This is a genomic window from Pseudomonas sp. TH43 (genome assembly GCF_016650635.1).
GTDB lineage: Bacteria > Pseudomonadota > Gammaproteobacteria > Pseudomonadales > Pseudomonadaceae > Aquipseudomonas.
This window is the reverse complement of the sequence record NZ_JAEKFI010000004.1, coordinates 1283387-1339913: the sequence shown is the minus strand read 5'-3', so window position 1 is coordinate 1339913 and position 56527 is coordinate 1283387. Positions and strand designations below refer to the sequence as shown.

The 56527-nt window shown below is 59.9% G+C and carries 53 protein-coding genes and 1 other RNA gene (1 of these 54 only partly in view); 39 read left to right on the top strand and 15 right to left on the bottom strand.

Annotation, left to right across the window (positions count from 1 at the left end; genetic code table 11):
* The 6 genes from trxA to JFT81_RS22475 all read left to right on the top strand — a co-directional run.
* Positions 1–183, top strand: partial view of a thioredoxin TrxA gene (gene trxA, locus JFT81_RS22500; RefSeq protein ID WP_003206727.1) — the 3' portion only. Its footprint begins 147 nt before the window's first position; the window shows 183 of its 330 coding nt (coding positions 148–330); its start codon lies beyond the left edge, outside the window; it ends in the stop codon at positions 181–183.
* 249 nt (positions 184–432) lie between these two features.
* Positions 433–1692 (top strand): transcription termination factor Rho, encoded by a 1260-nt coding sequence (gene rho / locus JFT81_RS22495; protein ID WP_003229334.1) that lies wholly within the window; start codon positions 433–435, stop codon positions 1690–1692.
* A gap of 199 nt (positions 1693–1891) precedes the next feature.
* The gene (locus JFT81_RS22490; protein WP_201229154.1) at positions 1892–3889 is read left to right on the top strand and encodes an acyltransferase family protein; all 1998 of its coding nucleotides are present in this window, start codon (positions 1892–1894) and stop codon (positions 3887–3889) included.
* Between the two features lie 69 nt (positions 3890–3958).
* Positions 3959–5425: a 4-hydroxy-3-polyprenylbenzoate decarboxylase gene (ubiD, locus tag JFT81_RS22485; protein ID WP_008081413.1), complete on the top strand. Its 1467-nt coding sequence runs from the start codon at positions 3959–3961 to the stop codon at positions 5423–5425.
* Complete coding sequence (locus tag JFT81_RS22480) at positions 5425–6393, top strand: CDP-6-deoxy-delta-3,4-glucoseen reductase (protein WP_201229152.1); 969 nt, start codon at positions 5425–5427, stop codon at positions 6391–6393. Before ubiD ends, JFT81_RS22480 begins: the two co-directional genes overlap by 1 nt.
* Before the next feature lie 222 nt (positions 6394–6615).
* A complete protein-coding gene (locus JFT81_RS22475; protein ID WP_201229150.1) occupies positions 6616–7284 on the top strand; it encodes a gamma-glutamylcyclotransferase in 669 nt (222 codons plus the stop codon).
* On the opposite strand, the gene glpT is transcribed toward JFT81_RS22475, so the two are convergent.
* Positions 7260–8609 carry a glycerol-3-phosphate transporter gene (glpT, locus tag JFT81_RS22470; RefSeq protein ID WP_201229148.1) on the bottom strand — a complete coding sequence of 450 codons (1350 nt, stop codon included), beginning with the start codon at positions 8607–8609 and terminating at the stop codon, positions 7260–7262. The genes JFT81_RS22475 and glpT overlap by 25 nt on opposite strands.
* Positions 8610–8833: 224 nt before the next feature.
* Between glpT and JFT81_RS22465 the strand changes: the two genes are divergently transcribed.
* A complete protein-coding gene (locus tag JFT81_RS22465; RefSeq protein WP_201198769.1) occupies positions 8834–9463 on the top strand; it encodes a flagellar basal body-associated protein FliL in 630 nt (209 codons plus the stop codon).
* Positions 9464–9469: 6 nt separating this feature from the next.
* Here the strand turns inward: JFT81_RS22465 and JFT81_RS22460 are convergent, their stop codons facing one another.
* Positions 9470–10447: an NADPH:quinone oxidoreductase family protein gene (locus tag JFT81_RS22460; RefSeq protein ID WP_201229146.1), complete on the bottom strand. Its 978-nt coding sequence runs from the start codon at positions 10445–10447 to the stop codon at positions 9470–9472.
* 150 nt (positions 10448–10597) lie between these two features.
* Here JFT81_RS22460 and JFT81_RS22455 point away from each other — a divergent pair, with 150 nt between their 5' ends.
* A complete protein-coding gene (locus tag JFT81_RS22455) occupies positions 10598–11005 on the top strand; it encodes a flagellar basal body-associated protein FliL (RefSeq protein ID WP_201147854.1) in 408 nt (135 codons plus the stop codon).
* A gap of 141 nt (positions 11006–11146) precedes the next feature.
* On the opposite strand, the gene JFT81_RS22450 is transcribed toward JFT81_RS22455, so the two are convergent.
* Positions 11147–11599, bottom strand: coding sequence for an EVE domain-containing protein (locus JFT81_RS22450; RefSeq protein WP_201229144.1), 453 nt, complete (start codon positions 11597–11599; stop codon positions 11147–11149).
* 196 nt (positions 11600–11795) lie between these two features.
* Here JFT81_RS22450 and JFT81_RS22445 point away from each other — a divergent pair, with 196 nt between their 5' ends.
* On the top strand, positions 11796–11951 hold the full coding sequence (locus JFT81_RS22445) for a hypothetical protein (protein WP_008081430.1): 156 nt from the start codon (positions 11796–11798) through the stop codon (positions 11949–11951).
* A gap of 34 nt (positions 11952–11985) precedes the next feature.
* Here JFT81_RS22445 and JFT81_RS22440 read toward each other — a convergent pair whose 3' ends face one another.
* From JFT81_RS22440 to JFT81_RS22425, 4 genes are all read right to left on the bottom strand, one after another.
* Positions 11986–12591 (bottom strand): 5-formyltetrahydrofolate cyclo-ligase, encoded by a 606-nt coding sequence (locus JFT81_RS22440; RefSeq protein ID WP_201229141.1) that lies wholly within the window; start codon positions 12589–12591, stop codon positions 11986–11988.
* 78 nt (positions 12592–12669) lie between these two features.
* Positions 12670–12848, bottom strand: a non-coding RNA gene (ssrS, locus tag JFT81_RS22435) — 6S RNA.
* A 30-nt stretch (positions 12849–12878) separates the two neighbouring features.
* Positions 12879–13196, bottom strand: a complete 318-nt coding sequence (locus JFT81_RS22430; protein WP_034151990.1) for a cell division protein ZapA — start codon at positions 13194–13196, stop codon at positions 12879–12881.
* Positions 13193–13402 (bottom strand): TIGR02449 family protein, encoded by a 210-nt coding sequence (locus JFT81_RS22425; RefSeq protein ID WP_016985919.1) that lies wholly within the window; start codon positions 13400–13402, stop codon positions 13193–13195. Before JFT81_RS22425 ends, JFT81_RS22430 begins: the two co-directional genes overlap by 4 nt.
* Positions 13403–13520: 118 nt before the next feature.
* Here JFT81_RS22425 and JFT81_RS22420 point away from each other — a divergent pair, with 118 nt between their 5' ends.
* From JFT81_RS22420 to gcvH, 9 genes are all read left to right on the top strand, one after another.
* Positions 13521–14081 (top strand): YecA family protein, encoded by a 561-nt coding sequence (locus JFT81_RS22420; protein ID WP_201229139.1) that lies wholly within the window; start codon positions 13521–13523, stop codon positions 14079–14081.
* Positions 14082–14108: 27 nt separating this feature from the next.
* The gene (pepP, locus tag JFT81_RS22415) at positions 14109–15443 is read left to right on the top strand and encodes a Xaa-Pro aminopeptidase (RefSeq protein ID WP_201229137.1); all 1335 of its coding nucleotides are present in this window, start codon (positions 14109–14111) and stop codon (positions 15441–15443) included.
* Positions 15440–16627: a 2-octaprenyl-6-methoxyphenyl hydroxylase gene (gene ubiH / locus JFT81_RS22410; protein WP_201229135.1), complete on the top strand. Its 1188-nt coding sequence runs from the start codon at positions 15440–15442 to the stop codon at positions 16625–16627. Before pepP ends, ubiH begins: the two co-directional genes overlap by 4 nt.
* Entirely contained in the window at positions 16620–17105 is a 486-nt protein-coding gene (locus tag JFT81_RS22405; RefSeq protein WP_201229133.1) for a DUF4442 domain-containing protein, read from the top strand. The genes ubiH and JFT81_RS22405 overlap by 8 nt, the downstream gene beginning before the upstream one ends.
* A gap of 9 nt (positions 17106–17114) precedes the next feature.
* Positions 17115–18332 carry a 2-octaprenyl-3-methyl-6-methoxy-1,4-benzoquinol hydroxylase gene (locus tag JFT81_RS22400; RefSeq protein ID WP_201230627.1) on the top strand — a complete coding sequence of 406 codons (1218 nt, stop codon included), beginning with the start codon at positions 17115–17117 and terminating at the stop codon, positions 18330–18332.
* 222 nt (positions 18333–18554) lie between these two features.
* The gene (locus tag JFT81_RS22395) at positions 18555–19559 is read left to right on the top strand and encodes an extracellular solute-binding protein (protein ID WP_201146566.1); all 1005 of its coding nucleotides are present in this window, start codon (positions 18555–18557) and stop codon (positions 19557–19559) included.
* Between the two features lie 263 nt (positions 19560–19822).
* On the top strand, positions 19823–21439 hold the full coding sequence (locus tag JFT81_RS22390; RefSeq protein WP_201229131.1) for an iron ABC transporter permease: 1617 nt from the start codon (positions 19823–19825) through the stop codon (positions 21437–21439).
* A gap of 156 nt (positions 21440–21595) precedes the next feature.
* Positions 21596–22678 carry a glycine cleavage system aminomethyltransferase GcvT gene (gcvT, locus tag JFT81_RS22385; RefSeq protein WP_201146568.1) on the top strand — a complete coding sequence of 361 codons (1083 nt, stop codon included), beginning with the start codon at positions 21596–21598 and terminating at the stop codon, positions 22676–22678.
* Between the two features lie 49 nt (positions 22679–22727).
* Positions 22728–23111, top strand: coding sequence for a glycine cleavage system protein GcvH (gene gcvH / locus JFT81_RS22380; protein ID WP_201229129.1), 384 nt, complete (start codon positions 22728–22730; stop codon positions 23109–23111).
* Between the two features lie 85 nt (positions 23112–23196).
* Here gcvH and JFT81_RS22375 read toward each other — a convergent pair whose 3' ends face one another.
* On the bottom strand, positions 23197–24342 hold the full coding sequence (locus JFT81_RS22375) for a DegT/DnrJ/EryC1/StrS aminotransferase family protein (RefSeq protein WP_201229127.1): 1146 nt from the start codon (positions 24340–24342) through the stop codon (positions 23197–23199).
* Between the two features lie 156 nt (positions 24343–24498).
* On the opposite strand from JFT81_RS22375, the gene gcvP reads away from it, so the two are divergent.
* Positions 24499–27372 (top strand): aminomethyl-transferring glycine dehydrogenase, encoded by a 2874-nt coding sequence (gcvP, locus tag JFT81_RS22370; protein WP_201229125.1) that lies wholly within the window; start codon positions 24499–24501, stop codon positions 27370–27372.
* Positions 27373–27560: 188 nt separating this feature from the next.
* Here the strand turns inward: gcvP and JFT81_RS22365 are convergent, their stop codons facing one another.
* From JFT81_RS22365 to JFT81_RS22355, 3 genes are all read right to left on the bottom strand, one after another.
* Positions 27561–27881, bottom strand: coding sequence for a DUF2388 domain-containing protein (locus JFT81_RS22365; RefSeq protein ID WP_169843014.1), 321 nt, complete (start codon positions 27879–27881; stop codon positions 27561–27563).
* A gap of 66 nt (positions 27882–27947) precedes the next feature.
* Positions 27948–29732: a GspE/PulE family protein gene (locus JFT81_RS22360; protein ID WP_201229123.1), complete on the bottom strand. Its 1785-nt coding sequence runs from the start codon at positions 29730–29732 to the stop codon at positions 27948–27950.
* A gap of 92 nt (positions 29733–29824) precedes the next feature.
* The gene (locus tag JFT81_RS22355; protein ID WP_201229117.1) at positions 29825–30163 is read right to left on the bottom strand and encodes a hypothetical protein; all 339 of its coding nucleotides are present in this window, start codon (positions 30161–30163) and stop codon (positions 29825–29827) included.
* 126 nt (positions 30164–30289) lie between these two features.
* Between JFT81_RS22355 and JFT81_RS22350 the strand changes: the two genes are divergently transcribed.
* Positions 30290–30754 (top strand): Lrp/AsnC family transcriptional regulator, encoded by a 465-nt coding sequence (locus JFT81_RS22350; protein ID WP_027610503.1) that lies wholly within the window; start codon positions 30290–30292, stop codon positions 30752–30754.
* Positions 30755–30876: 122 nt separating this feature from the next.
* Here the strand turns inward: JFT81_RS22350 and JFT81_RS22345 are convergent, their stop codons facing one another.
* The gene (locus JFT81_RS22345; RefSeq protein ID WP_201229115.1) at positions 30877–32247 is read right to left on the bottom strand and encodes a CYTH domain-containing protein; all 1371 of its coding nucleotides are present in this window, start codon (positions 32245–32247) and stop codon (positions 30877–30879) included.
* Positions 32248–32403: 156 nt separating this feature from the next.
* Here JFT81_RS22345 and argE point away from each other — a divergent pair, with 156 nt between their 5' ends.
* Together argE and argA are read left to right on the top strand one after the other, a co-directional pair.
* Positions 32404–33558, top strand: coding sequence for an acetylornithine deacetylase (gene argE / locus JFT81_RS22340; RefSeq protein WP_201229113.1), 1155 nt, complete (start codon positions 32404–32406; stop codon positions 33556–33558).
* Between the two features lie 266 nt (positions 33559–33824).
* Complete coding sequence (argA, locus tag JFT81_RS22335) at positions 33825–35126, top strand: amino-acid N-acetyltransferase (protein ID WP_008085349.1); 1302 nt, start codon at positions 33825–33827, stop codon at positions 35124–35126.
* Between the two features lie 82 nt (positions 35127–35208).
* Here the strand turns inward: argA and tauA are convergent, their stop codons facing one another.
* The gene (tauA, locus tag JFT81_RS22330; protein ID WP_201230618.1) at positions 35209–36195 is read right to left on the bottom strand and encodes a taurine ABC transporter substrate-binding protein; all 987 of its coding nucleotides are present in this window, start codon (positions 36193–36195) and stop codon (positions 35209–35211) included.
* 366 nt (positions 36196–36561) lie between these two features.
* On the opposite strand from tauA, the gene JFT81_RS22325 reads away from it, so the two are divergent.
* From JFT81_RS22325 to coaA, 9 genes are all read left to right on the top strand, one after another.
* Positions 36562–37920: an OprD family porin gene (locus JFT81_RS22325; protein ID WP_201229111.1), complete on the top strand. Its 1359-nt coding sequence runs from the start codon at positions 36562–36564 to the stop codon at positions 37918–37920.
* 308 nt (positions 37921–38228) lie between these two features.
* On the top strand, positions 38229–38867 hold the full coding sequence (locus tag JFT81_RS22320; RefSeq protein ID WP_095186915.1) for a peroxiredoxin: 639 nt from the start codon (positions 38229–38231) through the stop codon (positions 38865–38867).
* A 309-nt stretch (positions 38868–39176) separates the two neighbouring features.
* Complete coding sequence (ssuE, locus tag JFT81_RS22315) at positions 39177–39770, top strand: NADPH-dependent FMN reductase (protein WP_201229109.1); 594 nt, start codon at positions 39177–39179, stop codon at positions 39768–39770.
* Positions 39771–39859: 89 nt separating this feature from the next.
* Positions 39860–40840 carry a sulfonate ABC transporter substrate-binding protein gene (locus JFT81_RS22310; RefSeq protein WP_201229107.1) on the top strand — a complete coding sequence of 327 codons (981 nt, stop codon included), beginning with the start codon at positions 39860–39862 and terminating at the stop codon, positions 40838–40840.
* Between the two features lie 25 nt (positions 40841–40865).
* Complete coding sequence (gene ssuD, locus JFT81_RS22305) at positions 40866–42014, top strand: FMNH2-dependent alkanesulfonate monooxygenase (protein ID WP_141125856.1); 1149 nt, start codon at positions 40866–40868, stop codon at positions 42012–42014.
* Between the two features lie 8 nt (positions 42015–42022).
* Complete coding sequence (ssuC, locus tag JFT81_RS22300) at positions 42023–42805, top strand: aliphatic sulfonate ABC transporter permease SsuC (protein ID WP_003229260.1); 783 nt, start codon at positions 42023–42025, stop codon at positions 42803–42805.
* Positions 42802–43608 (top strand): aliphatic sulfonates ABC transporter ATP-binding protein, encoded by an 807-nt coding sequence (gene ssuB / locus JFT81_RS22295; RefSeq protein ID WP_201229105.1) that lies wholly within the window; start codon positions 42802–42804, stop codon positions 43606–43608. The genes ssuC and ssuB overlap by 4 nt, the downstream gene beginning before the upstream one ends.
* 106 nt (positions 43609–43714) lie before the next feature.
* The gene (locus tag JFT81_RS22290; protein WP_003229256.1) at positions 43715–43930 is read left to right on the top strand and encodes a TOBE domain-containing protein; all 216 of its coding nucleotides are present in this window, start codon (positions 43715–43717) and stop codon (positions 43928–43930) included.
* Between the two features lie 153 nt (positions 43931–44083).
* Positions 44084–45037, top strand: coding sequence for a type I pantothenate kinase (coaA, locus tag JFT81_RS22285; protein ID WP_201229104.1), 954 nt, complete (start codon positions 44084–44086; stop codon positions 45035–45037).
* A 4-nt stretch (positions 45038–45041) separates the two neighbouring features.
* Here coaA and JFT81_RS22280 read toward each other — a convergent pair whose 3' ends face one another.
* Positions 45042–45680: a TetR/AcrR family transcriptional regulator gene (locus tag JFT81_RS22280; RefSeq protein ID WP_201229102.1), complete on the bottom strand. Its 639-nt coding sequence runs from the start codon at positions 45678–45680 to the stop codon at positions 45042–45044.
* 300 nt (positions 45681–45980) lie between these two features.
* The gene (locus JFT81_RS22275) at positions 45981–47357 is read right to left on the bottom strand and encodes a glutamine synthetase family protein (RefSeq protein WP_007913842.1); all 1377 of its coding nucleotides are present in this window, start codon (positions 47355–47357) and stop codon (positions 45981–45983) included.
* A 278-nt stretch (positions 47358–47635) separates the two neighbouring features.
* On the opposite strand from JFT81_RS22275, the gene JFT81_RS22270 reads away from it, so the two are divergent.
* The 8 genes from JFT81_RS22270 to JFT81_RS22235 all read left to right on the top strand — a co-directional run bounded on the left by JFT81_RS22270 (position 47636) and on the right by JFT81_RS22235 (position 56454).
* The gene (locus JFT81_RS22270) at positions 47636–48001 is read left to right on the top strand and encodes a glutamine amidotransferase (protein ID WP_201229100.1); all 366 of its coding nucleotides are present in this window, start codon (positions 47636–47638) and stop codon (positions 47999–48001) included.
* Positions 48002–48096: 95 nt separating this feature from the next.
* Positions 48097–49455 carry a glutamine synthetase family protein gene (locus JFT81_RS22265; RefSeq protein ID WP_008085328.1) on the top strand — a complete coding sequence of 453 codons (1359 nt, stop codon included), beginning with the start codon at positions 48097–48099 and terminating at the stop codon, positions 49453–49455.
* Between the two features lie 55 nt (positions 49456–49510).
* Positions 49511–50875: an aspartate aminotransferase family protein gene (locus tag JFT81_RS22260; protein WP_201229099.1), complete on the top strand. Its 1365-nt coding sequence runs from the start codon at positions 49511–49513 to the stop codon at positions 50873–50875.
* A 171-nt stretch (positions 50876–51046) separates the two neighbouring features.
* Positions 51047–52156, top strand: a complete 1110-nt coding sequence (locus tag JFT81_RS22255; RefSeq protein ID WP_201229097.1) for a polyamine ABC transporter substrate-binding protein — start codon at positions 51047–51049, stop codon at positions 52154–52156.
* Positions 52157–52343: 187 nt separating this feature from the next.
* Positions 52344–53441 (top strand): polyamine ABC transporter substrate-binding protein, encoded by a 1098-nt coding sequence (locus JFT81_RS22250; RefSeq protein ID WP_201229095.1) that lies wholly within the window; start codon positions 52344–52346, stop codon positions 53439–53441.
* Between the two features lie 66 nt (positions 53442–53507).
* On the top strand, positions 53508–54650 hold the full coding sequence (gene potA / locus JFT81_RS22245) for a polyamine ABC transporter ATP-binding protein (protein WP_007913856.1): 1143 nt from the start codon (positions 53508–53510) through the stop codon (positions 54648–54650).
* Positions 54651–54685: 35 nt separating this feature from the next.
* Positions 54686–55567, top strand: coding sequence for an ABC transporter permease subunit (locus JFT81_RS22240; RefSeq protein WP_347340490.1), 882 nt, complete (start codon positions 54686–54688; stop codon positions 55565–55567).
* The gene (locus JFT81_RS22235; protein ID WP_093429780.1) at positions 55564–56454 is read left to right on the top strand and encodes an ABC transporter permease subunit; all 891 of its coding nucleotides are present in this window, start codon (positions 55564–55566) and stop codon (positions 56452–56454) included. Before JFT81_RS22240 ends, JFT81_RS22235 begins: the two co-directional genes overlap by 4 nt.
* Positions 56455–56527: the final 73 nt, after the last annotated feature.

Below are 56527 nucleotides of genomic sequence, written 5' to 3'. Positions count from 1 at the left end.
ACTTACAAAGGCAAGCTGACCGTTGCCAAACTGAACATCGACGAAAATCAGGAAACCCCGGCCAAGCACGGCGTGCGTGGTATCCCGACGCTGATGCTGTTCAAGAACGGCAACGTTGAAGCGACCAAGGTCGGCGCTCTGTCGAAGTCGCAACTGGCCGCTTTCCTCGACGCCAACATCTAAGCGTCGCTGTAAAGAGCCGGAAAAAAAGCCCCGCAAATAGCGGGGCTTTTTGCGTATTCAGGGCTAGACGCTCCGAAACTCAGGTGGTACATTCGGCCCCGCACTGGTTTCTCCAATGCCCCCTGCTAGCCGTCGCCGACGCACTCCTTTTCGAATAAGTACGCGATCCTGTCGCCTTCTCTGCGGCGCGGCCTCATTAAGCCAAAAGCTTAATTTCCCCCCCTCCATAAATGATTACGTCATTCCTATATGAATCTGACTGAACTCAAGCAAAAGCCGATTACCGAACTGCTCGAATTGGCCGAACAGATGGGCATAGAAAATATGGCCCGTTCGCGCAAGCAGGACGTGATTTTCTCCCTGCTGAAAAAGCACGCGAAAAGCGGCGAGGAAATCTCCGGTGATGGCGTGCTGGAGATTCTCCAGGACGGCTTCGGCTTCCTGCGCTCCGCTGACGCTTCCTATCTGGCCGGCCCGGACGATATTTACGTCTCGCCAAGCCAGATCCGCCGTTTCAACTTGCGCACCGGTGACACCATCGTTGGCAAGATCCGCCCTCCGAAGGAAGGCGAGCGGTATTTCGCCCTGCTCAAGGTCGACACGATCAACTTCGATCGTCCCGAGAACGCGAAAAACAAGATTCTCTTCGAGAACCTGACCCCGCTGTTCCCGACCGTGCGCATGAAGATGGAAGCCGGTAACGGTTCCACCGAAGACTTGACCGGTCGCGTGATCGACCTGTGCGCCCCGATCGGCAAAGGCCAGCGTGGTCTGATCGTGGCACCGCCGAAAGCCGGTAAAACGATCATGCTGCAAAACATCGCAGCGAACATCGCCCGTAACAACCCTGAAGTTCACCTGATCGTGCTGCTGATCGACGAGCGTCCGGAAGAAGTAACCGAAATGCAGCGCACCGTGCGCGGCGAAGTGGTTGCCTCGACTTTCGACGAGCCGCCGACCCGTCACGTACAGGTTGCCGAAATGGTGATCGAGAAGGCCAAGCGCCTGGTCGAACACAAGAAAGACGTGGTGATCCTGCTCGACTCCATCACCCGTCTGGCCCGTGCCTACAACACCGTGATCCCGAGCTCCGGCAAGGTATTGACCGGTGGTGTCGATGCTCACGCCCTGGAGAAGCCAAAGCGTTTCTTCGGTGCTGCGCGTAACATCGAAGAAGGCGGCTCGCTGACCATTATCGCCACCGCGCTGGTTGAAACCGGCTCGAAAATGGACGAAGTGATCTACGAAGAGTTCAAGGGTACCGGCAACATGGAGCTGCCTCTGGATCGCAAGATCGCCGAGAAGCGCGTGTTCCCTGCGATCAACATCAACCGCTCCGGCACCCGCCGTGAAGAGTTGCTGACCGCTGACGACGAACTGCAGCGCATGTGGATTCTGCGCAAGCTGCTGCACCCGATGGACGAAGTGGCTGCCATCGAGTTCCTGGTCGACAAGCTGAAAACGACCAAGACCAACGACGAGTTCTTCCTGTCGATGAAACGCAAGTAACATCGCGGCTTGAGCCGATAAAAATGGCGTCCCTCGCGGGGCGCCATTTTTTTGCCCGTTTTTTGTCCCGGCGATGGGAGGTTCTCGATCTGGTAAGGTCTGTGAGTGGGCAAAACAAGAAGCGGCATCGGTGACCTTCTCGGCCTGAGAGGTGCCTGCTGTACAAAAAACAACCATCTGATTTGGCATTAAAGATTTTATGAGCACACTCGCTTATCGAAGGGACATCGACGGCTTGCGGGCAGTCGCGGTCATCGCCGTGGTGCTGTTCCATTTTGGCGTTCCGGGGTTTACCGGCGGTTTCGTCGGCGTTGACGTGTTCTTCGTGATCTCCGGCTACCTCATCACTTCGATCATCTGGAACCAGCGTCAGGCCGGGCGTTTCAGCTTCGTCGAATTCTGGGCGCGGCGTGCGCGGCGGATTCTGCCGGCGCTGTTTGCAATGATCATCGCGGTGCTGGCAGTGGGCTGGTTCCTGCTGGCGCCCAAGGATTACGAAGAACTGGGGCGCTCGGTGCGCTATCAGGTGCTGTTCGTCTCGAACATTCTATTCATGCGCCAGGACGGCTATTTTGACGTCGCCTCTGACCTCAAACCGTTACTGCACACGTGGTCGCTGGCGGTTGAAGAGCAGTTCTACATCCTCTTTCCGCTGCTCTTGGCGGTGCTGTCGAGTCGCCTCAAGCACTGGCGGCTGGCGCTCTTCGCAATTTTGCTGGTGTCCTTCGGCTTGAGCGTGTGGGCAGTCAGTCACCACCCGGAAAAAGCCTTCTTCCTGCTGCCGATGCGCGCATGGGAACTACTCGCCGGTGCGATGCTGGCCGTGGCGCCGAAGCATGCCTGGCGCTTGAAGCCGATGGCCGCGCAACTGTTGAGCCTGCTCGGCATGGGCCTGATCCTGCTGGCGGTGTTCGGCTACAACAAATCCACGCCATTCCCCGGTGCGGCGGCGCTGCTGCCGGTGCTCGGTGTGGTGCTGCTGATTTTCGCCAATGGCCATCGCGAAACCTTCGTTGGTCAATTGTTGAGCAGTAAGGTGATGGTCGGTTTCGGCTTGATCTCCTATTCCTGGTATCTGTGGCATTGGCCGGTGTTCGTATTTTCCAGCTACGCCAGCGTCGAAGAGATCAGTGCGCTCGACAGCGTAGGATTGATTCTGCTGACACTGGTGCTGGGTTATCTGTCGTGGAAGTTCGTTGAAACGCCGTTTCGCGAGCGCCGCCTGCTCGCTGGGCGGCGGCCGATTCTGATTGCTGGCGCCTTGGGTGTGCTGGTGCTGGGGCTGGCCGGACAAACCTTGCGCTGGACCGATGGTTTGCCGTGGCGCCTGTCCGATCAGGCGCTGCAATACGCCAAGGGTCACGATTGGCGGCCGGAGCTGATGGCGTGTCTGGCGGACGACAAGACACCTGATGACAAACTGTTCTGTCATTACGGCGTGGCCGACCTGCCTGCGCAAGCGATGGTGTGGGGCGATAGTCATGCCACGGCGCTGATTCCAGTGTTCGATGACGGTGCAAAAGCCCACGATGTCAGCGTGATCCTCGCCAGTTCTCCCGGCTGTATTCCGGTGGAAGGCCTGGAACATGGCCCGGTGTGTGCGCATTTCAATCGCCGGGTCGAGCAGGCCCTGAAAGAGAAAAGCGTGAGCGATGTGGTGCTGGTCGCACGCTGGAGCCTGTACCTCTACGGCGATGCCAAGGGCGACTTGGGCCACGTGCTGAGAACCCCCGACGGTCGTTACGATCGCGCCGCTGCCGAGCAACGTCTGGCCACTGGCCTGCGCGCGCGCGTTGCGCAATTGCGGGCCAGCGGACATCGGGTCTGGTTGGTCAAAGAAGCGCCGTTGCAGGCTTTCAGCCCGCCGTATCGTTTGACGCGACTGGCGATGCTGGATCGCTCGGTCGAGGGCGTTGGTCAGCAAGCCTCTATACACCATGAACGTCAGGTGTTCATCAGCCAGTTGTTCGCTGAGCTGGCCAAAGACCCGGCAGTGCGTGTGGTCGATCCGGCACCACGGCTGTGCGATGAGCGCGGTCTGTGTCACGCCGAACTGGACGGCTACTCGTTGTACACCGATGACAATCACCTGTCGGAAGTCGGTGCACGCTTCGTGGCGCCGATCCTTGAGCCACTGTTTCTCGGCCTGCAGGCCCGGGAAAACCTTGGTAAAGCCCAGACGAATGCAGCCAAGTAAGCAGCGACAGGCTGCCACAGGGCTGCATAGCAGGTAGGATGTACGCCTATTTTGAGGGTGCCATCGTCAATGAAATTCAAGGATCTTCGGGATTTCGTGCAGCAGCTTGAGCAGCGCGGAGAGTTGAAACGCATCCAGATTCCCGTCTCGCCGGTGCTGGAGATGACTGAGGTGTGCGACCGCACGCTGCGGGCCAAGGGCCCGGCGTTGCTGTTCGAGAAGCCGACAGGCTACGACATCCCGGTGCTCGGCAACCTGTTCGGCACCCCCGAGCGGGTGGCCATGGGCATGGGCGCCGAGTCGGTCAGCGAGCTGCGCGAGATCGGCAAGCTGCTGGCCTTTCTCAAGGAGCCGGAGCCGCCGAAGGGCTTGAAGGACGCGTGGTCGAAGCTGCCGATCTTCCGCAAGATCATCTCGATGGCGCCGAAAGTCGTCAAAGACGCGGTGTGCCAGGAAGTGGTCATCGAAGGCGACGACGTCGACCTGGCGATGCTGCCGGTGCAGACCTGCTGGCCCGGCGACGTTGGCCCGCTGATCACCTGGGGCCTGACCGTCACCAAAGGCCCGAACAAGGAGCGCCAGAACCTTGGCATCTACCGTCAGCAAGTGATCGGCCGTAACAAGGTGATCATGCGCTGGCTGAGCCACCGTGGCGGCGCGCTCGACTTCCGCGAATGGTGCGAGAAGCATCCGGGCCAGCCGTTCCCGGTGTCCGTGGCTCTGGGTGCCGATCCGGCGACCATTCTTGGCGCCGTGACGCCGGTGCCGGACAGCCTCTCCGAATACGCTTTTGCCGGTCTGCTGCGCGGTAACCGAACGGAACTGGTCAAGTGCCGTGGCAACGACCTGCAAGTGCCGGCCACCGCCGAGATCATCCTTGAAGGCGTGATCCATCCGGGCGAAATGGCCGACGAAGGCCCGTACGGCGACCACACCGGTTACTACAACGAAGTCGACAGCTTCCCGGTGTTCACCGTCGAGCGCATCACCCACCGGATCAAGCCGATCTACCACAGCACCTACACCGGCCGTCCGCCGGATGAGCCGGCGATTCTCGGCGTGGCGCTGAACGAAGTGTTCGTGCCGATCCTGCAGAAGCAGTTCCCGGAGATCACCGATTTCTACCTGCCGCCGGAAGGTTGCTCTTACCGCATGGCCATCGTGACCATGAAGAAATCGTATCCGGGGCACGCCAAGCGCGTGATGCTCGGTGTCTGGTCGTTTTTGCGACAGTTCATGTACACCAAATTCGTTATCGTCACCGACGACGATATCAACGCCCGGGACTGGAATGATGTGATCTGGGCGATCACCACGCGCATGGACCCCAAGCGCGACACGGTGATGATCGATAACACGCCGATCGACTATCTCGATTTCGCCTCGCCGATTTCTGGCCTGGGTTCGAAGATGGGCCTCGATGCCACCCACAAGTGGCCGGGCGAAACCACTCGCGAGTGGGGCCGTGTGATTGTCAAGGACGACGCCGTTACCCAACGGATCGATGCCATCTGGAATCAATTAGGAATAGATTGATGCGTGTAACCCTTCAGCCCTCCGGAGCAGTGCTTGAGATACGGCCCGGTGAGCGGATTCTCGACGGTGCGCGGCGGTTGGGCTATGAATGCCCGCAAAGCTGCCGCAATGGTAATTGTCACGTGTGCGCGGCGCTGCTGGTGGAAGGCCGGGTCGAGCAGGACGGCAAGGTGCACGACCACGGCGAGTTCTACACTTGCATAGCCGAGCCGCTGGAAGACTGCATCCTGCTGTGGGATGGCGTGCTCGCGCTGGGAGAACTGCCGGTGCGCAGCCTGTCGTGTCAGGTCATCGAATGCCGCGACGTCGGCGGCGATACCTGGCGTGTGCGTTTGCGCGCACCCGCCGGCAAGCCGCCGCGTTATCACGCCGGGCAATATTTGATGATCGAGCGCGAGAACGGCGAGAAATCGGCGTTCTCCATGGCCTCGGCTCCGCATGGCGGGCGCGATCTGGAAATCCATGTGCTGGCGCGCGAAGCCAGTGCACTGAGCCTGCTCGAACAGCTGCAACGCAACCCGATGGTGCGCGTTCAGTTGCCGTTCGGTGACACGCATCTGGCGGAATTGCCCGACGGGCCGCTGGTGCTGGTCGCTGCTGGTACCGGCATGGGCCAGATTCACGCACTGATCGAACATTGCCGCGCCAACGGCTTCAAACACCCGGTGCATCTGTACTGGGGCGTGCGTCGTCCGGAAGATTTCTATGAGATCGAACATTGGGACGAATGGCTGAAGCTGCCCAATCTGTTCCTGCACAAAGTCGTCAGCGATCAGTGCGGCTGGGAAGGGCGCTGCGGCATGCTGCACGAGGCGGTCTGCGAAGACTTCCCGGATCTGAAACCGCTGCACGTCTACGCCAGCGGTTCGCCGGCCATGGTCTACGGCACACTCGACGCTTTGGTCGAGGCCGGGATGGACGCTCACCAGATGCGTGCCGACGTGTTTGCGTACGCGCCTCGCTCTTGAGCCTCGCTCTTGAGCTGCGCTGCTGATTCGTTATAACTCTCTATATAGCCGATCGGTATTTATCTAATTGGATAAATACCGCTAGGTTATATATCAATCAGGCAATCGATTAATAACTGTGCCATGGCACTTAAATTGCCTTAAAACATATGTGCCTTATTGTTACAGCGGTGCGTTCTATTAAGTAATTCTTCACCCGCGGGGAGCTGAACGCTATTCGCCATGAGTGCCATTGAAAACGCTTTTCTGAACCTGGCTTACCCTCCGCGGCTCGATCTTGGGCCGCAGCTGACGCACGAACAACTTCTCGCTTCCATGCAATCGACCATGGCGCGCCACAAGGGCGGGCCGGTGTGGCTGTTCGCCTACGGTTCGCTGATCTGGCGGCCGGAATGCACGGCGGTGGAAAGGGTGCGCGGCCGCGTGCATGGTTACCATCGCGGCTTGTACCTGTGGTCGCACGAGCATCGCGGTACGCCGGAAATGCCCGGTCTGGTGTTTGGTCTGGATCGTGGCGGTTCGTGCAGCGGCTTCGCGTATCGCTTGCCGGAAGACAATCTCGACGCGGCGCTGTACGCATTGTGGAAGCGCGAAATGCCAGTGCCATCCTATCGGCCACACTGGCTCAACTGCCGGCTCGAAGATGGCAGTCAGGTGCAGGCGTTGGGGTTTGTATTGGAGCGACACCTGCCCAGCTATGCCGGCAACTTGCCGGATCACGTGCTGAGTCAGGTGTTTGAAAGCGCTTGCGGGCGTTACGGTACCACTCGCGATTATGTCGAGCAGACCGCACACGCCCTGCGCAGCCACGCCATGCCAGACCGAAATCTGGAGGCGCGGCTCAAGCGCTGTCAATCACAGTCCGATCACGCGACTGCTTCACGGCTCTGACTGGCGACTTGCTTGTGCCACAGGGTCGGGGCCAGGAAGGCCATCGACAGCAGGCAAGCGCCCACCAGCAGCACGAACCCGCCGTCCCAGCCGAAGTGGTCAACGGTGTAGCCCATCGCCGCACTCGCCGCGACCGAACCGCCCAGATAACCAAACAGACCGGTGAAACCGGCCGCCGTGCCAGCGGCTTTTTTCGGTGCCAGTTCCAGCGCCTGCAGACCGATCAGCATCACCGGGCCGTAGATCAGGAAGCCGATCGAGAACAGCGCGATCATGTCGACGGTCGGGTTGCCAGCCGGGTTCAGCCAGTAAACCAGCGTCGCCACAGTCACCAGCGCCATGAACACCATGCCGGTCAGGCCGCGGTTGCCACGGAAGATCTTGTCCGACATCCAGCCGCACAGCAGCGTGCCCGGAATACCCGCCCACTCGTAAAAGAAGTAAGCCCAGGAAGTTTTATCGACGGTGAAACCCTTGGCTTCTTTCAGATAGGTCGGTGCCCAGTCCAGCACGCCATAGCGCAGCAGGTAGACGAAGACGTTGGCCATGGCGATGTACCAGAGCATTTTGTTGCGCAGCACGTATTTGACGAAAATTTCTTTCGCGCTGAATTCGTCTTCGTGGCTGGCGTCGTAGCCTTCCGGGTAATCGTTCTTGTACTTCTCGATTGGCGGCAGGCCCACCGATTGCGGGGTGTCGCGCATGGTGATGAAGGCAAACACCGCCACGCCCAGCGCTACCGCTGCCGGTACGTAGAAAGCCGCGTGCCAGTCGTTGAACAGGCCCATGCCGAGCAGGAACAGCGGGCCGATCAGGCCGCCACCGACGTTATGCGCCACGTTCCATACCGAGACCACGCCGCCACGTTCTTTCTGCGACCACCAGTGCACCATCGTCCGGCCACTTGGCGGCCAGCCCATGCCCTGAGCCCAGCCGTTGATGAACAGCAGTATGAACATCATGGTCACGCTGGACGTTGCCCACGGTGCGAAACCGAAAACGAACATCACCCCGGCCGACACCAACAGGCCGAAAGGCAGGAAGAAGCGCGGGTTTGAACGGTCGGACACCAGGCCCATGAGGAACTTTGACAAGCCATAGGCGATGGCAATCGCCGACATCGCCAGACCCAGATCACCGCGGCTGTAGCCTTCGTCGATCAAGTACGGCATGGCCAGCGAGAAGTTTTTGCGCAGCAGGTAATAACCCGCGTAACCAAAGAAAATACCGGCGAAGATCTGCCAGCGCAGGCGTCGGTAAGTGCTGTCTATTTTTTCTTCAGGCAATGGAGCCTGATGTGCGGCAGGTCGAAAGAAAGCAAACATTCAAGAGCTCCAAATTTCTTGTTTTGACTGCGGATGCGAATGTTACAGTTTCGTTACCGAAAATAGCACCGGTTCGCATCGCCAAAACAGCGGAAAATGTTGGAAGTCGCATGTTCTTTTACGAACCTGTCGCTCAGCTGTAAGAACAGGGCGTTTTTGTCGCCGTCACAGGGTTGTGTCATAGACTCGCCAGCAGTCACCCACTGATCGCGCAGAGAACAATGATGGCCCCGATGATTCGCAGGTTATGGCCCAGATTGCTGATGGTGGTCGCCGTCATCGCCTCTGTTCTCGCGCTGAGTTTCGCTCAGGGCGCTGCGGCGCCGGGGTTGCGCAATGCCACGGTGCTGATCGTCCGTCATGCGGAAAAACCCGCATTAGGCCCGCAACTCAATGCTCGGGGTGAAGCGCGCGCGGCCGCTTACGCTGACTACTTCACTTCATTGCAGCTGGAGGGTGAGGCCCTGACACCGCAACGCCTGATCGCCACCGCCGACAGCGCGCAAAGCATCCGCCCGCGCCAGACCTTGATCCCCTTGGCGCAACGCCTGCAACTGCCGATCGAACAACCCTTCGCCAACAACGACGTCGACAAACTGGTCAGCCTGCTGCGCAAGGACAATCAGGCGAAAACCGTGCTGATCGCCTGGCACCACGGCCACATCAATAAACTCATCGGCGCGTTCGGCGGCAATGGCCCGGCATTGATCGGCCAGCCGAAATGGCCGGTGGATGTATATGACTGGCTGATCGTTTTGCGTTTCGACGACAAGGGGCAACTGGTTGAGTCGCGAAGCGAGAAGGTGCAGGAGCAGCTGATGCCGGGCGACATGGCAGCGTCGCCCGGTCGTTGAAGCGCCTCAGCGCACCTGCACCACCACCTTGCCCACCGCCTTGCGCTGGCCGAGGTCATTGATCGCCTGCGCCGCATTGCTCAGCGGATAGACCTGCGACACCAGCGGTTTCAACTTGCCCTCGGCAAACCAGCCGAACAATTGCTGGAAGTTCGCCGCGTTGTCCTGTGGCTGGCGCTGGGCGAAGGAGCCCCAGAACACGCCAAGTACCGCCGCCCCTTTGAGCAGGGCGAGGTTGACCGGCAGCTCAGGGATGCGCCCGCTGGCGAAGCCGACCACGAGCAAGCGGCCGTTCCAGGCGATGGCGCGGATGGCCTGGTCGAACAGATCGCCACCGACCGGATCGTAAATCACATCAGCGCCCTGGCCGTCGGTGAGGCGTTTGATTTCGTCCTTGAGGCTGGTTTCGCTGTAGTTGATCAACTCGTCGGCGCCGGCAGCCTTGGCTACGGCGAGTTTCTCGGCACTGCTGGCGGCCGCAATGACGCGGGCGCCCATCGCCTTGCCGATCTCCACGGCAGCCAAACCGACACCGCCGGACGCACCGAGCACCAGCAGGGTTTCGCCCGGTTGCAGTTGGGCGCGTTGCTTGAGGGCGTGCATCGAGGTGCCGTAAGTCATGCTGAAGGCGGCAGCGATATTGAAGTCCATTGATGGCGGAATCGGCAGGACGTTATAGCCCGGCACGGCGACCTGTTCAGCGAAACTGCCCCAGCCGGTCAGGGCCATGACCCGATCGCCGACCTTGAGATGACTGACCTTTTCGCCGACTTCGCGAACCACCCCCGCGGCCTCACCGCCCGGGGAGAACGGGAAGGGCGGTTTGAACTGGTACTTGCCCTCGATGATCAGCGTGTCCGGGAAGTTGACCCCGGCGGCGTGCACGTCCAGCAGGATTTCGTTCTTTTTCGCGACAGGGCTGGCGACGTCTTCCAGCACCAGCGATTCGGCAGGGCCGAAGGCTTTGCACAGCACGGCTTTCATCAGGGCTATTCCTTTGGGAGTGATGGCCGATAAGTGTAGGTGTGTCAGTCAACGGGTCAACGAGCATGCCCGACCCTGATAGTCAGCCATAAGCTTGTGCTTGCGCGGCGGGTCGTTATGCTAGGCCGCAAACCGGATAAGGAGCGAATTGTGAAAGCGTGGATCATGTTGTTGCTGGCCCTGTCTCTGCCTGTGGCAGCGCTGGCCGAAGAGGCCAAAGAAGGCGAAGCGCCGAAGGTCAGCTATATCACCTTGAGCCCGCCGTTTGTGGGCAACTACGGGCTGGACGGCACGCCGAAGCTCAAGGTCTACAAGGCTGACGTGGCTTTGCGCGTGACCGGCGACGAGGCGAGCAAGCTGGTCAAGGCCAACGAACCGCTGATTCGTAATCAACTGGTGGCGTTGTTTACCCAGCAGTCGACCGAGGCGATGAGCAGCATCGAGGGTAAAGAGAAGCTGCGTCAGGAAGCGCTGAAGCAGACTCAGCAAGTGATGAATGACGAGACCGGCAAGCCGGTGGTTGAGGATCTGTTGTTCAACAACCTGATCATTCAGTAAGGCTTCTGCTGTCCGGGCGGGCCCCTTCGCGAGCAGGCTCGCTCCCACATGTTTCTCTGGTGTTCACAAAATCTGTGGTCACTGAAAATCCCTGTGGGAGCGAGCCTGCTCGCGAAGGCATTGTGTCAGGCGAAGGATTATTCAGGGTTTCAGGGCGATAACCGCAGCCCACTGCTCCGCTGTCACCGGCATCACCGACAACCGTGATCCCTTCTGCACCAACGGCATCTCGGCCAATGCCGTCTGCTGTTTCAGATAATCCAGCTTCAACACTCGCGCAAACGTCTCGACGTGTTCAACGTCAATCGCACTCCACGCATTCTTCTCTGGTGTCGCCTTCGGGTCGTAATAATGACTTTCCGGCTCCAGTGCGGTGGGATCCGGGTACGCCGCTTCGATTATTTTGCCAATCCCGGCAATCCCGGGCTCCGGGCAGCTGGAATGGTAGAAAAAGAATTCATCGCCCACCGCCATCGCCCGCAGGAAATTGCGCGCCTGATAGTTGCGAACCCCGTCCCAGCGCGCTTTGCCGAGCTTTTCCAGACCTTTGATCGAGAGTTCATCGGGTTCGGATTTCATTAGCCAATAGGCCATGGTTTTTGCTCCTGAGACGGTCATTGGGCAGGTTGTCGGGCAATTTTATGACAAACCGACGGTCGGTTGACGTCAGCGTTTGCGCAGCGGTTCACGTTGCCGCAAAATGCCGGCCTTTAAAGCTTGACGCTGCTGCACGGCCTACGAACGGAAACCGCTGCTGTCATCGTGTTGATGTGCCTTTGGGGGGCAATCGATGAAACGCAAACCGGATTTACTATGGACTTTGGTAATTTTGTTTGGCCTGGGCGTCGTGACCACCGGTTACGCGCAGAGTCTGTGGACAACCAAAGCTGACGCTCCAATCGAAGTCGCGCAACAGGTTCAACAGTCGACCGCGTTCAAGCGCTGAAACTGCACACCCGACGCCGCTGATCTGCGGCGTCCTATCCCGCGAAATACCACGCCTTGTCGCTGACCGTGCCTTGTAACGGTACATCCCAACTTGCCTGCGCCAAGCGTTCGACCTTCTGACATTCATGGGCCAGCCCCAGCAACGTCGGCTTGCGCCAGCTTTTGCGCCGGGCCAGATACGCCAGGCTGCGATCATAAAAACCGCCGCCCATCCCCAGTCGCCCGCCGACATCGTCAAACCCAACCAAAGGCAACAACACCAGATCCAGCGCCCAGACCTTGCGTTGCTGCGCCAGATTGGCCCGCGGCTCGAGAATGCCGAAGCGATTGGGTTTGAGTTGTTCGCCGGGACGAATCCGCTGAAAGACCATTTTGGTTCTTGGCCAGGCGCTGAGCACCGGCAGGTACGTCGCCTTGCCCCGACGCTGCGCTTCACGCAGCAGCAGGCGCGGATCGATTTCACCGTCGGTGGGCAGGTACAGGGAAATATGTTTCGCCCGGCGAAAGTGCGGGTCTTGCGCCAGTTGCCGGTACAGGCCTTTGGCCGCTTGGCGTTGTTCGCTCTTGGTCAGCGAACGGCGCGTCTTGCGCAGCAGGCGGCGAAGTTGCGGGCGGGGCAGCAGCGCGGGTTCGGTCATGGTTCGGCTTCGGCAGGTGGGACGAAAACGTACGCATAAAAAATCCGATGTCGGATTAACCGACATCGGATTCGAATCAGGCTCCCCGGATGAACCGCTGTCAACTTAGCCCTTGAACCCGAAAGTTCAAGGTGGAAGATGCAGTAGACTTTAAGGCTTTCCGTCTAGCGGACATGCACACCAGCCCAACGTGCAACTTCCAGGGTAGTGCGAATCGGCTCAGGGACATCGTCAACTGGCAAGCACCCCAGGGAGTGCCGCGAGTATACCGCAAGCGGCCAGTCGAATCAGCCCTTGGTGGTGTTCTGATCGTCGGCGAGTACCAGATCGACACGATCGAGCAAGTCGCGCACCTGTTCACGGGTCGAGCCGCTGGCCTGAATGTCCGGGCGCTCTTCTTTGTGCAAGAGGTCGTGAGTGATGTTCAGCGCGGCCATCACGGCAATGCGATCGGCGCCGATGACTTTGCCGCTGCTGCGGATCTCGCGCATCTTGCCATCCAGGTAGCGTGCGGCACTGACCAGATTGCTGCGTTCTTCCTGCGGGCAAATGATCGAATATTCTTTGTCGAGGATTTGCACGGTAACGCTATTGCTTGAACTCATGAGTCTTGCTCCAGGGCCTTGAGGCGCGAAATCATCGATTCGACCTTACGCCGGGCGATTTCGTTTTTTTCAATGAGGTGCGCGCGTTCCTCGCGCCAGGTCTTTTCCTGAGCTAGTAAGAGTGCATTTTGACTCTTTAGTTGCTCGACTCGGCCAATCAGCAGTTCGAGTCTGGCCATCAGCGCTTGCAGGTCGTTGTCTTCCATTGTGTTCACTGTCTGATGGGTTAGCTGGCGGACAGCCTTTAATAGTCTTGGCGAGTCTGTCGATGTAGGATACAAGGCCTTCATTCTAGACATAGCGCCGTCTGGCGCCTAGCTGCCCATGACCATTGCGAATTCCCCGTACCAAGCCTTTGCCACCCTGCTGACCTCCAGCGGCCACAACGTCTCGCCTGCCGAACTGCATGGCGTGCTGCTCGGACGCAGTTGCGCCGGTGCCGGCTTCGATAACGAAGGCTGGCTGATCGACGCCGCCGAACTGCTCGAAGGCGACATTCAGGACAACGTCCGCAACGCCCTGATCGGCCTGCAAGAGATGGTCAAAGGCGAGCTGACCGGCGACGACGTCACCGTTGTTCTGCTGCTGCCGACCGATGACGCGCCGCTGGCTGACCGCGCCGCTGCACTGGGCGAGTGGTGCCAGGGCTTCCTCAGCGGTTTCGGCCTGAACTGCCGCGACAGCAGCATGCTCAGCACCGAAGCCACCGAAGTGCTGCAGGATCTGGCCGCCATTTCCCAGGTGCAAGACGCCCTGGAAGAATCCGAAGACGGCGAGTCCGACTACATGGAAGTCATGGAATACCTGCGCGTCGCGCCGCTACTGCTGTTCTCGGAAACCAAGAAAGCCGACGTGCCGCCAGCCGCCAAGCCGTCGCTGCATTAATCGCGTGCCAGGGAAAGCCATCTGCCCATGACCCATATCCCCAAAGCGGAATACAGCCGTCGCCGCAAGGCCCTGATGGCGCAGATGGAACCCAACAGCATCGCGATCCTGCCCGCCGCCGCAGTTGCCATCCGCAACCGCGACGTCGAGCACGTCTACCGTCAGGACAGCGACTTCCAGTACCTCAGTGGTTTCCCCGAGCCGCAAGCCGTCATCGTCCTGATGCCCGGTCGCGAGCATGGCGAATACCTGCTGTTCTGCCGTGAACGCAATGCCGAACGCGAATTGTGGGACGGTCTGCGCGCAGGGCAGGAAGGCGCGATCCGCGACTTCGGCGCCGATGACGCTTTTCCGATCACCGACATCGACGACATCCTCCCGGGCCTCATCGAAGGCCGTGACCGGGTGTATTCGGCGATGGGCAGCAACCCCGAATTCGACCGCCATCTGATGGACTGGATCAATGTGATCCGCTCTAAAGCGCACCTTGGCGCCCAGCCACCGAACGAATTCGTTGCGCTGGATCATCTGCTGCACGACATGCGCCTGTATAAATCGGCGGCAGAAGTGAAGGTGATGCGCGAAGCCGCCCGGATCTCGGCGCAAGCCCATATTCGTGCGATGCAGGCCAGTCGGGCGGGGCTTCACGAATACAGCCTCGAAGCCGAGCTGGATTACGAGTTTCGCAAGGGCGGAGCGAAAATGCCGGCCTATGGCTCGATTGTCGCCGCCGGGCGCAACAGCTGCATCCTGCATTACCAGCAGAATGACGCGTTGCTCAAGGACGGCGATCTGGTGCTGATCGACGCCGGTTGCGAGATCGATTGCTACGCCAGCGACATCACCCGCACCTGGCCGGTCAACGGCAAGTTCTCCGCTGAACAGAAAGCGATCTACGAATTGGTCTTGGCCTCGCAGGAAGCCGCATTCGCTGAAATCGCTCCGAACAAGCACTGGAATCAGGCGCACGAAGCCACGGTGCGAGTGATTACCACAGGGTTGGTGAAACTCGGGCTGCTGCAAGGCGAGGTCGACGAGTTGATCGCCAGCGAAGCCTATAAGGCGTTTTACATGCACCGCGCCGGTCACTGGCTGGGCATGGATGTACACGACGTCGGCGAGTACAAGGTCGGCGGCGAATGGCGCGTTCTAGAGGTCGGCATGGCGCTGACCGTGGAGCCGGGCATCTACATTGCACCGGACAATCAGACCGTCGCGAAGAAATGGCGCGGCATTGGCGTGCGCATCGAGGACGACGTAGTGGTGACCAAAACCGGTTGTGAAATCCTCACCAACGGCGTACCGAAAACCGTCGCCGACATCGAAGCGCTGATGGCGCAAGCAAGGACACACGCGGCATGAGTCGAGTCAATCTGGCAATCATCGGTGGCGGTCTGGTCGGCGCCAGTCTGGCGTTGGCCTTGCAGGCCGGGGCCAAGGCGCGTGGCTGGAAGATCGTCCTGATCGAGCCATTCGCCCCCGGCGACAGTTGGCAGCCGAGCTACGACGCACGTTCGTCGGCGCTGTCCTTTGGTTCGCGACAGATTTATCAACGGCTGGGCGTGTGGCAGGAAATCTCCCGTCGCGCCGAGCCGATCAAACAGATCCACGTCTCCGACCGTGGCCGCTTCTCCACCGCGCGTTTGTCGGCGATGGAAGAGGGTGTGCCGGCGCTCGGTTATGTAGTGGAAAACGCCTGGCTCGGCCAGTGCCTGTGGCAGCACATCGATAAAGACGTGATCAGTTGGCGCTGCCCGGCGGAAGTCACGCGCATGGAGCCGCTGCCTGACGGCTATCGCCTGACCCTTAACGATGAAACCACGCTTGAATGCGACCTGGCAGTGCTCGCCGATGGCGGTCGCTCGGGTTTGCGCGAGCAATTGGGCATCAACGTGCGCAAGCGTCCGTACAACCAGAGCGCGCTGATCGCCAACATCACGCCGAGCGAAGCGCACAACGGCATGGCGTTCGAGCGTTTCACCGATGAAGGGCCGATGGCGCTGCTGCCGCTGCCGGAAAACCGCTGCGCCCTAGTCTGGACCCGTTTGGGCATGGACGCGCAGCGTTTGGCCGATCTGAACGAACGTGATTTCCTCAGCGAATTGCAGGGCGTGTTCGGTTATCGCCTTGGCACGCTGAAACAGGTCGGCGCACGGCATTTGTATCCGCTGACGCTGGTCGAAGCCGAAGAGCAGGTGCGCTCGCACCTGGCCGTGCTCGGCAACGCGGCGCACAGCCTGCACCCGATTGCCGGCCAGGGTTTCAACCTGTCCCTGCGCGATGCCGATGCCCTCGCGGCCGTGTTGCTTGCCAGCGACAAACCGCTGGGCGATTTCGCCACGTTGCAGGCTTATCGTGAACGTCAGCGTCTCGATCAGGACCTCACCGTCGGCTTCTCCGATCAGGTCACGCGGCTGTTTGGCAGCACGCAGCCGCTGGTTTCGCTGGGTCGTAACATCGGCCTGCTCGGCCTCGATCTGTTGCCGCCGGCCAAGCGCTGGTTTGCGCGTCAGGCGATGGGTTTGGGAACGCGTCCGGATGCTTAAGTGGTTGACCCGAAAATTCGGCAAGGCGCGACTGATGCGCTGGGTCATGACGTGCTACCCGCCATACCTCGGCGCTGGTGTGCGGGTCAGACACATCAGCGATGACTTCCGCGACATTCAGGTGTCGATGGGCCTCGGCTGGTACAACCGCAACTACGTCGGCACACAGTTCGGCGGCAGCCTGTATTCGATGGTCGATCCGTTCTTCATGCTGATGCTCATGGAAAACCTCGGCTCGCGGTACATCGTCTGGGACAAGGCGGCCGACATCGATTTCATTGCGCCGGGCAAAGGTCAGGTGTTCGCCCGGTTCACCATCGACGACACCTTGCTCGACGAGGTCCGCCGGCAGACTGCCAGTGGCGAGAAATACCTGCCGCAGTTGCAGGTCGATATTCATGACGGCGCCGGCAACCTTGTCGCGCGGGTCGGTAAAACCCTTTACGTGCGGCTCAAGCCGCAAGCGAGACAGGCTTAAAGCATGGAAATGCGCGCAGATCTGCTGATTGTCGGAGCCGGAATGGTCGGCAGCGCCCTGGCGTTGGCGTTGCAGGACAGCGGGCTGGAAGTCCTGCTGCTCGACGGCAGCCCGCTGAGCGTCAAACCGTTCGATGCTCAAGCGCCATTTGAGCCGCGTGTCAGTGCGCTGTCGGCGGCCAGCCAACGAATTCTCGAACGCCTCGGCGTGTGGGATGGCATCGCTCAGCGGCGCAGCAGTCCGTACACCGACATGCACGTCTGGGACGGTAGCGGCACCGGGCAGATTCACTTCTCGGCGAGCAGTGTGCACGCCGAGGTACTCGGCCATATCGTCGAGAACCGCGTGGTGCAGGACGCCTTGCTCGATCGCTTGCACGACTGCGATCTGGGTATGCTGGCCAATGCGCGGCTGGAACAGATGCGCCGCTCCGGCGACGACTGGCTGCTGACCCTGGCCGATGGCCGGCAATTGCGCGCGCCATTGGTGATTGCCGCTGACGGCGCCAATTCGGCAGTACGTCGCCTGACCGGCGTAGCCACCCGCGAATGGGATTATCTGCACCACGCCATTGTCACCAGCGTGCGCAGCAGCAAACCGCACCAGATGACCGCGTGGCAGCGCTTCACCGACCATGGCCCGCTGGCGTTTCTGCCGCTGGAGGGTGACGGTCAGCAGGATTGGTGCTCGATTGTCTGGTCGACCACGCCGAGCGAGGCCGAGCGTTTGATGGCGCTGGATGAAGCGGATTTCTGCGCTGAACTGGAGCGCGCCTTTGAGGGGCGTCTCGGTGACGTGATCAGCGCTGATCCGCGACTGTGCGTGCCGCTGCGTCAACGCCATGCCAAGCGTTATGTGGCTGAAGGGTTGGCCCTGATTGGCGACGCGGCGCACACCATTCACCCGTTGGCGGGGCAGGGGGTGAACCTGGGTTTCCTCGATGCAGCGGTGCTGGCCGAAGTGCTATTGCAAGCGGCGGAACGTGGTGAGCGTTTGGCGGATGTGAAAGTGCTGAGTCGTTACGAACGCCGGCGCATGCCGCACAATCTGACGCTGATGGCGGCGATGGAAGGATTTGAGCGGTTGTTCCAGGCTGATCCGTTGCCGGTAAGGTGGTTGCGTAATGCCGGGTTGAAGATGGTTGAACAGATGCCAGAGGCCAAGGCCTTGTTCGTGCGCGAAGCCCTCGGGTTGACGGGTGATCTTCCGGCCTTGGCCAAGGCCTGATCTTTGTGTTGCTGCTGACGGCTTCATCGCGAGCAGGCTCACTCCTACATTTGGAATGCATTCCCCCTGTAGGAGTGAGCCTGCTCGCGATGGCGCCAGTTCAGCCACAACACATTTCAGGCTGTGCAACATCTGGTAACTCCTTCAAAAAGAGTTCGATTGAGGTGGTAAATGTGAGTCTTTATCATTTGGCCCACATTTTCCGACCGAGAGACCACTCCCATGTTGGCACCCAAGCGTCTTCTGACTGCACTGGCCTTGACCCTGATCGGCAGCACCACGGCCCAGGCCGCTGATGAGGTGGTGGTTTACTCGTCGCGCATCGATGAACTGATCAAACCGGTGTTCGATGCCTACACCGCCAAGACCGGGGTGAAGATCAAGTTCATCACCGACAAGGAAGCGCCGCTGATGCAGCGCATCAAGGCCGAAGGTGAAAACGCCACCGCCGACCTGCTGCTGACCGTCGATGCCGGCAACCTCTGGCAGGCCGAACAGATGGGCATCCTCCAGCCGTTCACCTCAAAGACCATCGACACCAACATTCCCGCCCAATACCGCTCGTCGACCCATGCCTGGACCGGCCTGAGCCTGCGCGCGCGAACCATCGCCTATTCCACTGATCGGGTAAAACCGGGTGAGTTGACCACCTACGAAGCGTTGGCCGACAAGAATTGGGAAGGGCGCCTATGCCTGCGTACGGCGAAGAAGGTCTACAACCAGTCGCTGACGGCGACCATGATCGAAGTCCACGGTGCCGAGAAAACCGAGAAAATCCTCAAGGGCTGGGTCAACAACCTGTCGACCGATGTGTTCTCCGATGATGTCGCGGTGCTCGAAGCGATCAACGCTGGTCAGTGCGACGTCGGCATCGTCAACACCTACTACTACGGTCGTCTGCACAAGCAGAAGCCTGATCTGCCGGTGAAACTGTTCTGGCCGAATCAGGCTGATCGCGGCGTGCACGTCAACCTGTCGGGTATCGGCCTGACCAAACATGCGCCACACCCGGAAGCGGCCAAGGCTTTGGTTGAGTGGATGACCACGGCTGAGGCGCAGAAGATCTTTGCTGACGTGAACCAGGAATTCCCGGCCAATCCGGCCGTGGCGCCTTCGGAAGAAGTGGCGGCGTGGGGCAAGTTCGTGGCGGATACCTTGCCGGTGGAAGTGGCGGGCAAGCGTCAGGCCGAGGCAATCCGCATGATGGATCGCGCGGGTTGGAACTGAGTCCTTCCTGAAACCATTGTTTGCCATGATACCGCTGCCCTCACCCCAGCCCTCTCCCGGAACGTCGGACCGCCCCGAGGGAGAGGGAGCCGATTTGGGTTGCTTTCGAGACCTGAGTTTGGCTCGATTTATCAGGTCGGTGTAACTCGAAAGATCATCACGGTCAGTCCCCTCTCCCTCCGGGAGAGGGTTAGGGTGAGGGCAGCAATCCTGACCTGAAACAAAAAAATCAAGAACACCTACATCCCTCCAGAGTTCTAAAAGTGGCCCACCCCGCCCAACGCCGCTGGTACCCCATCGTCTTCGCCATCGCCGCGCTGGTGCTGTTGCCCCTGAGTGTTCTGCTGCTCTCATGGCAGACCATCGATCAGCAGATCTGGTCGCACCTATGGGAAACCCAGATGCCACGCCTGCTGGGCAACACCCTGACGCTGGTGCTCGGCGTCGGTGTCGGCGTGACGCTGCTGGGCGTGAGCCTCGCCTGGCTCACCAGCCTCTGTGAATTCCCCGGTCGGCGCTGGCTCGACTGGGCGCTGATGCTGCCGTTCGCCATCCCGGCTTATGTGCTGGCCTTCGTTTTCGTCGGCCTTCTGGATTTCGCCGGCCCCGTGCAAACCCTGTTGCGCGAATGGTTTGGCACAGGTCTGCGTCTGCCGCGTGTGCGCTCCACCGGCGGGGTGATTCTCGTGCTGGTGCTGGTCTTCTATCCCTACGTTTACCTGCTGGCGCGTACTGCGTTTCTTGCTCAGGGCAAAGGTCTGATGGAGGCCGCGCGGGTGCTTGGGCAATCGCCGTGGCAAGCGTTCTGGCGCGTGGCATTGCCGATGGCGCGTCCGGCCATCGGTGCCGGTGTGGCGTTGGCGCTGATGGAAACCCTCGCCGATTTTGGTGCGGTGTCGGTGTTCAACTTCGACACCTTCACCACAGCGATCTACAAAACCTGGTACGGCTTCTTCAGCCTGCCCAGTGCGGCGCAACTGGCCAGCCTGTTACTGCTGGTGGTGATGCTGGTGCTCTACGGCGAACGTCGCGCCCGCGGCGCAAACCGTGCAAGCAACGAGCGGCCACGGGTCAAAGCCCTGTACCACTTGCGCGGGCTCAAGGCGTTCGCGGCGATGAGCTGGTGCGGCCTGGTCTTCGCCTGCGCGTTCGTCATTCCGATGCTGCAATTGATCGTCTGGTTCTGGCAGCGTGGGCGCTTCGACCTGGACGAGCGTTACGCCGGGCTGATCCTGCATACCCTCTATCTAGGTGGCATGGCCGCATTGATTACCGTCAGCGTCGCTTTGTTGCTGGCCTTCGCTCGCCGGTTGGCGCCAACGCAGGCGATCAACTCCGGGGTCGGTCTGGCCAATCTTGGTTATGCGTTGCCGGGGTCGGTGCTGGCGGTGTCGATCATGCTGGCTTTCAGTTATCTGGATCGCGAGCTGGTCATTCCGCTCTCGGGCTGGCTCGGTGGCGCGGGCAAACCGTTGCTGCTCGGCAGTCTGGCGGCGTTGCTGATGGCCTATCTGGTGCGCTTCATTGCCGTGGCGTACGGCCCGCTGGAAAGCAGCCTGGCGCGTATACGGCCGTCTTTGCCCGAAGCGGCACGTAGCCTGGGTGTCAGTGGGCCGCGACTGTTTTTCAAAGTGTATCTGCCGCTGTTGCTGCCCGGCACCTTGAGCGCGGCGTTGCTGGTGTTCGTCGATGTGCTCAAGGAAATGCCCGCGACCCTGCTGATGCGCCCGTTTGGCTGGGACACGCTGGCGGTGCGGATCTTTGAAATGACCAGCGAAGGGGAATGGGCGCGCGCGTCGTTGCCGGCACTGACCCTGGTTTTGGTGGGTCTGTTGCCGGTCATTGGCCTGATCCGCCGCTCGGCGCACCGAAACACTTAGTCGTCAGTCCTGAATCATGCGGCTACAATGCGCGGCATTCGGTGCGGATCGTCTGACAGACCCGTTCGCTGGAATCGGCTGAGAGCCTTGTATTTCAAGGCTTTCACTCCGTACAGCGGCTGTTCGCACCTTCGCCACGCCCGGAAGGAGAAACCCATGGGACAGCGTACGCCTCTGTATGACCTGCATCTCGCCCTCGGCGCGAAGATGGTCGATTTTGGCGGTTGGGACATGCCACTGCATTACGGCTCGCAGGTCGAGGAGCACCACGAAGTGCGCCGCGATTGCGGGGTGTTCGATGTATCCCACATGACCGTGATCGATGTTGATGGCCCACAGGCCAAAGCCTGGCTCCAGCATTTGCTGGCCAATGACGTCGAGCGCCTGCACCGCCCCGGCCGAGCGTTGTACAGCACCATGCTCAACGAGCGCGGCGGCATCGTCGACGACATGATCGTCTACCGCCTCGACGACGGCTATCGTCTGGTGGTCAACGCCTCTACCCGCGATCAGGATCTGGCCTGGATGAACGCGCAGCTCGGCGATTTCGACGTGCAATTGCACGAGCGCTCAGAGCTGGCGATGCTGGCCATTCAGGGCCCGCAGGCCCGGCACAGGATTGCCGAACTGGTGACCCAGTCCCGCGCCACGCTGATCCAGCAGCTCAAACCTTTCGAAGCCTACGTCGACGGCGACTGGTTCATTGCCCGTACCGGCTACACCGGCGAAGACGGTCTGGAAATCGCCCTGCCGGCCGATCAGGCCCCGGCGTTCTTCAACGATCTGGTGGGGGCCGGTATTTCCCCGATCGGCCTCGGTGCCCGCGACACCTTGCGCGTCGAGGCCGGGATGAACCTCTACGGTCAGGACATTCATCAAGACGTTTCGCCGCTCGCCTCGAACATGGCCTGGAGCATTGCCTGGGAACCCACCGCCCGCCAGTTCATCGGCCGCGCTGCGCTGGAGGCGGAAAAAGCCGCTGGCGTTGCGCACAAACTGGTCGGTCTGGTGCTGGAAGAACGCGGTGTTTTGCGCGCTCATCAAGTGGTTCGTATCGCCGATGTTGGCGAAGGGGAGATCACCAGTGGTAGTTTCTCTCCTACGCTGAGCAAATCGATTGCCCTGGCGCGTGTTCCGATGGCAACCGCCGACCGCGCCGAAGTGGAAATCCGTGGCAAGTGGTACCCGGTACGGGTGGTCAAACCGACCTTCGTACGCCATGGCAAAACTTTGATCTAACCTTTTTTGGCGGGCATGACCGCTGACCCAATTCCTGAGGACACCGAAGATGAGCAATATCCCCGCTGAACTGCGTTTTGCCGAAAGTCATGAATGGGCGCGTCTGGAAGCTGACGGCACCGTCACTGTGGGCATCAGCGATCACGCGCAAGAAGCGCTGGGTGATGTGGTGTTCGTCGAGTTGACCGAAGTCGGCAAAGTATTCGCCGCCGAAGATCAGGCCGGTGTGGTCGAGTCGGTGAAAGCCGCTTCCGACATCTATTCGCCGATCAGCGGTGAAGTGATTGCAGTCAACGAAGAACTGAGCGGCTCGCCAGAGCTGCTGAACTCTGACCCTTACGGTGCGTGGATCTTCAAGCTCAAGCCAAGCGACAAGGCTGAGCTGGACAAGCTGCTCGACGCCGCTGCCTACAAAGCCGCCATCGGCGAATAAACAACATCCTGTAGGAGCTGTCGCAGGCTGCGATCTTTTGATGTTGTCTTTTATAAAATCAAAAGATCGCAGTCTGCGGCAGGTCCTACACGGTGCGATGCAGGACGGTTTTTACTGCGGCCACTGAACGCTCGACGTCGTCCTTGTTCATGCTGGTAAACATCGGCAGCGAGACGATCAGCCGTCCAACACGCTCCGCCACTGGCAACATCCCTTCTTTGCAACCGCGCTCGCGATACAAACTCAGCAAGTGAATCGCCGGGTAGTGATAGCCGATGCCGATACCATGCGCCTGCATCTGCTCCATGAACGTCGCCCGCGCCGGTAAGCCATCCCCACGTTCTGGCAATACCAGCTGAAACAGGTGCCAGTTGCTGTTATCGAAATCCGCCGGCGGCAGTTGCGCGCCATAAACCGCTTCGAAGTCATCGCCAAAACATTTGAAGTAATGCCGAGCCAGTTCACGGCGATGAGCGGTCAGCGCTTCAATGTGAGCGAATTGCCCGAGGCCGATGGTGGCCGCAACATCCGTCATGTTGAACTTGCCACCCAACACATCGACGTCCAGACCGTCGAAGCCATTACGCGTCACGCCCTGCAAGCGGTACTTCTCGGCCAGCCGTGCTTCCTCAGGTGTGTTCAGCACCAGACAACCGCCTTCGGAGCAGGTGACATTCTTGTTCGCCTGAAAACTGAACGACACGAAGTCGCCCGTGGCGCCGATGCGCTGGCCGTTCCAGCTCGATCCCAGGGCCTGAGCGGCGTCTTCGACAATGCGCAGATTGTGTTTGCGGGCAATGGCGTAGAGACGATCCATGTCCACCGGCAAACCGGCGAGATACACCGGAATCAGCGCTTTGGTGCGTGGCGTAATCGCCGCTTCCAGTTGATCCAGATCGATGTTGCGGGTCACCGGGTCGATGTCGGCAAACACTGGCGTGGCGCCGACTTCAAGGATCACATTGGCCGTGGCCACCCAGGAGATCGGCGTGGTGATGACCTCGTCGCCGGGGCCGATGCCGGCGATGCGCAAGGCGATTTCCATGGTGCAAGTGCCGGAATTGAACGTGCGCACAGGGCGCCCGCCGAAGTACTCCGACAGCTGCGCTTCAAAGGCCTGAACCTTTGGCCCACTGGTAATCCAGCCGGAGCGCAGCACGTCGCCAACGGCGGCAATCGTCGCTTCATCGATAACGGGTTTGGAGAAAGGCAGAAAGGGCAGTTGGCTCATGGGGCTTCGATCATCCGAGGGTTGGATGCCTGAGGCAGGCGTCACAGCATGGCCCGGAACACCCTCGGCCGCCAAGCCGTGCGCGTCGTTATCGGCTGCTATGCTGGTTTGACCGTGATGCATTGACGCCGAGCGCCAGCCAAGAGAGAGCCCGTCATGTCCCAGTTGCCGTCCCTGAGCCAGTTACGCGATCCCGAGGCCTTCCTGCGCCGCCACCTCGGCCCCGACGCCGCCGAGCAGCAGGCGATGCTCGACAGCCTTGGCCTCGGCAGTCGGGTCGAACTCATCGAGCAAACCGTGCCGCCGGGTATCCGCTTCAATCGCGCACTGGATCTGCCGCCAGCACTGGACGAGCCAGCGGCGCTGGCCAAACTGCGTGGGTATGCCGAGCAGAATCAGCTTTGGACCAGCCTGATCGGTATGGGCTACTACGCCACCCTGACGCCGACGGTCATCTTGCGCAATGTGCTGGAAAATCCCGGCTGGTACACCGCCTATACGCCCTATCAACCGGAGATCGCCCAGGGGCGGCTCGAAGCGCTGCTGAATTTCCAGCAATTGACCATCGACCTCACTGGCCTGGAGCTGGCCAACGCTTCGTTGCTCGACGAAGCCACTGCGGCTGCCGAAGCCATGGCGCTGGCCAAGCGTGTAGCGAAGTCGAAGAGCAATCTGTTTTTTGTCGACGAGAACTGCCATCCGCAAACCATTTCGGTGGTGCAAACCCGTGCTGAAGGTTTCGGTTTCGAGCTGATCGTCGACGCTGTGGATAACTTGAAACAGCAGCAGGTGTTCGGCGCGCTGCTGCAATACCCCGATACCCACGGCGAAATCCGTGATTTGCGGCCGCTGATCGACCATTTGCATGCGCAACAGGCGCTGGCTTGCGTCGCCACGGATTTGTTGAGTTTGCTGTTACTGACGCCACCGGGCGAGTTGGGCGCCGATGTGGTGTTCGGTTCGTCTCAGCGTTTCGGCGTGCCGATGGGGTATGGCGGCCCGCATGCAGCTTTTTTTGCCAGCCGCGAAGAATACAAACGGGCGATTCCCGGCAGAATCATCGGCGTGTCGAAAGATGCCCGCGGCAACATTGCGTTGCGCATGGCCTTGCAAACCCGCGAGCAACATATCCGCCGCGAGAAGGCCAATTCGAACATCTGCACGGCGCAAGTGCTGTTGGCCAACATTGCCAGTTTCTATGCGGTCTACCACGGCCCGGAAGGTCTGAAACGCATCGCCCAGCGCGTGCATCGGTTGACCTGCATTCTGGCGGCGGGTCTTGAGCGTCGCGGGATCAAACGGCTCAACGCACAGTTTTTCGACACGCTGACACTCGACGTTGGCGGCGTGCAAACCGCGATCATCGAAAGCGCCCAGAGCGCGCAGATCAATCTGAGAATTCTCGGCCGTGGCCGCGTCGGTCTGAGCCTCGACGAAACCTGTGATGAAAACACCGTGGCGCGGCTGTTCGATGTGCTGTTGGGTGCCGATCATGGGCTGAACGTCGCGGAACTTGATGCTGAAGTGCTGGCTTCAGGCATTCCCGACGACTTGCAGCGCAACACGCCTTATCTGCGGCATCCGGTGTTCAACGCCCATCACAGCGAAACCGAGATGCTGCGTTACCTCAAGCAACTGGAGAACAAGGATCTGGCGCTCAACCAGTCGATGATTCCGCTGGGCTCCTGCACCATGAAACTCAACGCCACCAGCGAGATGATCCCGATCACCTGGCCGCAATTCGCCAACCTGCATCCGTTTGTGCCTCGCGAGCAGGCCATTGGTTACACGCTGATGATCGAGGAGCTGGAGCGTTGGCTGTGCGCGATCACCGGGTTCGATGCGATCTGCATGCAGCCCAACTCCGGCGCTCAGGGCGAGTACGCCGGGCTGCTGGCGATCCGCAAATATCATGAGAGCCGTCAGCAGGGCGCGCGCGATATCTGCCTGATTCCCTCCTCGGCCCACGGCACCAACCCGGCCTCGGCACAGATGGCCGGGATGCGCGTGGTGATCGTGGAATGCGACGAGGCCGGCAACGTCGATCTGGCGGATTTGAAGAAGAAAGCCGTCGAGGCGGGGGATAAATTGTCGTGCCTGATGGCGACCTATCCGTCGACTCACGGTGTTTACGAGGAGGGTATCAGCGAGATTTGCGAGGTTATCCACCAGCATGGCGGTCAGGTGTACATGGACGGCGCCAACCTCAATGCGCAAGTCGGGCTGGCGCGGCCGGCAGACATTGGCGCCGATGTGTCGCACATGAATTTGCACAAGACCTTCTGCATTCCCCATGGCGGTGGCGGGCCGGGCATGGGGCCGATTGGCATTCGCGCGCACCTTGCGCCGTTCGTCGCCAATCACCCGGTGGTGCCGATTGACGGGCCGCTCGCGCAGAACGGCGCGGTCAGCGCGGCGCCGTGGGGAAGTGCGAGTATTCTGCCGATCAGCTGGATGTACATCGCCATGATGGGCCCGCAATTGGCCGATGCGAGTGAGGTGGCGATTCTCGCGGCGAATTATCTGGCGCAGCATTTATCCGGCGCGTTTGCGGTGCTGTACACCGGGCGCAATGGGCGGGTGGCGCATGAATGCATTCTTGATCTGCGACCATTGAAAGCGCAGACCGGGATCAGCGAGGAAGACGTCGCCAAGCGTCTGATGGATTACGGCTTTCACGCGCCGACCATGTCATTTCCGGTGCCGGGGACGTTGATGGTCGAACCGACCGAGAGTGAGTCCAAGGCGGAACTGGACCGTTTCATCGGCGCGATGCTGAGCATCCGCGCAGAAATCACCGAGGTGCAGAATGGCAACTGGCCGGCGGAAGACAACCCGCTGAAACGAGCGCCGCATACCCTCGCGGATGTCACCGGGGTGTGGGAGCGGCCGTACAGCATCGAGCAAGGCATTACCCCGGATGCGCACACCAAGGCACACAAATATTGGCCGGCGGTGAATCGGGTGGATAACGTCTATGGCGATCGCAATCTGTTTTGCGCGTGCGTCCCGGTGGACGATTACCGCTGATCTCCCTATGCACCCCAGTCCAAATGTGGGAGAGAGCCTGCTCGCGAAAGCGTCGTGTCAGAAGGCCTACATGTATCTGACCCAGCGCATTCGCGAGCAGGCTCGCTCCCACAGGGTTATGTGGTGGATTTGAAATTACGAACAAAAAAATGCCGCTCATTTGAGCGGCATTTCTGTTGGCGCAAGGCTTACTCGGAAGCCACGGCGTTCTTCGCCAGAATCGCATTGGCCAATTCCATATCGGTCGCCTGCAAGCCCGGGTTATCGGCGCGGACTTTCTGCATCGCCGCTTCCAGATACGGCCCACGAATGCCGCCGTCACTGGCGACGAAGCTGCCGGCATCGTCCTGCGCGGCGACGATCAGCTTGTGATCCTTGAAGGTCAGGTAAGTCGAGCCGGTGGTTGCACCTGACGAAATGACGTTACGCCAAAAGCTGTCGGCCATCGCTGAGCCAACAGGAAGGGACAGCAAGGCCAGGGTGGCGACAGCAAGTTTGAGACGCATGATTAGGTGACTCCTGGGGGTTAACTATGGCGTTGGATCGTCATTTTCCCGATCCGGTTCCGTGCCGGGCTATTTCTGCTCGCTCTGCGGCGTCACCCGCAGCACCTCCTCAACCGTCGTCAGCCCCGCTGCGACTTTCTGCGCGCCGGACAGGCGCAGGCTGCGCATACCTTCCTTGAAAGCCTGACGACGGATCGCCGTGAGGTCGGTGTCGGGGGTGATGAAAGCCTTGAGGCTGTCGCTCAGTTGCATGATTTCGTACACCCCGGCGCGACCGTGATAACCGGTGTCGCGGCATTCCACGCAACCGATGGCCCGTTGCGCATTGCCCGGCAATGGCGCTTGCCAGGGACGGGTCAGGGTTTGCCAATCTTCTTCCTCCAGCGCCAGCGGTACTTTGCAGTGCGGGCACAAGGTGCGCACCAGACGCTGGGCCATGACCCCGAGCACGGTGGCTTTGATCAGGTAATGCGGCACGCCGAGTTCGAGCAGGCGACTGATCGCGCTGGGGGCGTCGTTGGTGTGCAGGGTCGATAACACCAGATGCCCGGTGAGCGCCGCCTGAATGGCCATTTCGGCGGTTTCGAGGTCACGGATCTCGCCAATCATGATGATGTCCGGGTCTTGTCGCATCAGTGCGCGCACCCCGGCGGCAAAGCTCAGGTCGATGTTGTGCTGCACCTGCATCTGATTGAACGCCGGTTCGACCATTTCGATCGGGTCTTCGATGGTGCAGAGGTTGACCTCCGGCGTCGCCAGTTTTTTCAGTGTGGTGTACAGCGTGGTGGTCTTGCCCGAACCGGTGGGACCAGTGACCAGAATGATGCCGTTGGGCTGGCGGGTCATGTCCTGCCAGCGGCGCAGGTCGTCGGCGCTGAAACCCAACTGGTCGAAGTCCTTGAGCAACACTTCCGGATCGAAAATCCGCATGACCATTTTTTCGCCGAACGCTGTAGGCAGCGTTGAAAGACGCAACTCGACCTCACCGCCGTCCGGGGTCTTGGTCTTGACCCGGCCATCCTGGGGTTTGCGTTTTTCGGCGACGTTCATCCGCCCGAGGCTTTTCAGGCGACTGACAATCGCCATGGTCACCTGCGGCGGGAATTGATAGACGTTGTGCAGCACGCCGTCGATGCGAAAGCGCACGGTGCCTTGCTCGCGCCGAGGTTCGATGTGGATATCGCTGGCGCGCTGCTGGAAGGCGTACTGGAAGAGCCAGTCGACGATGTTGACGATGTGCGCGTCGTTGGCGTCCGGCTCCTGATCGCTGGCGCCGAGGTTGAGCAACTGTTCGAAGTTGCCGAGGTTGCCGCTCTGGGTGTCGGCATTGCTGGCGCCGCTGACCGATTTCGCCAGGCGAAAGAACTCGACGCTGAAGCGCTGGATGTCCGCCGGGTTGGCCACCACCCGTTTGATCGGCAGCTTCAAGACGTGAGTCAGATCGGCTTCCCATCCCGTGACGTAGGGCTGGGCGCTGGCCACGGTGACCGCATCGCGGTCGACCGCCACGGCGAGAATCTTGTGCCGTTGGGCAAAGGCGTAGGACATCAACGGAGTGATGGCGGCAACGTTGATCTTTAGCGGATCGATGCGCAAATACGCCTGGCCGGCCTGCTGCGCCAGCCACAGGGTCAGGCTTTCCAGGTCGAGGTGTTTGCCTGGGCGACTGAGGTCGTCGAGTTGCTGGCCGGCGATAAATTCCAGCGGATGCATCTGACCGTGGGCGGCGTGGCGGCGCCGGGCATTCAGCGCCTGTTCCGCCGCGTCCTGACCGATAAAGCCTTGGGCGACCAGTTCTCGCAACACATCGTTGAGTTCCAGCCAGCGGTCCTGAGTGACGAGTTGAACGGACATGCGGGCTTCCTTTTAAGCGACATTGCGCAAAAGGATAGTCGTGGGCGGGCAGACCGTTGGGCCACTACCCGACGAAGCCGTTGCCGGATTTGTCAGCCGGCCGCTTGCGCTGGCGCGGCCCAGGCGCTGTCGGCATTTTGCAGATTCACCGAGCAGACGCTGATCAGGTTACGAAGTTTTTCCGCGATCACTTGCGCGCGGTGCCAGCTCAAGCCGCCCATGACCAAGTCGATCGACAGCAGATCGTCCAGCCGTTGCACGTTGACCTGTTCGGGCGTGAGGAACTGCAGCGCGAACAGGTTGAGCACCCGCACCAGCAAGTCCGGCTCGGCCTCGGCAAGAATCTGATACTGCGCCAGGCAGTGGGCATTGCTGACGTTCCAGACATCGGCGCGGGTTGGCGCGCTGTTCACGGCTTCGAGATGCGGCATAAGAAGTCTCCAAAATCACTGGAGGAATTTTTACATTCGATGCGGGGTATTTCTTGGCTATGATCGGCGTTATTGGCGGTTGATCGAATGGATTGATTCGCAAGGTGTTTGATTAGAGGTTTTTTTATGCACAGTGAACTGGACAGCTACGACCGCAGGATTCTCGCCCTGCTGCAAGAGGACGCTTCGCTGTCGAGCGCGCAGATCGCCGAACAGGTCGGCCTGTCGCAATCGCCTTGCTGGCGGCGGATTCAGCGGATGAAGGAGGAGGGCATCATTCGCGGGCAAGTGACCTTGCTTGATCGCAAGAAGATTGGCCTGAATACGCAAATCTTTGCCGAGATCAAACTCAATGCGCACGGGCGCTCGAACTTCACAGAGTTCACCGAGGCGATTCGCGGGTTCCCGGAAGTGCTGGAGTGTTATGTGCTGATGGGCGCGGTGGATTTTCTGTTGCGCATTGTCGCGGCGGACATTGAGGCGTACGAGCGGTTCTTCTTCGAGAAACTCTCGCTGGTGCCGGGGATACAGGAAGTGAACTCGATTGTGGCGCTGTCGGAGATCAAGTCCACCACCAGCCTCCCGGTTTAGTGCGGCTGGCCTTTGTGGCGAGGGGATTTATCCCCGTTGGGCTGCGAAGCAGCCCCAGCTCTTCAATAAAAGCAGGGCCGCTGCGCGCCCCAACGGGGATAAATCCCCTCGCCACAGGGTAATTACATGCGCAGCAGCATTTTCCAGGCGCGATTCTGGTAAACCGCAATCGCCTGCTGCTTGCGCGCATCGAGCAGTTCGTCAGTGATCGTTGGCTCGTTGGCCAACTGTGCCAACTTGTTCAGCTCGCCGTACAGACGATCCATTTCCGGGATCTCCAGCACGTTACGCGCGTGGTGCAGCCAGACCTGAATGCGCTCGATACGCGGCAGTTGTTCAGCCAGATCTTCTGGCTGCTGCTGATAACGCTGCAATTGCAGGGCAGTCGCTTCTTCGCCCAATGTGCGCGGCAACCAGCTGTGCAATTGCGCGCCACCCTGACGGTTGCCCCGCACGTTACGGTCAGCGGTCCATGTGCGGGCCAGCAACCAGCGCGACGTGGTCAGCGAGAACAGGCCCCAGCGCGGGTCTTCGAGTTCTTCGAGGAATTGCTCCGGCGCGGCTTTGCGTACGTCTTCGTCTTCGATACCGGCCTGCACCAGCGGGCGCCAGTCTTCCAGCAAGGCATCGAGGGCCACGCGCAGGTCGTGCGTCGCCTGACGCGGTGCAGCCTGGCCGAGGCTGCTGAGCAGGGCGCGCATTTCCGCGAGGTTTTCAACCCAGTCGAGCAACAGGCGCCAGTGGCCGTTGAAACGATATTGCTCAGCCAGACGCTGGCTGCTGCCAAGCAAGTGCCAGCTCAGCGCAGCGAAGGCGTCGTCGAGTTGAGTTTCCGGGGTCAGCTCAGGCGCTGGCAGGCTCAGCGAGTAGCTGTTGGCGTCGTACAGACGATAGCCGCGCTCAGCCTTGCTGATGTCGCACGGCATCAGCGCCAGGGTTTCGGCCAGTTCAGCGGCCAGCTCCAGCAGCGCGGCAGGCTCGCCCTCGCGCAGTTCCAGTTCCAGCTCGCAGATTTCTTCTTTCTGTTTGCCGACCACTACATGACCCAGGTCCAGCGCTGCTTCGATGACCACTTTGGTCTTGCCACGGCCCCAGGCGATTTCGGCGCGCTCGCGAACGAAATCGGTGGTGAAGATCGGCTTGAGGGTTTTCTTGTCCAGCTCGGCCAGCGACTCGGGCCAGCATTCGCCGTCGAGTTTCTTTACGTCGAGCTTGGCTTTCGACAACTTCCAGTCGTACTCATTACGTTCGGACAGCCCGGCGACGCTCTGGCCACGGGTCTTGAGGGTCTGAATCACCTCGTCGCCATCCTTGCGCAGGCGCAGGGCAACTTTGGCCTGGGCCAGATCGCGCTCGGGCGTGTCGAAGTACTGATTCATCAACTCACGGCGTTCCCAGCCACTTTTGTTGCGTTTTTTCAGTAACGGGTGCTCGCGCAGAGCGGCGAGGGTTTCGCGGCTGACGCGGAGTTTGATTTCGGTTTCTTTCTGCATGGCCGGAAAATCCAGGATCGGGAGCGCAGCCGGGGGAATGTGTGGCTGCCAAGGCCGTGCAGTGTACAGGACTGATTCGTCCTACGCCCTGCGGCGGTTTATTCCTGACGCCGGATGGCTCTATGATGGACTTCAAATCGGGAGTGGGAGTCAGCGATGCCTTTGCCGTCCATGCAAGACCAGTTCGCCGCGCTGATTGCCGCGCCGTCGGTCAGCTGTACCCAACCGAGCCTGGATCAGTCCAACCGGGCGGTGATCGATTTGCTCGCAGGCTGGCTCGGCGATCTGGGCTTCAGTTGCGACATCCAGCAGGTCAGCCCCGGCAAATTCAACCTGCTCGCCAGCTTTGGCAGCGGCCCCGGCGGGCTGGTGCTGGCCGGGCACAGCGACACGGTGCCGTACGACGATGCGTTATGGCAGACCGATCCGCTGAAACTCACCGAGGTCGATGGGCGCTGGGTCGGGCTGGGCAGTTGTGACATGAAGGGTTTTTTCGCCCTGATCATCGAGGCTGTGTTGCCGCTGCTCGATCAGCCGTTCAAGCAACCGCTGCTGATTCTTGCCACGTGCGATGAAGAAAGCTCGATGTCCGGCGCCCGGGCGCTGGCCGAGGCCGGGCGTCCGTTGGGTCGCGCGGCGGTGATCGGCGAGCCGACCGGGCTCAAGCCGATCCGCATGCACAAAGGCATCATGATGGAGCGCATCGACATCCTCGGGCAGAGCGGCCATTCGTCGGATCCGCGCTTGGGCCATAGCGCCCTCGAAGCCATGCACGATGCCATTGGCGAACTTCGCGGTCTGCGCCTGTTATGGCAGCGTGAGTTCAACAACCCGCAATTCAGCGTGCCGCAACCGACGATGAACTTCGGTTGCATCCATGGCGGCGACAACCCCAACCGCATCTGCGGTCAGTGTTCGCTGGAGTTCGACCTGCGGCCATTGCCGGGCATGGACCCGAAAGTCCTCCGCGCGGAAATCCTGCGCAAGCTCAACCCGGTGGCCGAACGGCATCAGGTGAAGATCGATTACAAACCGTTGTTCCCGGAAGTGCCACCGTTCGAGCAGTCCAAAGACGCCGAACTGGTACGGATAGCGGAAAAACTCACCGGCCACATGGCTGAAGCGGTAGCGTTCGGCACTGAAGCGCCTTATCTTCAGCGCCTTGGCTGCGAAACCATTGTGCTCGGCCCCGGCGACATTGCCTGTGCGCACCAGCCCGGCGAGTACCTTGAAATGTCACGTTTGCAGCCTACCGTGCATCTATTACGGCAACTGATTGAACATTACTGCCTGAGCCCGGACAAAACATGATGTCCCCCTGTGGGAGCGAGCCTGCTCGCGAAAGCGTCATTTCAGATGCCTAAATGTCGACTGATACACCGCTTTCGCGAGCAGGCTCGCTCCCACAGGGGGTATGTGGCTTATCCGATCAAACGCTGTAAATTGCCAGCATTCCAACCCGTATTCATGAGGAGAGCGCGCGTGTCGCCAAGCCTGTTCCGACGATAACCATCAGCCCGCTGTGCGTTTTTCGTTTCGCCCTTTTTTCGGCTGCTATTTATTACAGGCCCAGGTTCATGCCCGAATACGTTAATTGGCTTCGTCACGCGTCCCCTTACATCAATGCCCACCGCGATTGCACCTTCGTCGTCATGCTGCCCGGCGACGGCGTGGAGCATCCGAATTTCGGCAACATCGTCCACGACCTCGTCTTGCTGCACAGCCTCGGCGTGCGCCTGGTGCTGGTGCACGGTTCGCGCCCGCAGATTGAAACCCGCCTCGCCGCTCGCGGCCTGACCCCGCATTACCATCACGGTATGCGCATCACCGATGCGGCAACGCTGGAGTGTGTGATCGACGCGGTCGGCCAATTGCGTATCGCCATTGAAGCGCGGCTGTCGATGGACATGGCCTCGTCGCCGATGCAGGGCTCGCGCCTGCGCGTGGCCAGCGGCAACCTTGTCACCGCGCGGCCGATCGGCGTGCTCGAAGGCGTTGATTATCATCACACCGGCGAAGTACGCCGGGTCGACCGCAAAGGCATCAATCGTCTGCTCGATGAGCGTTCGATCGTTTTGCTGTCGCCGCTGGGCTACTCGCCGACCGGGGAAATCTTCAACCTCGCTTGCGAAGACGTCGCCACCCGCGCCGCTATCGACCTGGGTGCCGACAAGCTGCTGCTGTTCGGCGCCGACCTCGGTCTGATCGACGAGAACGGCAAACTGGTGCGTGAATTGCGTCCGCAACAAGTGCCGGCGCATTTGCAGCGTCTGGGCAGCAGCAACTATCAGGCGGAGTTGCTGGATGCAGCGGCTGAAGCCTGCCGTGGCGGTGTGGCGCGCAGCCACATCGTCAGCTACGCCGAAGACGGCGCGCTGCTGACCGAGCTGTTCACCCGTGACGGTGGCGGTACGCTGGTGGCACAAGAGCAATTCGAACTGGTACGCGAGGCGGCGATTGAAGATGTCGGCGGCTTGCTCGACTTGATCAGCCCGCTGGAAGAGCAGGGGATTCTGGTACGGCGTTCGCGCGAAGTGCTGGAGCGCGAGATCGAGCAGTTCAGCGTGGTCGAGCGCGAAGGCATGATCATCGCCTGTGCGGCGCTGTACCAGATTGCCGATTCGGATGCCGGTGAGCTGGCGTGCCTGGCGGTGAATCCGGAGTATCGCCATGGCGGTCGCGGTGATGAACTGCTGGAACGCATCGAGACCCGCGCCCGCGCGCAGGGCTTGAAGACGCTATTCGTCCTCACCACCCGCACTGCGCACTGGTTCCGCGAACGTGGATTCGAGCCGAGCAGCGTCGAGCGTATGCCGGCGGCGCGGGCGTCGTTGTACAACTATCAGCGCAACTCGAAAATCTTCGAAAAGACCCTCTGACCGAGTTGTTCCATTCGCGAGCAGGCTCGCTCCCACATTTGGTCAATGAATCCATGTGGGAGCGAGCCTGCTCGCGAAGCTTTTATTGCGCTACAAATTTCGCGCTGACGTACGGCGAGTAATCCGGCAGCACCGTTTCAACCTTGCCCTGTTCCTTCAAAAACTTCGCCGTCTCCCCAATTGCTTTCGCCGTGCCGCCGTCCAGCAGCGCCGTGGTCTGCTGTGCCTTGGCATCCGGGAACGCTGAGCCTGCGAGCAATTCCGGCACGTCGGCGGCATTGGCACCGGTCAGTTTGGCGATTTTCTGCACAGGCTCGGAGTCTGCCGTCCAGCTGTCTTTATGGCTGGCGTAATCGGCAAACGCGTCTAGAGTGACCTTGGCAAATTTGGCTACAACGTCAGGATGCTTCTCGGCGAAGTCTTTACGGGCGACCCAGACTTCAAAGGTGGGCGCACCCCACTGACCGACCTGCGCAGCGTCCGTAAGGGTCTTGCCGGTCTTGCGGATTTCGCCCAGAGCCGGCGACCAGACAAATGCCCCATCAATATCACCGCGCTTCCACGCAGCGGCGATTTCCGCGGGTTGCAGGTTCACCACTTTGACTTTCGAGGTGTCCAGGCCCCAGTGCTTGAGCGCACCGAGCAGGCTGTAGTGGGAGGTAGAAACGAAGGGGGTGGCGATGGTCTTGCCGACCAGGTCCTGCGGTGTATTGATACCGCTGCCGTTGCGCACGACCAGTGCTTCGGCGGCATTAATCTGCGCCGAGACAATGAACGCGACGATCGGCAGATTGCGCGAAGCGGCGGCCGCCAGCGGACTGGAGCCGAGGTTGCCGATCTGTACGTCACCGGATGCAATGGCTGTCACAACTTCCGGGCCACTATTGAAGCGGCGCCAGTCGATTTTCTCGCCGATGGTTTTCTCATAGACGCCATCGGCCTGCGGGACTTTGCTTGGGTCAATGCCGGTTTGATAACCGACCGTGAGGTTGGCGGCGTGGGCAGAAAAAGAAATAAGTGCTGATACACAAACTGTAACAAATTGACTAGATAGTGCGCGTTTGGCCATCATGGCGTCGCCTTTTCGATAGGGTTTGACGATTCGGGGTTACGCCAAAGCTAATCGATATAAAAAAAGGCTAACAAATACCATTTAGGAATGAGCTTAGTCGCCGATACGCTGTAATCCGGCGAAGCTGGCCAAACAATGGCCATATTCCGAAATGATATGAAAAAGAATGAATAAATTCTTTTTGGGTTTATCAGGAAATCTTTACTCTGCACGGACCAAATCACTGCGATTAGACCTTGGTCGTAGACACACAAGGTTACGATTGACTTGTCAGTCACGAACTGGCGCTAATCGCGCATCTCGGATCCAGGGCAACAGACCCAGGGCCAGAAACACAAAAATTAGAAACGAGAGGAGCTTTACATGAACAAGTCCACCTTGGCCCTGGCTGTGGCCGTAGGGGTTATGGCGCAGCAGGCAGGCGCCGCCGGTTTCATCGAAGACAGCAAGGCCACCTTGGGCCTGCGTAACTTCTACATCAACACCGACAACCGCGACAGCGCTGCCAAAACCGCTTCGGGCGTGCAGAGCAAGAACGAAGAATGGGGCCAAGGCTTCGATCTGCGCTTCATCTCCGGTTACACCCAAGGCACCGTCGGCTTCGGTATCGACGCGATCGGCCTGCTGGGCGTCAAGCTGGATTCGGGCGGCGGCACCAACGGTGCTACCTCGACTTCCTACGGCGGCACTGTGTTCCCGAGCAAGTCCAACGGCGAAGCTGTTGATAACTTCTCGAGCCTGGGTCTGACTGCCAAGGCCAAGATCTCCCAGACCGAACTGAAGCTGGGTACTCTGCAGCCGAAGAACCCGGTCATCGTCACCAACGACGGTCGTCTGCTGCCACAAACCTGGCAGGGTGGCCAGATCACTTCCGGCGAGATCAAGGACCTGACTCTGGTCGGTGGTCAAGTCGAGCACGTGAAAGGTCGTAACTCGAGCAACGAAGAGCAGCTGTCGATCGGCGGTGCCAACGCTCGCGTCGCCAACAGCAACAAGTTCATCTACGCCGGTGGTGACTACAAGATCACCAAAGACCTGACTGCCCAGTACTACTACGGCAACCTGGAAGACTTCTACAAGCAGCACTTCCTGGGTCTGGTTCACAACTGGGCAATCGGCCCGGGCGTATTGAAGTCCGACCTGCGCTACTTCAACAGCTCGGATGATGGTGCCAACTCCAACACTCCGGCCTATTACAGCAACGGTAACTACACCGGTCAGGCTAGCGGTAAAGGCAAGGTCGACAACAACCTGTACAGCGGCTTGTTCCTGTACACCGTTGCAGGTCACACCTTCGGTGGCGGCTACCAGGTTTCCAACGGTAGCAGCGACTTCCCTTGGCTGAACCAGGGTGACGGTTCGTCCAACGGCACCATCACTGACATGCAGATCCAGAAGTTCGGCCGTGCCGGCGAGCGTACCTGGCAAGCACGCTACTCGTATGACTTCGCCAAAGTCGGCCTTCCAGGCCTGACCGCCGGTATGGTTTACCTGCGTGGCGACAACATCGACACCGTTTCCGGTACTCGTCCATTCGCAGAGAACGGCAACGGCCGCTCCGAGTGGGAACGCGACCTGACTATCGGTTACGTGATTCCAGAAGGCCCGGCGAAGAACCTCGGCTTCATGTGGAAAAACGCTACCTGGCGCAACGACATCCCAGGTCAACGTGACCAGGATGAAAACCGCCTGATCGTCAGCTACTCGATCCCGCTGCTGTAATAGCGCGCTCCTGCAGCTGATGTAAAAAGCCTGATGTAAAAAAGCCCCGTCCGGCATCGCGCCGGACGGGGCTTTTGCGTTTTCGAGTCAGACTCACCCCCGTAAGCCCTCCCCGAAATTCCCCTCTTTACAGCAACTCAAGGCCTTCTCGAACCTTGCGGCCGATGTTCGTCGGGATGCCGACAAGCGTCCAGTGAACGATGTTTAATATTCCTTTGAGATCTAAATATCTCATTATTTATTCTTTTTCATGACGCCAAATCCCAAGCTACAGTTGAGGTCTCCAACAACTCATCAGGAGCAGCACCATGAGCCTCAGACTCGGCGACATCGCCCCCGACTTCGAACAGGATTCCAGCGCCGGCAAGATTCGTTTCCACGAGTGGCTGGGCGATAGCTGGGGCGTGCTGTTTTCCCACCCGGCGGACTTCACCCCGGTGTGCACCACCGAACTGGGCTTCACCGCCAAGCTCAAGGACGAGTTCAGCAAGCGCGGCGTCAAAGCCATCGCGCTGTCGGTCGACCCGGTGGACTCGCACCACAAGTGGATCGAAGACATCAACGAAACCCAGAACACCCTCGTCAACTTCCCGATCCTGGCGGACGCCGATCGCAAGGTCTCGGATCTGTACGATCTGATCCACCCCAATGCCAACGACACGCTGACCGTGCGTTCGCTGTTCGTGATTGATCCGAACAAGAAGATTCGCCTGACCATTACTTATCCAGCGAGCACCGGACGCAACTTCCACGAGATTCTGCGGGTGATCGATTCGCTGCAACTCACCGATAACTACAAAGTGGCCACGCCGGCCAACTGGCAGGACGGTGACGAGGTGGTGATTGTGCCGTCGCTCAAGGATGAGGAAGAGATCAAGAAGCGCTTTCCGAAGGGCTATCGCGCCGTGAAGCCATACCTGCGCCTGACGCCGCAGCCGAACAAGTAAAGTTTCTCGGTGTAGCCACCACCGCCATCGCGAGCAGGCTCACTCCTACATTTGAAATGCATTGCCCTGTAGGAGTGAGCCTGCTCGCGATGGCATTAGTCCAGTCACTACAGAACCACTAAGCAGGGGATTTCGGGCCGTTTCGACGGCCTTTTTTTCGTCCGGAAAAACGCGATTCGTATATCTCTTAATCGTATAACCAAATGAATAAATATGATTTATGGATATATAAATCAGCTGGTAAGGTCACTCCCATCGAAGCGAGATCGCAACCCGCGAATCGCCTGTAACGCTTAAGGAATCGTCTCAATGCTGGTTGTCTCACTCGGTGGCAGTCCCAGCCTGCGCTCCCGTTCCGGGGTGCTGCTGGAGCGCTCGCAACGTTGGTTGCAGCAGCAGGGCGTGGAAGTGGTGAGTTATCAGGTACGGGATTTCCCGGCCGAGGATTTGCTCCATGCCCGCTTCGACAGCCCGAAGGTGCTCGACCTGCTGCAACAGATCGAAAACGCCGACGGCCTGCTGATCGCCACGCCGGTGTACAAGGCTTCGTTTTCCGGTGCGTTGAAGACCCTGCTGGATCTGCTACCCGAGCGCGCCCTGAACCACAAAATTGTTCTGCCGATGGCCACCGGCGGCAGCATCGCCCACATGCTGGTGGTCGATTACGCGCTCAAGCCCGTGCTGTCGGCATTGAAGGCCCAGGAAATGCTCCAGGGGATTTTCGCCGAGGACAGCCAGATCGCTTACGGCGAAGGCAGTGCTCAGGCGCAACTGGCACCGGCGCTGGAGCAGCGTCTGCATGAAGCGCTCGACCAGTTTGTCGGCGCCATGGCGCGCCGGCCGAAACCGCTGGAACCGGGCCTGTTGAACGAACGTTTGTTGAGTGCTCGCTGGAGCATTTAAGCCTCACCGAAATTTGAAGTACTCGCCTTACTCGCCCGCCAACGGGCAAGCAGGTGCAGCCAAAACCCAACAGCAAAAAGGAGAGCGCTATGCGCACTGTATTTTTGCGTCGTGGTCTGGTCGCTCTGTTTGCTGCGGCTGTCACCTTCGGCGCCATCACTCAAGCTCAAGCCGAGACATTGCGGATCGGTTATCAGAAATACGGCACGCTGGTGCTGCTCAAAGCCAAGGGCACCCTGGAAAAACGTCTGGCCGCCCAAGGCGTCGACGTGCAATGGACTGAGTTCCCCGGCGGCCCGCAATTGCTCGAAGGCCTCAACGTCGGTTCGATCGATTTCGGCGTGACCGGCGAAACCCCGCCCGTGTTTGCCCAGGCTGCCGGCGCTGATTTGCTCTACGTCGCCTACGAGCCGCCGGCGCCGAACAGCGAAGCGATCCTCGTGCCGAAAGACTCGCCGATCAAATCGGTGGCCGATCTCAAAGGCAAGAAAGTCGTGCTGAACAAAGGCTCCAACGTTCACTACCTGCTGGTACGTGCACTGGAAGACGCCGGCCTCAAATACACCGACATTCAAACCGTCTTCCTGCCGCCGGCCGATGCCCGCGCCGCGTTCGAGCGTGGCAGCGTCGACGCCTGGGTTATCTGGGATCCGTACCAGGCCGCCGCCGAGAAACAACTGCAAGCGCACACCCTGCGCGACGGTAGAGGCATCGTCGACAACCACCAGTTCTATCTCGCGACCAAGCCTTACGCACAGAAAAATCCCGAGGTGATCAAGGCCCTCGTCGAGGAAGTGCGCGCCGTCGGCGAGTGGTCGAAAGCCAACCCTCAAGAGGTCACCGAGCAGGTCGCGCCACTGCTCGGCCTGCCGGCAGACATCACCCTGACTTCGGTGAAACGCCAGGGCTACGGCGCGCTGTTCCTGACCCCGGAAGTGGTCGCCGCGCAACAGAAAATCGCTGACACGTTCTTCCAGCTCAAGCTGATTCCCAAGCCGCTGAGCATCAAGGATGTGATCTGGACACCACCGGCCGCTGTGGCCCAAAGCTCGGCCACCCAAGCCCAGTAATTCGAATCCCCAAGGAGACCACTCCATGAGCCTCAATATCTTCTGGTTCCTGCCTACCCACGGTGACGGCCATTACCTTGGCACCGCCGAAGGCGCTCGCGCCGTCGACCACGGTTATCTGCAACAGGTCGCGCAAGCGGCGGATCGTCTGGGCTTCGGCGGTGTGCTGATTCCTACCGGCCGCTCCTGCGAAGACTCGTGGCTGGTGGCGGCGTCGCTGATCCCGGTGACCCAGCGTCTGAAATTCCTCGTCGCCCTGCGTCCCGGGATCATTTCCCCGACAGTAGCAGCGCGCCAGGCCGCGACACTGGATCGCCTGTCCGGTGGTCGTGCGCTGTTCAATCTGGTGACTGGCGGTGACCCGGAAGAATTGGCCGGCGACGGACTGTTTCTCAGCCACGAAGAGCGCTATCAGGCCTCGGTGGAATTCACGCGTATCTGGCGTCGTGTGCTGGAAGGCGAAACCGTTGACTACGACGGCCAGCACATCAGCGTGAAGGGCGCCAAATTGCTCTATCCGCCGATCCAGCAACCGCGTCCGCCGCTGTACTTCGGCGGCTCGTCGGAAGCGGCGCAGGACTTGGCCGCCGAACAAGTGGAAATGGTCCTGACCTGGGGCGAGCCGCCTGCAGCGGTTGCCGAGAAGATCGCACAGGTTCGCGCCAAAGCTGCCAAGCTCGGCCGCACCGTACGCTTCGGCATTCGTCTGCATGTGATCGTCCGTGAAACCAACGCCGAAGCGTGGCAAGCCGCAGATCGGCTGATCTCGCACCTCGACGACGAGACCATCGCTCGTGCTCAAGCCTCGCTGGCGCGCTTTGATTCGGTCGGCCAGCAGCGCATGGCGGCACTGCACGGTGGCAGCCGCGACAACCTCGAAGTCAGTCCGAATCTGTGGGCCGGTGTTGGCCTGGTGCGCGGCGGTGCCGGTACAGCGCTGGTCGGCGATGGTCCAACCGTGGCGGCTCGCGTGAAGGAATACGCAGACCTGGGCATCGACACCTTCATCTTCTCCGGTTATCCACACCTCGAAGAGTCGTATCGCGTCGCTGAACTGTTGTTCCCGCACCTCGACATCGAGCGTCCGGAACTGCCGAAAAGCGCCGGTTACGTCAGCCCGTTCGGCGAGATGGTCGCCAACGACATTCTTCCCAAAGCCGCGTCGCAGAGCTGAGGCGCGCCATGAAGAAAATCATCCACAGCCTTGCGCCCTGGGCGTTGCCGGTGTTGTTGCTGGCGGTGTGGCAGTTGTCCGTGTCGGCCGGTTGGTTGTCGACGCGGATTCTGCCGGCACCGGTGGCGGTGATCGAGGCAGGCGTCAGTCTGGTGCGCAGCGGCGAAATCTGGACGCACCTGGCGATCAGCGGCTGGCGCGCGGCCCTCGGCTTCACCATCGGCGGCAGCATCGGTCTGGTGCTGGGTTTCATCACCGGCTTGTCGAAATGGGGCGAACGCCTCCTCGACAGTTCGGTGCAGATGATCCGCAACGTGCCGCACCTGGCGCTGATTCCGCTGGTGATCCTGTGGTTCGGCATCGACGAGTCGGCAAAGATTTTCCTGGTGGCGTTGGGCACGTTGTTCCCGATCTACCTCAACACGTATCACGGCATCCGCAACGTCGATCCGGCGCTGGTGGAGATGGCACGCAGTTATGGCCTTTCCGGTTTCAGCCTGTTCTGGCAGGTGATTCTGCCGGGCGCGCTGCCTTCGATTCTGGTCGGCGTGCGCTTCGCTCTGGGCTTTATGTGGCTGACGCTGATCGTCGCCGAAACCATTTCGGCCAGTTCCGGCATCGGCTATCTGGCGATGAACGCCCGCGAGTTTTTGCAGACCGACGTGGTGGTGCTGGCGATCCTGCTTTACGCGGTGCTCGGCAAACTCGCCGACCTCGCGGCCCGTGGACTTGAACGTGTGTGGTTACGCTGGCATCCGGCTTATCAGGTTGCCAAGGGAGGTGCGGCATGACCGCTCAACAACCTCCACGCCTGCTGCGCGGGATTCCGCTGGCAGTGCGCAACCTGCAGAAAACCTTCGGCGCACGGCAAGTGCTGCGCGACATCGATCTGCACATTCCGGCGGGGCAATTCGTCGCCGTAGTCGGGCGCAGTGGCTGCGGCAAAAGCACTTTGCTGCGCTTGCTCGCCGGCCTCGATCAACCGACTGGCGGCGACTTGCTGGCCGGCGCAGCACCGCTCAGCGATGCGCGGGAAGACACCCGGCTGATGTTCCAGGAAGCACGCTTGTTGCCGTGGAAAAAGATCATCGACAACGTCGGCCTCGGCCTCAAAGGCGACTGGCGGCCGAAAGCGCTCGATGCGCTGGAAGCTGTCGGTCTGGCGGATCGCGCCAACGAATGGCCAGCCGCCTTGTCCGGCGGGCAGAAGCAGCGTGTTGCGCTGGCTCGGGCGCTGATTCATCAGCCGCGGCTGCTGTTGCTCGACGAGCCGCTCGGCGCACTGGACGCGCTGACCCGCATTGAAATGCAGCAACTGATCGAACGTCTCTGGCAGCAGCACGGCTTTACCGTATTGCTGGTGACCCACGACGTCAGCGAAGCGGTGGCGATTGCCGACCGCGTGATTCTGATCGAGGACGGCGAAGTCGGCCTCGATCTGCATGTGGAACTGCCGCGGCCGCGAGTGCGTGGCTCGCACCGATTGGCAGCGCTGGAAACCGAAGTGCTTAACCGTGTTCTCTCCCTGCCCGGCGAACCGCCGGAGCCGGAACCCGTTTCACCACTGCCTACGCAACTGCGTTGGGCTCAATGAAGCAGCTGCGAGTTTCAAGCTACAAGCCACAAGTAGAAGCGCTGTGCGTTTGCTTGCCGCTTGAAGCTTGCCACTTGCCGCTTATTTCGACCTCAGGAGAAATATCATGACTATCAAAGCCATCAACGTCCGCAACCAGTTCAAAGGCTCAATCAAGGAAATCGTCCTCGGCGACGTGCTGTCGGAAATCGACGTGCAAACCGCCTCCGGCATCGTCACTTCGGTGATCACCACCCGTTCGGTCAAGGAACTGGAACTGGTGGTGGGCAGTGAAGTGATCGCTTTTGTGAAATCCACCGAGGTGTCGATCGCCAAGTTGTAATCGATGCGCAACACACGCCCCGGACGGCTTGAGCCCTCCGGGGTTTTTTTTGTCTGGGTCTGGCAAATGAGATCGAGGCTGACGGGCGTGGTTTGGAGGCCCTGAGCATATCTGCTATGTTCCGGCTTTTGCCAAGGCACATACAGGAAGATTATGACCACGAAGCAGGATGCCGCAGGGCATTCGCCCGCTCACCGCGAGTACCGGGAATTTACTCGCGAGCAATGGTCTGCCTTGCGGGAAGAGGCGGCGCAGAGCCTTTCGGCCACGCAAATGAATGCGCTGATCAGCCCCACGCAGCCCATCACCCGCGAGGAGGTGGAAAAAATCCTTCTGCCGCTGTCGCGCCTGTTGAATCTGTACGCAGAGTCAGCGCAATCGGCAGGTCTGGTGCAAAGTGAGTTTCTTGGCGAACCGGCCCGCAAGCCACCGTACGTTATCGGTATCTCCGGCAGTGTCGCGGTGGGTAAAAGCAGCTTTGCCCGAGTATTGTCGGCACTTCTGGCGTCCTGGCCGGGCTCGCCGAATGTGCAGTTGGTGACCACCGACTCCTTTCTGTTTCCGCTGGCGACGCTTGAGCAGAACAATATTCTGCACCGCAAAGGATTCCCCGAGTCGTACGATCGGGCGCGCCTTCTCGACTTCTTGCACACCGTGCGCAACGAAGGAGCGCCAGTACAGATCCCGGTGTATTCGCACGTTCGCTACGACATTCTGGTCGACGAGACGCAGACCGTGCAGGCGCCGGATATCATCGTTCTGGAAGGCCTGAATGTCCTGCAGGAGGACAAACTCGACAGCCTCAACGTCCTCGATTTCGTCGACTTTTCCATTTATGTCGACGCGGCACCAGAGGACATCAAGCGCTGGTACCTTGAGCGTTTCGTCTATTTGAAGAACACCGCTTTCCAGTCTGGCGAGTCGTACTTCAACAAGTACAAATCGCTGTCGGACGATGAGGCGCTGGCCATGGCCTCGGCGACGTGGGATCGGGTCAATCTGAAGAACCTTGTTGAAAACATCCTGCCAACCCGTGACCGGGCGAGTCTGATCCTCAACAAATCGGCCGATCACTCCATCGATAAAATCCTGCTGCGGGCGATCTGAATCATCAGTCGGTGATGGCGCGCTTGGGCAGGTAGGGCGGCAGATACAGGCCGATGTAGGCATCGAATACGCGCATGCCTTCCTCGGCCATGCGCGGGGTGATCTGACCGTGTTGCTGCACCGAGCGTGCGTAGACGCGGTCGCCCAACTCCATCGCCAAGGCAAACACATCGACATCGGTCGGCAGCCTTGGCAGTTCGAAATGATGGTCGAACAATTTGTGCATGAGGTCGCCGAGTTCGATGTCGTGCTGGCGGTCGGCTTGCGTCACTTCGGTGAGCCCGTGCTGAGCGAGGATCAACTGGCGCGCGGCGGCGTCTTCGTCGTAGATTTCCAGCATGCGCTGTTCCACCAGACGCGACAGATCCCGCCAGTCACGCAAGCTTTCATGATCGATCGGCGCTTGCAGGCAGGCGCGGAAGGCTGCGTGCACATCGGCGGTCAGCGCTTCGAGCAATGCCGGCACGCTGGCGAAGAAGTGGTACACGGAGGAGGGCGGGATCTGCGCGCGCTCGGCGACGCTGTAGATCGACAGGCTGGCCACACCCTCGGCGGCCAGCAATGTACGCGCTGCGTCGAGTATCGAATCGATCCGCGCCTGGCTGCGGGCACGGGGTTTGCGAACGGGGGCGGGACGCGTCATGAAAGTCTCCTGCGGGGCAGCGGGCATTGTACGAGCCGGGTTCGATGTTGTCTGCCAGTACCCTGTGGCGAGGGGATTTAGCGAAACGTCACACCGCCCCGTTCGGCTGCGCAGCAGTCGTAAACCCTGAGAACCGGTTATTCCTGACACACCGAGTGGGATGGGTTTGGGGCTGCTTCGCAACCCAACGGGGCGGTGCGACGTTTCGCTAAATCCCCTCACCACAGGTTTTGTGTTCGGCCATAAAAAAACGCCGCTGGCTGAATCAGCCGACGGCGTTTTTTTTGCAGCTACATCCGCTTAAACGGTATGCAGGTACCAGTTGTACTCAAGGTCGGAGATGGAGTGTTCGAACTCCTCCAGCTCGCTTTCCTTACAGGCGACGAAGATATCGATGTATTTCGGATCGATGTACTTGGCCATCACCTCGCTGTCGTCCAGCTCACGCAAGGCATCGCGCAAGTTGTTCGGCAGGCTCTGCTCGTTCTGCTCGTAGCTGTTGCCTTCGACGGGCGCGCCCGGCTCGATCTTGTTGGTCAGGCCGTGGTGCACGCCTGCAAGAACAGAAGCCATCAACAGATACGGGTTGGCATCGGCACCGGCTACACGATGCTCGATACGCACGGCATCGGAAGAACCGGTCGGTACGCGAATCGCCACGGTGCGGTTGTCCAGGCCCCAGCACGGCGAGTTCGGCACGTAGAACTGGGCGCCGAAACGACGGTAGGAGTTGACGTTCGGGCAGAGGAAAGCCATCTGCGCGGGCAGGGTCTCGAGCACACCGCCGATCGCGTGACGCAGCGCGGCGTTCTGCTCGGGATCCTCGCTGGCAAAAATGTTTTTGCCTTCTTTATCCAGAATCGAAATGTGTACGTGCAGACCATTACCTGCCTGGCCCGGGTACGGCTTGGCCATGAAGGTGGTGTCCATTTCATGGTCGTAGGCGATGTTCTTGATCAGACGCTTGAGCAATACCGCGTAGTCGCACGCCTTGATCGGGTCGGCGACGTGGTGCAGGTTCACTTCGAACTGCGCCGGGGCACTTTCCTTGACGATGGCGTCGGCCGGGATGCCTTGCTCTTTGGCACCTTCCAGAATGTCCTGGAGGCAGTCGACGTATTCGTCGAGGTCGTCGATCAGGTAGACCTGCGTCGAGTGCGGACGTTTACCGGAGATCGGCGAGCGTGGCGGCTGCGGACGGCCGTTCACGTTTTCCTGGTCGATCAGGTAGAACTCGAGTTCGAATGCGGCGCAGATGGTCAAACCCAGCTCGTCAAACTTTGCAACAACTTGACGGAGCACTTCGCGTGGATCAGCGAAGAAAGGGTCGCCTTCGAGTTCGTGCATGGTCATCAACAGTTGCGCGGTAGGGCGCTTCTGCCATGGCTCGTTGCACAGGGTATCGGGGATTGGATAGCAGATACGATCGGCGTCGCCGATGTCCAGGCCCAGGCCGGTGCTTTCCACCGTTGAACCATTGATATCCAGAGCAAATAGAGAGGCCGGCAGGTTGATGCCTTTCTCGTAAACCTTGTGGAGGCTGGTGCGTTCGATGCGCTTGCCGCGCACCACACCATTCATATCCGCAATCAGAAGGTCAACGTACAGAACCTCAGGATGTTCCTTAAGGAACGCGTTCGCTTCGTTAAGCTGAACGGCACGCGGGGGTACCGACATGATGCAACACCTTTGTTGTTAAAAATATCAATCATTGATCTTTTCTGGTTTCAGTCAACCCGAACGGCCTGCCGAAGTCAAGCGAGGCCTTTTTTGCCCTAAAAAAGCGCCGCGAGGGCATTTATGGGGCACTTTGAGGCGCTTTTCAGTCATTGAGACGCTTGCCACCCGCAGGCTTGAGCAGGCCGTGTTGTATTTTTTACGGGGGTGTTGTGTAAAAAAATGAACAAGGCTAAGCTCCGATCAAACCCATAACAGCAATAATACCGGGGTGCTTCATGTCTCGCCTGCCGTTAATCGGCATCACCGACTGCTCGCAACAGTCCGGTCTGCATGCTTATCACATCAGTGGCGACAAATCCGTCCGTAGCGCAGCCAGCATGGCGCGCAGCCTGTCGACGACATTCTCGTCAGCGGCAGCCAGAACGGCAGCGTCCGATATTCTGGACGTATGGCAAAGCATTCTGTTTATGGCGTTCCCTTCCAATATAGATCTCTTTCGATCCCAAAACCTGAACCGCTCACCGAGCCGTGCTCATGATTCTGCACGCATTGGAAATATCGAGTGTGCACAGCAAATGCAACGCCAGCGTAAAGGGCAGGTAAGCTTCTCTTTCATTGTCTATGCGCGGTGCCTGGCGTAAGCCCGCACTGCGCACAAGCAAGCCCCCTTCAACGCGACGCGCAAGCGTCAAACTTTGCCTGACATTGCGTCAGGAGACTCAGCCCAGAGGCATTTATGAGTAACAACCTCGACCAGCTCACCGATTGGTTGAAAGACCACAAGATCACAGAAGTCGAATGCATGATCGCCGACTTGACCGGTATCACCCGGGGCAAGATTTCGCCGACCAACAAGTTCATCGCCGAAAAAGGCATGCGCCTGCCAGAGAGCGTGCTGTTGCAGACCGTGACCGGCGACTATGTCGAAGACGACATCTATTACGAGCTGCTCGACCCGGCCGACATCGACATGATCTGCCGCCCCGACCAGAACGCTGTGTACATGGTGCCGTGGGCCATCGAGCCGACCGCGCAGGTGATCCACGACACCTACGACAAGCAAGGCAACCCGATCGAGCTGTCGCCGCGCAACGTCCTCAAGAAAGTCCTCAAGCTCTATGCCGACAAGGGCTGGCAGCCGATCGTGGCGCCAGAGATGGAGTTCTATCTGACCAAGCGCAGTGACGATCCCGACTATCCGTTGCAGCCGCCAATCGGCCGCTCGGGCCGTCCGGAAATCGGTCGTCAGTCGTTCTCTATCGAAGCGGCGAACGAATTCGACCCGCTGTTCGAAGACGTCTACGACTGGTGCGAATTGCAGGAGCTGGACCTCGACACGCTGATCCACGAAGACGGCACGGCGCAGATGGAAATCAACTTCCGTCACGGTGACGCCCTGTCGCTGGCCGACCAGATCCTGGTGTTCAAGCGCACCATGCGTGAAGCCGCGCTGAAGCACGACGTGGCCGCGACCTTTATGGCCAAGCCGATGACCGGCGAGCCGGGCAGTGCCATGCACTTGCACCAGAGCATCATCGATATCGAAACCGGCAAGAACGTCTTCTCCAATGAAGACGGGACCATGAGCCAGCTGTTCCTGCACCACATCGGCGGTTTGCAGAAACTGATCCCTGAGCTGTTGCCGTTGTTCGCCCCGAACGTCAACTCGTTCCGCCGCTTCCTGCCAGACACCTCGGCGCCGGTGAACGTGGAGTGGGGCGAAGAAAACCGCACCGTGGGCCTGCGCGTACCGGATGCCGGCCCGCAGAACCGTCGGGTGGAAAACCGCCTGCCGGGCGCCGACGCCAACCCTTACCTGGCGATTGCCGCGAGCCTGCTCTGCGGTTACATCGGCATGGTCGAGGGCCTCAACCCGAGCGCACCTGTGGTTGGCCGTGGTTACGAGCGCCGCAACCTGCGCCTGCCGTTGACCATCGAAGACGCACTGGAGCGTATGGAAAACAGCACCACCGTCGAGAAATACCTCGGCAAGACTTTCATCACAGGCTACGTCGCGGTCAAGCGGGCCGAGCATGAAAACTTCAAGCGCGTGATCAGTTCGTGGGAGCGTGAGTACCTGCTCTTCGCCGTCTGATACGCCGGGCGCGGCCTCACAAGCCGCGCCTTCACCGATAACAAGGAGAATTGGCATGACCAGCAACAACCCGCAAACCCGCGAGTGGCAAGCGCTCAGCAATGATCACCACCTGGCGCCGTTCAGCGATTTCAAGCAGCTGAAAGAGAAAGGCCCGCGGATCATCACTAACGCCAAGGGCGTTTACCTGTGGGACAGCGAAGGCAACAAGATCCTCGACGGCATGGCGGGTCTGTGGTGTGTGGCCATCGGTTACGGTCGCGATGAACTGGCTGACGCTGCCGCCAAACAGATGCGCGAACTGCCTTACTACAACCTGTTCTTCCAGACCGCGCACCCGCCGGCACTGGAACTGGCCAAGGCCATCGCCGACGTTGCGCCAGACGGCATGAACCATGTGTTCTTCACCGGTTCCGGCTCCGAAGGCAACGACACTATGCTGCGCATGGTTCGCCACTACTGGGCGATCAAGGGCCAGCCGAACAAGAAAGTCATCATCAGTCGCAAGAACGGTTATCACGGTTCGACCGTGGCCGGCGCGAGCCTCGGTGGCATGACTTATATGCACGAACAGGGCGACTTGCCGATTCCGGGCATCGTCCACATCGCTCAGCCGTACTGGTTTGCCGAAGGCGGCGACATGTCGCCGGAAGAGTTCGGCATCTGGGCGGCCAATCAGCTGGAAGAGAAGATTCTCGAAGTCGGCGTGGATAACGTTGGTGCCTTTATTGCCGAGCCGATTCAGGGTGCCGGCGGCGTGATCATTCCGCCAGACACCTACTGGCCGCGCATCAAGGAAATCCTCGCCAAGTACGACATTCTCTTCGTCGCCGACGAAGTGATCTGCGGTTTCGGCCGTACCGGTGAGTGGTTCGGTAGCGATTTCTACGACCTTGCGCCCGACATGATGACCATCGCCAAAGGCCTGACCTCCGGCTATATCCCGATGGGTGGCCTGATCGTCCGTGACTCGGTGGTGGCAGTGCTCAACGAAGGCGGCGATTTCAACCACGGCTTCACCTACTCCGGTCACCCGGTGGCGGCAGCGGTCGGTCTGGAAAACATCCGCATTCTGCGCGACGAAAAAATTATCGAGAACGCGCACAACGAAACGGCACCGTATTTGCAGAAACGTCTGCGGGAACTGAACGATCACCCGTTGGTGGGTGAAGTTCGCGGGGTCGGTCTGCTGGGCGCAATCGAGCTGGTGCAGGACAAGGCCACTCGCAAGCGTTACGAAGGCAAGGGCGTCGGCATGATCTGCCGCCAGTTCTGCTTCGACAACGGCCTGATCATGCGCGCTGTGGGCGACACCATGATCATCGCGCCGCCGCTGGTCATCAGCAAAGCGGAGATCGATGAGCTGGTTACAAAGGCACGCAAATGCCTCGACCTGACCCTCAGTGCGTTGCAGGGCTAGGTGCTAGGCTCTGAGCGGGGGAGCTGCGGCGCTCTCGCTCAAAGCTGTCAGAAAGGCTGGTCTTTTCTTGAAAGACCGCCTCGGATCTTGCCAGACTAGCCGCGGTTCCAGTTGTCCGGGTTCGGCCGCTGAACAATGTGGTTCAAAAAAGAAAAATTTGGAGCATGACGCATGAAGGCATTAGGTAAAAAGCTTGCTGGCAAGACTCTTCTCGCCCTGTCCGTCGCGGGGATGATGGCGGGTGCGGTTCACGCGGACGACAAAGTGCTGCACGTCTACAACTGGTCCGACTACATCGCTCCGGACACCATTGCCAACTTCGAGAAAGAGTCCGGGATCAAAGTCGTCTATGACGTCTTCGACAGCAACGAGACCCTGGAAGCCAAGCTGCTGGCAGGCAAGTCCGGCTACGACGTGGTCGTGCCGTCCAACAACTTCCTCGCCAAGCAGATCAAGGCTGGCGTTTACCAGGAGCTGGATCAGTCCAAGCTGCCTAACTGGAAGAACCTGAACCAGGATCTGCTCAAGGCCGTTTCGGTCAGCGACCCAGGTAACAAACACGCCTTCCCGTACATGTGGGGCTCGATCGGCATTGGTTACAACGCCGAGAAGGTCAAGGCTGCGCTGGGCGTCGACACCATCGATTCGTGGGACGTGCTGCTCAAGCCTGAAAACATCGCCAAGCTCAAGGGCTGCGGTGTGAGCTTCCTCGATTCGCCGACCGAAATGCTCCCGGTCGCGCTGCACTACCTGGGCCTGCCAACCGACAGCCAGAAGAAAGAAGACATCAAGAAAGCCGAGGAGCTGTTCCTCAAAATCCGTCCTTCGATCACCTACTTCCACTCCTCCAAGTACATCTCGGACCTGGCCAACGGCAACATCTGCGTAGCCGTCGGCTACTCGGGTGACGTGCAGCAAGCCAAGTCCCGTGCCGCTGAGGCCGGTGACAAGGTCAAAGTCAGCTACGCCATTCCGAAAGAAGGTGCCGGCAGCTTCTTCGACATGGTCGCCATCCCTAAAGATGCCGAAAACGTCGAAGGCGCCTACAAGTTCATGACCTTCCTGCAGAAGCCTGAAGTCATGGCCGGCATCACCAACGCCGTACGTTTCCCGAACGGTAACGCCGCTGCAACGCCACTGGTGGAAAAAGACATCACCAGCGATCCAGGCATCTACCCGCCAGCCGACGTGCAGGCCAAGTTGTATGCCATCGCCGATCTGCCAGCGGCAACCCAGCGCGAAATGACCCGCAGCTGGACCCGAATCAAATCCGGTAAATAAACCGGTTTGAAGCAACAACCGCTGGCCGTCGTCGCCGTGACGAGGGCCAGCGGGACAATTAAATGACAGAAAGTTTTGCTGGAACGGTTTTTCGAGGGTAAGTTGCGCGCCGGTTTTGTTGCCGGGCAGCCATGGCTGTCATGCAGCGCGGGGCAACTTGGGCCCAACTAATTTAGAGGACCTCCACTTGCCTATTTTTTCTTCTTTGCGCAAAGCCCTGCTGGCCACTGCCGGCCTGACGATTGCTGTCGGAGCCCAGGCCGCCGGTACGGTGCATATTTATAACTGGTCGGACTACATCGGCGAGACGACCCTGGCTGACTTCCAGAAAGCCACCGGGATCAAACCGGTCTACGACGTCTTTGACTCCAACGAAACCCTGGAAGGCAAGCTACTGGCCGGGCGTACCGGTTACGACGTGGTCGTGCCGTCGAACCACTTCCTCGGCAAGCAGATCAAGGCGGGCGCGTTCCAGAAGCTCGACAAGTCGCAACTGCCGAACTATTCCAATCTCGACCCGGCGCTGCTCAAGCGTCTGGAGCAGAACGATCCGGGCAACCTGTACGCCGTGCCGTACCTGTGGGGCACCAACGGCATCGGTTACAACGTCGATAAAGTGAAAGCTGCGCTCGGTGTCGACAAGATCGATTCGTGGGGCGTGCTGTTCGAGCCGGAGAACATCAAGAAGCTGCAAAGCTGCGGCGTGGCGTTCCTCGATTCTGCGGATGAAATGATGCCGACGGTGCTGAACTATCTGGGCCTGAATGCCAACAGCACCAACCCGAAGGACTACGAAAAAGCCACCGCCAAGTTGCTCGCGGTGCGTCCTTACGTGACCTACTTCCATTCCTCGAAATACATCGGCGACCTGGCTAACGGCGACATCTGCGTGGCCATCGGTTTCTCCGGCGATATTTTCCAGGCCAAGCACCGCGCCGAAGAAGCCAAGAAGGGCGTGAACATCGCCTACGCGGTGCCGAAAGAGGGCGGCGCCTTGTGGTTCGACATGCTGGCGATTCCCAAGGATTCGTCGAACGTGAAAGAAGCCCACGCCTTCATCAACTATTTGCTGAAACCTGAGGTGATTGCCCAGGTCAGTGACTACGTCGGTTATGCCAACCCGAATCCTGGGTCGGACAAACTGATGGAGCAATCCATTCGTACCGATGAGTCGGTGTACCCACCGCAGGCCGTTATCGACAAGGCCTACGTGTCGACCGAGTTGCCACCGAACATTCAGCGTCTGATGACCCGCAGCTGGACCAAGGTCAAGTCGGGGATGTAAGGCACACACTATCCTGGGTTCGCCTTGCGGGGCGGACTGCATTGTTTTTATCTGGGAGTTTCGTAAATGGCAGTTGCCTCCGGCGCCTATAAGAAAGCCCTCGAGGGCGACCAGACACCGAAGCAGGTGTTGGTCAAAATCGACCGGGTCACGAAGAAGTTCGACGAGACGATTGCCGTGGACGACGTGTCCCTGGAAATCAAAAAGGGCGAGATCTTCGCTCTGCTCGGCGGTTCGGGATCGGGCAAATCCACTCTGCTGCGGATGCTGGCAGGGTTCGAACGGCCCACGGAGGGGCGCATTTTTCTCGACGGCGTCGACATCACCGACATGCCGCCGTACGAGCGACCAATCAACATGATGTTCCAGTCGTACGCCTTGTTCCCGCACATGACCGTGGCGCAGAACATCGCCTTCGGCCTCAAGCAGGACAAGATCCCGGCCGCTGAAGTCGATGCCCGCGTGGCCGAGATGCTCAAACTGGTGCAGATGAGCCAGTACGCCAAGCGCAAGCCGCATCAACTGTCTGGCGGTCAGCGTCAGCGTGTGGCGCTGGCGCGTTCGCTGGCCAAGCGGCCGAAGCTATTGCTGCTCGACGAACCGATGGGCGCACTGGACAAGAAACTGCGTTCGCAGATGCAGCTTGAGTTGGTGGAAATCATCGAACGCGTGGGTGTGACCTGCGTGATGGTGACGCACGACCAGGAAGAGGCCATGACCATGGCCGAGCGCATCGCGATCATGCACCTGGGCTGGATCGCCCAGATCGGCAGCCCGATCGACATCTACGAGACCCCGACCAGCCGTCTGGTCTGCGAATTCATCGGCAACGTGAACATCTTCGAAGGCGAAGTGATCGACGACGCCGAAGGCCACGCAACCATCACCTGCAAAGACCTCGATCGGCAGATCTACGTCGGCCACGGCATCAGTACTTCGGTGCAGGACAAGTCGGTCACCTACGCAATCCGCCCGGAGAAGCTGCTGGTCACCGCCGATCAACCGACCTGCGAATACAACTGGTCGAGCGGCAAGGTGCATGACATCGCCTACCTCGGCGGGCACTCGGTGTTCTACGTCGAACTGCCGAGCGGCAAGCTGGTGCAGTCGTTCGTCGCCAACGCCGAGCGTCGCGGCGCGCGGCCGACCTGGGGCGATCAGGTTTACGTGTGGTGGGAAGACGACAGCGGCGTGGTACTTCGCTCATGAACATGCGCAAATTCAAACGCCGCCTCAATCGAATAATCCCCAGTGGCCGGCAATTGGTCATCGGGGTCCCGTTCATCTGGCTGTTCCTGTTCTTCATGCTGCCGTTCTTCATCGTTCTGAAGATCAGCTTCGCCGAAGCCGACGTGGCCATTCCGCCGTACACCGAGATCTACACGTACGCCGAGCAGAAGCTGCAACTGCTGCTGAACCTGGGCAACTACGCGATGCTCGCGGGCGACGAGTTGTACATCGCCGCTTACCTCGGCTCGCTGAAAATGGCGTTTTTCAGCACGCTGTTATGTCTGTTGATTGGCTACCCGATGGCCTATGCCATCGCCACCGCCCGTAAAGAGATGCAAACGGTGCTGGTGCTGCTGATCATGATGCCGACCTGGACCGCGATCCTGATCCGCGTTTACGCGTGGATGGGCATCCTCAGCAATAACGGTCTGCTCAACGGTTTCCTGATGAGCATGGGCTTTATCGACGAGCCGCTGCAGATCCTCAACACTAACCTTGCGGTGTACATCGGCGTTGTTTACTCGTACCTGCCGTTCATGATCCTGCCGCTGTACGCCAACCTGGTGAAGCACGATCACAGCTTGCTGGAAGCCGCTTCCGACCTCGGTTCGAGCACCTTCAACAGCTTCTGGAAAATCACCATTCCGCTGTCCAAGAACGGGATCATTGCCGGCTGCATGCTGGTATTCATCCCGGTGGTCGGCGAGTTCGTGATCCCGGAACTGCTCGGCGGTCCGGAAACCCTGATGATCGGTAAAGTGCTCTGGCAAGAGTTCTTCAACAACCGTGACTGGCCGGTGGCGTCCGCGCTGGCGGTGGTGATGCTGGCGATCCTGATTGTGCCGATCATTCTGTTCAACCGCAGTCAGGCCAAGGAAATGGAGGGTAAAGAATGAAGCGCTTCCGTTTCTCCAGCCTGATGCTGGTTCTGGGTCTGTTGTTCATCTACCTGCCGATGCTGATCCTGGTGATCTACTCGTTCAACGCCTCCAAGCTGGTGACGGTGTGGGGCGGCTGGTCGATCAAGTGGTACGTCGGCCTGCTCGACAACACGCAACTGATGGGCTCGGTGTTGCGCTCGCTGGAAATCGCCTGCTACACCGCGGTTGCCGCGGTGGCGCTGGGTACGCTGGCAGCGTTTGTACTGACGCGCATCACCCGCTTCAAGGGCCGCACGCTGTTCGGTGGCCTGGTGACGGCGCCGTTGGTGATGCCGGAAGTGATCACCGGTCTGTCGCTGTTGCTGCTGTTTGTGGCCATGGCGCAGATGATCGGCTGGCCGCAGGAGCGTGGCATCGTCACCATCTGGATCGCCCACACGACGTTCTGTGCGGCGTATGTGGCGGTGGTGGTGTCGGCGCGTCTGCGTGAGCTGGATCTGTCGATCGAAGAAGCAGCGATGGATCTGGGGGCGCGGCCGTGGAAGGTGTTCTTCCTGATCACCATCCCGATGATCGCGCCATCGTTGGCGGCGGGCGGCATGATGTCGTTCGCGCTGTCGCTGGATGACCTGGTACTGGCGAGCTTCGTTTCCGGGCCGGGTTCGACGACCCTGCCGATGGAAGTGTTCTCGGCGGTGCGCCTGGGCGTGAAGCCTGAGATCAACGCCGTGGCCAGTCTGATTCTGCTGGCGGTATCGATCGTGACCTTCATGGTCTGGTTCTTCAGCCGCCGTGCCGAAGAAGCGCGCAAGAAAGCCATCCAGCAAGCCATCGAAGAAAGCGCTGCCGACTCGTGGAAACAACCGGACGTGCGTCGCGCACCGGCGCCGGAAGCGGCGTAAGCCACATCCGGACATCAGCGATGAAGCCTTGTGGTGAGGGGATTTATCCCCGTTGGACTGCGTAGCAGGCCCC

Excerpts from the sequence above, each read along its gene's own strand:
- rho (WP_003229334.1), top strand. The coding sequence starts at position 433 with ATGAATCTGACTGAACTCAAGCAAAAGCCGATTACCGAACTGCTCGAA.
- JFT81_RS22490 (WP_201229154.1), top strand. The coding sequence starts at position 1,892 with ATGAGCACACTCGCTTATCGAAGGGACATCGACGGCTTGCGGGCAGTC.
- ubiD (WP_008081413.1), top strand. The coding sequence starts at position 3,959 with ATGAAATTCAAGGATCTTCGGGATTTCGTGCAGCAGCTTGAGCAGCGC.
- JFT81_RS22480 (WP_201229152.1), top strand. The coding sequence starts at position 5,425 with ATGCGTGTAACCCTTCAGCCCTCCGGAGCAGTGCTTGAGATACGGCCC.
- JFT81_RS22475 (WP_201229150.1), top strand. The coding sequence starts at position 6,616 with ATGAGTGCCATTGAAAACGCTTTTCTGAACCTGGCTTACCCTCCGCGG.
- glpT (WP_201229148.1), bottom strand. The coding sequence starts at position 8,609 with ATGTTTGCTTTCTTTCGACCTGCCGCACATCAGGCTCCATTGCCTGAA.
- JFT81_RS22465 (WP_201198769.1), top strand. The coding sequence starts at position 8,834 with ATGGCCCCGATGATTCGCAGGTTATGGCCCAGATTGCTGATGGTGGTC.
- JFT81_RS22460 (WP_201229146.1), bottom strand. The coding sequence starts at position 10,447 with ATGAAAGCCGTGCTGTGCAAAGCCTTCGGCCCTGCCGAATCGCTGGTG.
- JFT81_RS22450 (WP_201229144.1), bottom strand. The coding sequence starts at position 11,599 with ATGGCCTATTGGCTAATGAAATCCGAACCCGATGAACTCTCGATCAAA.
- JFT81_RS22445 (WP_008081430.1), top strand. The coding sequence starts at position 11,796 with ATGAAACGCAAACCGGATTTACTATGGACTTTGGTAATTTTGTTTGGC.
- JFT81_RS22440 (WP_201229141.1), bottom strand. The coding sequence starts at position 12,591 with ATGACCGAACCCGCGCTGCTGCCCCGCCCGCAACTTCGCCGCCTGCTG.
- JFT81_RS22430 (WP_034151990.1), bottom strand. The coding sequence starts at position 13,196 with ATGAGTTCAAGCAATAGCGTTACCGTGCAAATCCTCGACAAAGAATAT.
- JFT81_RS22425 (WP_016985919.1), bottom strand. The coding sequence starts at position 13,402 with ATGGAAGACAACGACCTGCAAGCGCTGATGGCCAGACTCGAACTGCTG.
- JFT81_RS22420 (WP_201229139.1), top strand. The coding sequence starts at position 13,521 with ATGACCATTGCGAATTCCCCGTACCAAGCCTTTGCCACCCTGCTGACC.
- pepP (WP_201229137.1), top strand. The coding sequence starts at position 14,109 with ATGACCCATATCCCCAAAGCGGAATACAGCCGTCGCCGCAAGGCCCTG.
- ubiH (WP_201229135.1), top strand. The coding sequence starts at position 15,440 with ATGAGTCGAGTCAATCTGGCAATCATCGGTGGCGGTCTGGTCGGCGCC.
- JFT81_RS22405 (WP_201229133.1), top strand. The coding sequence starts at position 16,620 with ATGCTTAAGTGGTTGACCCGAAAATTCGGCAAGGCGCGACTGATGCGC.
- JFT81_RS22400 (WP_201230627.1), top strand. The coding sequence starts at position 17,115 with ATGCGCGCAGATCTGCTGATTGTCGGAGCCGGAATGGTCGGCAGCGCC.
- JFT81_RS22395 (WP_201146566.1), top strand. The coding sequence starts at position 18,555 with ATGTTGGCACCCAAGCGTCTTCTGACTGCACTGGCCTTGACCCTGATC.
- gcvT (WP_201146568.1), top strand. The coding sequence starts at position 21,596 with ATGGGACAGCGTACGCCTCTGTATGACCTGCATCTCGCCCTCGGCGCG.
- gcvH (WP_201229129.1), top strand. The coding sequence starts at position 22,728 with ATGAGCAATATCCCCGCTGAACTGCGTTTTGCCGAAAGTCATGAATGG.
- JFT81_RS22375 (WP_201229127.1), bottom strand. The coding sequence starts at position 24,342 with ATGAGCCAACTGCCCTTTCTGCCTTTCTCCAAACCCGTTATCGATGAA.
- gcvP (WP_201229125.1), top strand. The coding sequence starts at position 24,499 with ATGTCCCAGTTGCCGTCCCTGAGCCAGTTACGCGATCCCGAGGCCTTC.
- JFT81_RS22360 (WP_201229123.1), bottom strand. The coding sequence starts at position 29,732 with ATGTCCGTTCAACTCGTCACTCAGGACCGCTGGCTGGAACTCAACGAT.
- JFT81_RS22355 (WP_201229117.1), bottom strand. The coding sequence starts at position 30,163 with ATGCCGCATCTCGAAGCCGTGAACAGCGCGCCAACCCGCGCCGATGTC.
- JFT81_RS22350 (WP_027610503.1), top strand. The coding sequence starts at position 30,290 with ATGCACAGTGAACTGGACAGCTACGACCGCAGGATTCTCGCCCTGCTG.
- JFT81_RS22345 (WP_201229115.1), bottom strand. The coding sequence starts at position 32,247 with ATGCAGAAAGAAACCGAAATCAAACTCCGCGTCAGCCGCGAAACCCTC.
- argE (WP_201229113.1), top strand. The coding sequence starts at position 32,404 with ATGCCTTTGCCGTCCATGCAAGACCAGTTCGCCGCGCTGATTGCCGCG.
- argA (WP_008085349.1), top strand. The coding sequence starts at position 33,825 with ATGCCCGAATACGTTAATTGGCTTCGTCACGCGTCCCCTTACATCAAT.
- tauA (WP_201230618.1), bottom strand. The coding sequence starts at position 36,195 with ATGGCCAAACGCGCACTATCTAGTCAATTTGTTACAGTTTGTGTATCA.
- JFT81_RS22325 (WP_201229111.1), top strand. The coding sequence starts at position 36,562 with ATGAACAAGTCCACCTTGGCCCTGGCTGTGGCCGTAGGGGTTATGGCG.
- JFT81_RS22320 (WP_095186915.1), top strand. The coding sequence starts at position 38,229 with ATGAGCCTCAGACTCGGCGACATCGCCCCCGACTTCGAACAGGATTCC.
- ssuE (WP_201229109.1), top strand. The coding sequence starts at position 39,177 with ATGCTGGTTGTCTCACTCGGTGGCAGTCCCAGCCTGCGCTCCCGTTCC.
- JFT81_RS22310 (WP_201229107.1), top strand. The coding sequence starts at position 39,860 with ATGCGCACTGTATTTTTGCGTCGTGGTCTGGTCGCTCTGTTTGCTGCG.
- ssuD (WP_141125856.1), top strand. The coding sequence starts at position 40,866 with ATGAGCCTCAATATCTTCTGGTTCCTGCCTACCCACGGTGACGGCCAT.
- ssuC (WP_003229260.1), top strand. The coding sequence starts at position 42,023 with ATGAAGAAAATCATCCACAGCCTTGCGCCCTGGGCGTTGCCGGTGTTG.
- ssuB (WP_201229105.1), top strand. The coding sequence starts at position 42,802 with ATGACCGCTCAACAACCTCCACGCCTGCTGCGCGGGATTCCGCTGGCA.
- JFT81_RS22290 (WP_003229256.1), top strand. The coding sequence starts at position 43,715 with ATGACTATCAAAGCCATCAACGTCCGCAACCAGTTCAAAGGCTCAATC.
- coaA (WP_201229104.1), top strand. The coding sequence starts at position 44,084 with ATGACCACGAAGCAGGATGCCGCAGGGCATTCGCCCGCTCACCGCGAG.
- JFT81_RS22280 (WP_201229102.1), bottom strand. The coding sequence starts at position 45,680 with ATGACGCGTCCCGCCCCCGTTCGCAAACCCCGTGCCCGCAGCCAGGCG.
- JFT81_RS22275 (WP_007913842.1), bottom strand. The coding sequence starts at position 47,357 with ATGTCGGTACCCCCGCGTGCCGTTCAGCTTAACGAAGCGAACGCGTTC.
- JFT81_RS22270 (WP_201229100.1), top strand. The coding sequence starts at position 47,636 with ATGTCTCGCCTGCCGTTAATCGGCATCACCGACTGCTCGCAACAGTCC.
- JFT81_RS22265 (WP_008085328.1), top strand. The coding sequence starts at position 48,097 with ATGAGTAACAACCTCGACCAGCTCACCGATTGGTTGAAAGACCACAAG.
- JFT81_RS22260 (WP_201229099.1), top strand. The coding sequence starts at position 49,511 with ATGACCAGCAACAACCCGCAAACCCGCGAGTGGCAAGCGCTCAGCAAT.
- JFT81_RS22255 (WP_201229097.1), top strand. The coding sequence starts at position 51,047 with ATGAAGGCATTAGGTAAAAAGCTTGCTGGCAAGACTCTTCTCGCCCTG.
- potA (WP_007913856.1), top strand. The coding sequence starts at position 53,508 with ATGGCAGTTGCCTCCGGCGCCTATAAGAAAGCCCTCGAGGGCGACCAG.
- JFT81_RS22235 (WP_093429780.1), top strand. The coding sequence starts at position 55,564 with ATGAAGCGCTTCCGTTTCTCCAGCCTGATGCTGGTTCTGGGTCTGTTG.